At 39.0% G+C, this 57,671-nt stretch carries 47 protein-coding genes (1 of these 47 running past the window's edge); 27 read left to right on the top strand and 20 right to left on the bottom strand.

Going from position 1 to position 57,671, the window contains the following annotated elements; all coding sequences use genetic code 11:
* The 4 genes from PL8927_RS04145 to PL8927_RS04130 form a co-directional block, all read left to right on the top strand.
* Window positions 1-711: the 3' portion of a Sll0314/Alr1548 family TPR repeat-containing protein gene (locus tag PL8927_RS04145; protein ID WP_083617920.1), read on the top strand. 324 nt of this gene lie to the left of the window's left edge; the window shows 711 of its 1,035 coding nt (coding positions 325-1,035); its start codon lies beyond the left edge, outside the window; the stop codon is at window positions 709-711.
* A 12-nt stretch (window positions 712-723) separates the two neighbouring features.
* Window positions 724-1,176, top strand: a complete 453-nt coding sequence (locus PL8927_RS04140) for a DUF3531 family protein (RefSeq protein WP_083617918.1) — start codon at window positions 724-726, stop codon at window positions 1,174-1,176.
* 58 nt (window positions 1,177-1,234) lie between these two features.
* Complete coding sequence (locus PL8927_RS04135; protein ID WP_083617916.1) at window positions 1,235-1,666, top strand: NUDIX hydrolase; 432 nt, start codon at window positions 1,235-1,237, stop codon at window positions 1,664-1,666.
* Between the two features lie 335 nt (window positions 1,667-2,001).
* Window positions 2,002-2,496: a Uma2 family endonuclease gene (locus PL8927_RS04130; RefSeq protein ID WP_083617914.1), complete on the top strand. Its 495-nt coding sequence runs from the start codon at window positions 2,002-2,004 to the stop codon at window positions 2,494-2,496.
* Window positions 2,497-2,507: 11 nt separating this feature from the next.
* Here the strand turns inward: PL8927_RS04130 and PL8927_RS04125 are convergent, their stop codons facing one another.
* On the bottom strand, window positions 2,508-3,140 hold the full coding sequence (locus PL8927_RS04125) for a histidine phosphatase family protein (RefSeq protein ID WP_083617912.1): 633 nt from the start codon (window positions 3,138-3,140) through the stop codon (window positions 2,508-2,510).
* Window positions 3,141-3,170: 30 nt separating this feature from the next.
* Window positions 3,171-4,673 carry a CHAT domain-containing protein gene (locus PL8927_RS04120; protein WP_231505904.1) on the bottom strand — a complete coding sequence of 501 codons (1,503 nt, stop codon included), beginning with the start codon at window positions 4,671-4,673 and terminating at the stop codon, window positions 3,171-3,173.
* Between the two features lie 438 nt (window positions 4,674-5,111).
* Here PL8927_RS04120 and tatC point away from each other — a divergent pair, with 438 nt between their 5' ends.
* Window positions 5,112-5,954 (top strand): twin-arginine translocase subunit TatC, encoded by an 843-nt coding sequence (gene tatC, locus PL8927_RS04115; protein ID WP_456319735.1) that lies wholly within the window; start codon window positions 5,112-5,114, stop codon window positions 5,952-5,954.
* Window positions 5,955-6,028: 74 nt separating this feature from the next.
* On the opposite strand, the gene PL8927_RS04110 is transcribed toward tatC, so the two are convergent.
* Window positions 6,029-7,393 carry a hypothetical protein gene (locus tag PL8927_RS04110; RefSeq protein ID WP_083617908.1) on the bottom strand — a complete coding sequence of 455 codons (1,365 nt, stop codon included), beginning with the start codon at window positions 7,391-7,393 and terminating at the stop codon, window positions 6,029-6,031.
* 132 nt (window positions 7,394-7,525) lie between these two features.
* Between PL8927_RS04110 and PL8927_RS29075 the strand changes: the two genes are divergently transcribed.
* The 3 genes from PL8927_RS29075 (at window position 7,526) to PL8927_RS04095 (ending at window position 9,679) form a co-directional block, all read left to right on the top strand.
* Window positions 7,526-7,831: a zinc ribbon domain-containing protein gene (locus PL8927_RS29075; RefSeq protein ID WP_083617906.1), complete on the top strand. Its 306-nt coding sequence runs from the start codon at window positions 7,526-7,528 to the stop codon at window positions 7,829-7,831.
* 4 nt (window positions 7,832-7,835) lie between these two features.
* Window positions 7,836-8,714 (top strand): NAD(P)-dependent oxidoreductase, encoded by an 879-nt coding sequence (locus PL8927_RS04100; RefSeq protein WP_083617904.1) that lies wholly within the window; start codon window positions 7,836-7,838, stop codon window positions 8,712-8,714.
* A gap of 185 nt (window positions 8,715-8,899) precedes the next feature.
* Entirely contained in the window at window positions 8,900-9,679 is a 780-nt protein-coding gene (locus PL8927_RS04095) for an amino acid ABC transporter ATP-binding protein (protein ID WP_083617902.1), read from the top strand.
* A 229-nt stretch (window positions 9,680-9,908) separates the two neighbouring features.
* On the opposite strand, the gene PL8927_RS04090 is transcribed toward PL8927_RS04095, so the two are convergent.
* Window positions 9,909-10,253, bottom strand: coding sequence for a hypothetical protein (locus PL8927_RS04090; RefSeq protein WP_156093091.1), 345 nt, complete (start codon window positions 10,251-10,253; stop codon window positions 9,909-9,911).
* A gap of 101 nt (window positions 10,254-10,354) precedes the next feature.
* Window positions 10,355-11,275, bottom strand: coding sequence for a calcium-binding protein (locus PL8927_RS04085; RefSeq protein ID WP_083617898.1), 921 nt, complete (start codon window positions 11,273-11,275; stop codon window positions 10,355-10,357).
* A 137-nt stretch (window positions 11,276-11,412) separates the two neighbouring features.
* On the opposite strand from PL8927_RS04085, the gene gor reads away from it, so the two are divergent.
* From gor to PL8927_RS04065, 4 genes are all read left to right on the top strand, one after another.
* Window positions 11,413-12,759, top strand: coding sequence for a glutathione-disulfide reductase (gene gor, locus PL8927_RS04080; protein ID WP_083617896.1), 1,347 nt, complete (start codon window positions 11,413-11,415; stop codon window positions 12,757-12,759).
* A gap of 189 nt (window positions 12,760-12,948) precedes the next feature.
* Window positions 12,949-13,653, top strand: a complete 705-nt coding sequence (locus tag PL8927_RS04075; RefSeq protein ID WP_083617894.1) for a pentapeptide repeat-containing protein — start codon at window positions 12,949-12,951, stop codon at window positions 13,651-13,653.
* Between the two features lie 253 nt (window positions 13,654-13,906).
* Window positions 13,907-14,473: a J domain-containing protein gene (locus tag PL8927_RS04070; protein WP_156093090.1), complete on the top strand. Its 567-nt coding sequence runs from the start codon at window positions 13,907-13,909 to the stop codon at window positions 14,471-14,473.
* Between the two features lie 28 nt (window positions 14,474-14,501).
* Window positions 14,502-14,774 carry a DUF3143 domain-containing protein gene (locus tag PL8927_RS04065; protein ID WP_083617890.1) on the top strand — a complete coding sequence of 91 codons (273 nt, stop codon included), beginning with the start codon at window positions 14,502-14,504 and terminating at the stop codon, window positions 14,772-14,774.
* A 208-nt stretch (window positions 14,775-14,982) separates the two neighbouring features.
* On the opposite strand, the gene PL8927_RS04060 is transcribed toward PL8927_RS04065, so the two are convergent.
* The 3 genes from PL8927_RS04060 to lysA are packed head-to-tail and all read right to left on the bottom strand — an operon-like array spanning window position 14,983 to window position 18,059.
* The gene (locus tag PL8927_RS04060) at window positions 14,983-15,732 is read right to left on the bottom strand and encodes an isoprenyl transferase (protein ID WP_083617888.1); all 750 of its coding nucleotides are present in this window, start codon (window positions 15,730-15,732) and stop codon (window positions 14,983-14,985) included.
* Window positions 15,729-16,628 carry a diadenylate cyclase CdaA gene (gene cdaA, locus PL8927_RS04055; protein WP_083617886.1) on the bottom strand — a complete coding sequence of 300 codons (900 nt, stop codon included), beginning with the start codon at window positions 16,626-16,628 and terminating at the stop codon, window positions 15,729-15,731. Before cdaA ends, PL8927_RS04060 begins: the two co-directional genes overlap by 4 nt.
* Window positions 16,629-16,664: 36 nt before the next feature.
* Window positions 16,665-18,059: a diaminopimelate decarboxylase gene (lysA, locus tag PL8927_RS04050; protein ID WP_083617884.1), complete on the bottom strand. Its 1,395-nt coding sequence runs from the start codon at window positions 18,057-18,059 to the stop codon at window positions 16,665-16,667.
* A 183-nt stretch (window positions 18,060-18,242) separates the two neighbouring features.
* Here lysA and rimI point away from each other — a divergent pair, with 183 nt between their 5' ends.
* Window positions 18,243-18,842 (top strand): ribosomal protein S18-alanine N-acetyltransferase, encoded by a 600-nt coding sequence (rimI, locus tag PL8927_RS04045; RefSeq protein ID WP_083617882.1) that lies wholly within the window; start codon window positions 18,243-18,245, stop codon window positions 18,840-18,842.
* A gap of 520 nt (window positions 18,843-19,362) precedes the next feature.
* Window positions 19,363-21,840: an ATP-dependent Clp protease ATP-binding subunit gene (locus tag PL8927_RS04040; protein ID WP_083617880.1), complete on the top strand. Its 2,478-nt coding sequence runs from the start codon at window positions 19,363-19,365 to the stop codon at window positions 21,838-21,840.
* 569 nt (window positions 21,841-22,409) lie between these two features.
* Here PL8927_RS04040 and PL8927_RS04035 read toward each other — a convergent pair.
* Window positions 22,410-22,853 (bottom strand): retroviral-like aspartic protease family protein, encoded by a 444-nt coding sequence (locus PL8927_RS04035; RefSeq protein WP_083617878.1) that lies wholly within the window; start codon window positions 22,851-22,853, stop codon window positions 22,410-22,412.
* A gap of 441 nt (window positions 22,854-23,294) precedes the next feature.
* Between PL8927_RS04035 and PL8927_RS04030 the strand changes: the two genes are divergently transcribed.
* Window positions 23,295-24,839, top strand: coding sequence for a hypothetical protein (locus PL8927_RS04030; protein ID WP_083617876.1), 1,545 nt, complete (start codon window positions 23,295-23,297; stop codon window positions 24,837-24,839).
* Window positions 24,840-24,967: 128 nt separating this feature from the next.
* Here PL8927_RS04030 and PL8927_RS04025 read toward each other — a convergent pair whose 3' ends face one another.
* Window positions 24,968-25,501, bottom strand: coding sequence for a photosystem I reaction center subunit XI (locus tag PL8927_RS04025; protein ID WP_156093089.1), 534 nt, complete (start codon window positions 25,499-25,501; stop codon window positions 24,968-24,970).
* A gap of 766 nt (window positions 25,502-26,267) precedes the next feature.
* On the opposite strand from PL8927_RS04025, the gene PL8927_RS04020 reads away from it, so the two are divergent.
* From PL8927_RS04020 to PL8927_RS04005, 4 genes are all read left to right on the top strand, one after another.
* Entirely contained in the window at window positions 26,268-27,011 is a 744-nt protein-coding gene (locus PL8927_RS04020; protein WP_083617874.1) for a DUF502 domain-containing protein, read from the top strand.
* A gap of 91 nt (window positions 27,012-27,102) precedes the next feature.
* Window positions 27,103-27,780, top strand: coding sequence for a transcription antitermination factor NusB (gene nusB / locus PL8927_RS04015; protein ID WP_083617872.1), 678 nt, complete (start codon window positions 27,103-27,105; stop codon window positions 27,778-27,780).
* Between the two features lie 194 nt (window positions 27,781-27,974).
* The gene (locus PL8927_RS28795; protein WP_269322004.1) at window positions 27,975-28,097 is read left to right on the top strand and encodes a hypothetical protein; all 123 of its coding nucleotides are present in this window, start codon (window positions 27,975-27,977) and stop codon (window positions 28,095-28,097) included.
* A gap of 16 nt (window positions 28,098-28,113) precedes the next feature.
* Window positions 28,114-28,641: a hypothetical protein gene (locus PL8927_RS04005; RefSeq protein WP_083617870.1), complete on the top strand. Its 528-nt coding sequence runs from the start codon at window positions 28,114-28,116 to the stop codon at window positions 28,639-28,641.
* Window positions 28,642-28,711: 70 nt separating this feature from the next.
* Here PL8927_RS04005 and PL8927_RS04000 read toward each other — a convergent pair whose 3' ends face one another.
* The 3 genes from PL8927_RS04000 to PL8927_RS03990 all read right to left on the bottom strand — a co-directional run bounded on the left by PL8927_RS04000 (window position 28,712) and on the right by PL8927_RS03990 (window position 37,269).
* Entirely contained in the window at window positions 28,712-30,115 is a 1,404-nt protein-coding gene (locus PL8927_RS04000; RefSeq protein ID WP_083617867.1) for a sugar porter family MFS transporter, read from the bottom strand.
* Window positions 30,116-30,433: 318 nt separating this feature from the next.
* Window positions 30,434-35,719, bottom strand: coding sequence for a PAS domain S-box protein (locus PL8927_RS03995; protein ID WP_083617865.1), 5,286 nt, complete (start codon window positions 35,717-35,719; stop codon window positions 30,434-30,436).
* A gap of 59 nt (window positions 35,720-35,778) precedes the next feature.
* Complete coding sequence (locus PL8927_RS03990; protein WP_083617862.1) at window positions 35,779-37,269, bottom strand: GGDEF domain-containing response regulator; 1,491 nt, start codon at window positions 37,267-37,269, stop codon at window positions 35,779-35,781.
* Between the two features lie 631 nt (window positions 37,270-37,900).
* Between PL8927_RS03990 and PL8927_RS03985 the strand changes: the two genes are divergently transcribed.
* Together PL8927_RS03985 and PL8927_RS03980 are read left to right on the top strand one after the other, a co-directional pair.
* A complete protein-coding gene (locus PL8927_RS03985) occupies window positions 37,901-39,586 on the top strand; it encodes a TPM domain-containing protein (protein WP_197047305.1) in 1,686 nt (561 codons plus the stop codon).
* Window positions 39,587-39,831: 245 nt separating this feature from the next.
* Window positions 39,832-42,039: a pentapeptide repeat-containing protein gene (locus PL8927_RS03980; RefSeq protein ID WP_083617858.1), complete on the top strand. Its 2,208-nt coding sequence runs from the start codon at window positions 39,832-39,834 to the stop codon at window positions 42,037-42,039.
* Window positions 42,040-42,076: 37 nt separating this feature from the next.
* Here the strand turns inward: PL8927_RS03980 and PL8927_RS03975 are convergent, their stop codons facing one another.
* The gene (locus PL8927_RS03975; protein ID WP_083617856.1) at window positions 42,077-43,990 is read right to left on the bottom strand and encodes a serine/threonine-protein kinase; all 1,914 of its coding nucleotides are present in this window, start codon (window positions 43,988-43,990) and stop codon (window positions 42,077-42,079) included.
* A 332-nt stretch (window positions 43,991-44,322) separates the two neighbouring features.
* Entirely contained in the window at window positions 44,323-44,427 is a 105-nt protein-coding gene (petL, locus tag PL8927_RS27920) for a cytochrome b6-f complex subunit PetL (protein WP_197047304.1), read from the bottom strand.
* A 116-nt stretch (window positions 44,428-44,543) separates the two neighbouring features.
* Between petL and aroB the strand changes: the two genes are divergently transcribed.
* Together aroB and PL8927_RS03965 are read left to right on the top strand one after the other, a co-directional pair.
* Window positions 44,544-45,653 (top strand): 3-dehydroquinate synthase, encoded by a 1,110-nt coding sequence (gene aroB, locus PL8927_RS03970; protein ID WP_083617854.1) that lies wholly within the window; start codon window positions 44,544-44,546, stop codon window positions 45,651-45,653.
* A gap of 208 nt (window positions 45,654-45,861) precedes the next feature.
* Window positions 45,862-46,887: a peptidoglycan recognition protein family protein gene (locus PL8927_RS03965; protein ID WP_083617852.1), complete on the top strand. Its 1,026-nt coding sequence runs from the start codon at window positions 45,862-45,864 to the stop codon at window positions 46,885-46,887.
* Between the two features lie 290 nt (window positions 46,888-47,177).
* Here PL8927_RS03965 and PL8927_RS03960 read toward each other — a convergent pair whose 3' ends face one another.
* Entirely contained in the window at window positions 47,178-48,908 is a 1,731-nt protein-coding gene (locus PL8927_RS03960) for an Rqc2 family fibronectin-binding protein (protein ID WP_083617850.1), read from the bottom strand.
* A gap of 174 nt (window positions 48,909-49,082) precedes the next feature.
* On the opposite strand from PL8927_RS03960, the gene PL8927_RS03955 reads away from it, so the two are divergent.
* Together PL8927_RS03955 and fdxA are read left to right on the top strand one after the other, a co-directional pair.
* Entirely contained in the window at window positions 49,083-50,489 is a 1,407-nt protein-coding gene (locus PL8927_RS03955) for a flippase (protein ID WP_083617848.1), read from the top strand.
* A gap of 160 nt (window positions 50,490-50,649) precedes the next feature.
* Window positions 50,650-50,985, top strand: coding sequence for a ferredoxin FdxA (gene fdxA / locus PL8927_RS03950; protein WP_083617846.1), 336 nt, complete (start codon window positions 50,650-50,652; stop codon window positions 50,983-50,985).
* A gap of 110 nt (window positions 50,986-51,095) precedes the next feature.
* On the opposite strand, the gene PL8927_RS03945 is transcribed toward fdxA, so the two are convergent.
* Window positions 51,096-53,018 carry a GTPase family protein gene (locus tag PL8927_RS03945; RefSeq protein ID WP_083617844.1) on the bottom strand — a complete coding sequence of 641 codons (1,923 nt, stop codon included), beginning with the start codon at window positions 53,016-53,018 and terminating at the stop codon, window positions 51,096-51,098.
* A gap of 101 nt (window positions 53,019-53,119) precedes the next feature.
* On the opposite strand from PL8927_RS03945, the gene PL8927_RS03940 reads away from it, so the two are divergent.
* Window positions 53,120-54,262, top strand: a complete 1,143-nt coding sequence (locus tag PL8927_RS03940; protein WP_083617842.1) for a DNA cytosine methyltransferase — start codon at window positions 53,120-53,122, stop codon at window positions 54,260-54,262.
* 11 nt (window positions 54,263-54,273) lie between these two features.
* Here the strand turns inward: PL8927_RS03940 and PL8927_RS03935 are convergent, their stop codons facing one another.
* Window positions 54,274-54,699 (bottom strand): hypothetical protein, encoded by a 426-nt coding sequence (locus PL8927_RS03935; RefSeq protein WP_197047303.1) that lies wholly within the window; start codon window positions 54,697-54,699, stop codon window positions 54,274-54,276.
* Window positions 54,689-54,922: a helix-turn-helix domain-containing protein gene (locus PL8927_RS03930; RefSeq protein WP_083617840.1), complete on the bottom strand. Its 234-nt coding sequence runs from the start codon at window positions 54,920-54,922 to the stop codon at window positions 54,689-54,691. The genes PL8927_RS03935 and PL8927_RS03930 overlap by 11 nt, the downstream gene beginning before the upstream one ends.
* Window positions 54,923-55,060: 138 nt before the next feature.
* Here PL8927_RS03930 and PL8927_RS03925 point away from each other — a divergent pair, with 138 nt between their 5' ends.
* Window positions 55,061-56,143 (top strand): AI-2E family transporter, encoded by a 1,083-nt coding sequence (locus tag PL8927_RS03925; protein WP_083617838.1) that lies wholly within the window; start codon window positions 55,061-55,063, stop codon window positions 56,141-56,143.
* A gap of 125 nt (window positions 56,144-56,268) precedes the next feature.
* Here PL8927_RS03925 and PL8927_RS03920 read toward each other — a convergent pair whose 3' ends face one another.
* A complete protein-coding gene (locus tag PL8927_RS03920; RefSeq protein ID WP_083617836.1) occupies window positions 56,269-57,525 on the bottom strand; it encodes a glycosyltransferase in 1,257 nt (418 codons plus the stop codon).
* Window positions 57,526-57,671 lie beyond the last annotated feature (146 nt).

Genomic DNA, 57,671 nt, shown 5'->3' with positions numbered 1-57,671 from the left:
AGCGATAAAACCTTAGAATCCGCTAAATTATTAAGTACAAAAGACCCTTTACGCGGTAATCTTTATATTGCGGTGGGTTTGTTTTTACAAGGAGGTCATACCATCGTAACTGAAGGCACATTCAAAGGCGCTCCTAAAGCGTTAAATCAACTCCAAGAGGTATTAAAATCCTTAAATGTTGCTGAAAAAATTAATCCTCAAGATCCCGAATTAAATTTAATTCAAGGCTATATGGATTTATTATTATCCTTAAATCTTCCCTTTTCTGACTCTCAAAAAGCGATAAAAAAACTTGAACAACAAGCTAAACCGAGTTATTTAGCCTATCGAGGAATTGCTATTGGCTATCAAAACTTAGGGGAATATGAGCAAGCATTGAGTTATACAGACAAAGCCCTATCTGAAGCGCCCAATCATCCAGAAGTGTTATATTTGAAAGCGCAAATTTTAGCAGAACAAGGGAAAAAACTCAAAGCAGAAAATCAAAATACAATTCCTTCTCAGTTACAGGAAGCCCAACAATATTTTACTCAATCTTTAGGTCAATCTAATCAACTTCCTAAGCGGTTAGTTGCTCAAATCTTTTATGAACAATGCAAAAATTTAAACCGCATTGATAATCAAGGACGACCCTGTGATCCGTTGCGCGATACAATTAAAGATGCTAATGGTCTTTGGGGGCCAACTGCCAATCAATTACCACCCTTATAACTGTTTATTATTATGGAAGTTTTGTTTAGAGAATGTAATCCTTTTGATATTTGGATTTGGCTACAATTTCAAACGGTTCCCTCGCGGAGTGAACGGGATTATATTGAGGAAGTGTTTGATTCTTGGTTTTTATTAGGAAAAATGGGAGGGTTTAACGCCGAAAATCTACAGGTTCAGGACACAGGAATTGACTTAAATTATTTAACCTATGATGATGCAATTGTTGATAATAGTATGATGGCATTGATGCACAATATGGGAGAAATCGAATATGAGGGAGTCTGGGCGCGGTGTTGGTTTGATTTGGGAACCAGTGATGCTTTTGCTCTCGATGTTTTAATCAATGCTTTTCGTCAATTGAGTCAAGAATATGTGATCATTGAAAAAATAATTTTTGGCGGTGAAAATGAGGATTGGCCGATTGAAAAAGATGTTTATCAATCCAGTGTAGGCGATTATAATTAGTAGTAGAGACGTGCTATGGCGCGTCTCTCTGTCTCTCTATACTATCCTGATTTTAGTTATGTCTAAACCCAGTAAAATTCGAGTGTTAGCATTAGGATTAATTCAAAATAGCGATCGCATTTTTGTTTCCCAAGGTTATGATAAAATTAAAAAACAAACTTTCTATCGCGCATTAGGAGGAGGCGTTGACTTTGGAGAATTGAGCATTGATGCCTTAAAACGAGAATTTCAAGAAGAGATTCAAGCGGAATTAACAAATATTCACTATTTAGGCTGTTTAGAGAATATTTTTATTTACGACAAAAAAAGTTACCATGAGTTAATTCAACTCTATAAATGTGATTTTGTTGATCTTAAATTTTACCAACTTGAAGAACTAGAATTTCTGGAGAAAAAACGCACGAAAAAAGCCTTATGGGTTCCCCTAGAACAGTTTAAATCAGGAGAATTGATTCTATTTCCTGAACAGTTTTTACAATATTGTGAGTAAAAATGACAATAACAAAATTAACTAATTCTGGACAAGTTGCGATTCCTTTAGAAATTATACAATGACTCAAACTGCAACCGGGCGACTCAATTGATTTTGCGATCGGGTCAGATGGCAAAGTTTATTTACAACCCGGTAAAATTGATGTCAGAGAATTATCTGGGATGCTGTATGAAGAAGGTAGAAAAGCTGTTTCTCTGGAAGAAATGGATGGGGCGATCTCTGAGTGTGCAGGAGAGTCAGCTTGAAAGGACTAGATACTAAACATGGGTTAAAAAGTGCGATCGCTCCAACCTTAGTGTTAAAATTATCGTAAGCAATTGAGGTAGCTGGCTATGCAATGGCAAGAAGTTTGTGAAAATAAACAGTTGCAAGACTTACCCTTTAAAATTGAATTGAATAAATGGGGACAAATTGTCATGAGTCCAGCCAAACCTAAACATTCAGCTTATCAAGGTATAATTATAACTTTGTTGAGTTCTCTAATAGAAAAGGGTTTGGCATTTCCAGAATGTGCAATTCAAACAACGGACGGAGTTAAAGTTGCTGATGTTGTTTGGACTAGCGATCAAATAGCCGATATTATTTTAGAGGAAACAGTAGCTTCAGTTGCACCAGAAATTTGCGTAGAAGTAAAATCTTCTAGTAATACATTAGAAGAAATGTTGGAAAAAAAAGATTTGTATTTCGCAGCAGGAGCAGAAGAAGTTTGGGTTTGCGATATCCAGGGTAAAATGAAATTTTACAATCGCCAAGGAGAATTAAGTAAATCTTTGTTAGTCCCAGAATTTCCAGAGGAAATTAAACGCAGAAATCTGCCTACAACTTGAACTAAAAACTGTTAGATTACCGTTTCTGATTCGGTAAGATGCTCGGTATCATCGTTGAGTTCTAGTATCCATTTCTCTCCATTTTGAACCAATTTGAATAAACAACATAACGAAGGTTTTATCTCCGTTTCCTTTAAACTAGGAATCAATGCGAGTGCTGTTCCTAATACAGAAGCACCATGTCCAACTAATAATAAATCATCCTGGGGAAAAGTATTAACTAGCCGTTTAGCGGTGTCTGCGGTGCGTTTTAAACAATCTTCCCAGGTTTCAGGATAGTGGAAGACTCCGACGGGATGGGATAAATCAATGCGGGGGAATTCTTGAGATAAAATTGCTAGGGGTAAGGTTTCAGGACAACTCATCCAGTCAGGATTTAACCATTCTCCTAATCCCCAATCTAACTTAATCGATAAATCTAACTTTTCAGCCACAGCATTCGCCGTTTGTACCGTCCTTAAAAACGGAGAAGCAATAATTTGAGTAATTCCTTCCCCGACTAAACGATTTGCTAATTGTTTGGCTTGAATTTCACCATCATCGGATAAATGGGGGTCATAACGTCGTTCTGCGGTATTAAACCAAGCGGGATTGACAAAATCAATCCGATTACCATGTCGTGCTATCCAAACCGTTTGAGGCATAATTCCGCTTTATATTGTTTCCTCTTAACCCTACCAAGGACTGCCAATTAATGTAAATGCTCCCCAATAATAAGGATGGGAAAGATTATCGGTTCCCTCTGATGCAATTTCCGGGGGTAAAGAAATTTCACCGCGTGATAATAATAATTCTCCCTGTTGTAAACGGACATCACCTTTTAACATCTGAATTTGAGTTTGTTGTAAAGCTTGTGCTTTGGTAGAAGTGGTTTTTAACTGTTGATAAAACTCACTCATTAAGGCTAAAGTTCCTGTGTCGCTGACATACCATAAACTCGCTAAAGCCGTTTTTACTCCCGACTGAAAGGCTAATCCTGCAAATCCTAATTCCGCATCTTTATCCCCAACAGCCGTTTTACAAGCGCTTAAAACTAATAATTCAATCGGGGGATTTTTCCAATTAAACTGACCCATTTGATCTAATTTTAGCTGCTCATTCCAAAATTGTATATAGGAATTTCCGGGTTTTCCGGGTTTAAATTCCGCATGGGTCGCCAGATGAACAATTCTATAGGGACTGAGGCTTAACAGACGTTTTAAATTATCGACAGTAAACCCTTGATTGAGAAAAGATTGTCCTTCCCACTGGGGCGAATTCTCCAGATTTGTAATCGGAAGAGTGATGTTTCCATTCATCCCATCAGAGTTGACAATAGTAGATAACTCAAAAGGAACCGCAGGTAAGGGATTTTGATTTTTAAATTCTGAGGCTCCCATTGCTAAGACAGCAGCATTTTTTACCGTTTCATAATTTAGATTCATCAGATTAAAAGCCGGAATCCGAGTTAGGGCATATTTTTCAATTAAAAAACGTTCTCCATCCTGTAAAACCGCTAGGGGGAGAGTTCGTAATCCCTGACCTAAACAAAATAATATTGTATCAATATTTTCGGCTTCTAATTGGGCTTCAATGGGCTTAATAATCTGATTATAAAGTCGTTGAGCCGGTTCTAAATAAGAACGACTTTGTAATTTTCGAGGATTGGTGATTTCTTGATATAAATTGATCACCTCAGCTTTTAAATTTTCTGTGATCACATTGGGTTGGATTAGACCTAAAGGTTCTTTTCCAGGGGTAACTAAGGCTAAAACTAATCCTTCGGGTTCAGGAACTACCCAGAGAACAGCAGGTTTTGTTTGGGTTTTTTGGCTAATTTGAGTTAAAATTTTGGCAATATCAGGAGCCTGAAGTTCGCTATCGGTTAAATTTCGACCAAAATAGGTTTCATAGTCTAATTCCCATTTTTTCTCCATCGTGGTGATGGGATTGTTACCGTTGATACTGCGAGTAATTTCCCTGGGGACAGTCGGGGCGGGTTCGCTTAGAACTGGGGGACTCACGGACAACTCCCCGAAACTCGCCCCGGAGGTCGATAGTCCCATCACCACCAAACCGAAGAGGACAATGGGAAGGGTTCGCCGCATTCGTTTGTAAACCCGGTTTCTCGTCAAATTACAACCCAGATGCTTTAAAATGTCTAAAAATAGCAGAGGATAACGTTGTATTCTTTTCATAAGATTGAAGTAGAAAATTGGAGGGGAGGGGGATTAAGATCAATCCTGTTCCTGATCTCAGTTTTAGCCTGGTGGTTATTCAATCTAATCTAACGCTTAAATTCTGAAGTAGAATAAACGTTTGCTAAAAATTCATCATCAGTCCTCAAATATCCCCGTTTTTTTAGAGCGGGGAGTCTTAAACTTTAGTCTAAACGCTCACTTGTAATTATGACGTCTTCCTCAAATTTAGAGACACCGGAATCTAACTCAAATCAGCCTTTTTCACCTCAAACGGATGAAAATGTTAATGTTGTTTCATCTGTTGAGGAGGAACAGAACGCAATTCTTGAGGAAATTTCCCAGGAGGTTAATGTTTCTGAGGAAGGAGAATTATCGGGTTTAGAACCTGTATTAGATGAATCTGTTACTTTAACAACAGAGGATGAAAATACACCAATTATAGATTCTCCCGTTGATGTTCCGCAACAGGATTTATCTCAGCTTGAATATTATAATCCTCAAAAATCTAATTTTAATCAGACAGAAGATTTAAAAGACGAGTTTTTTGATGAAATTCCTGATGAAGTGGAAATGGGTTTATTCGACCATTTGGAAGAATTAAGACAACGGATTTTTTATTCTCTAATTGCGGTATTTATTGCGATTATTGGCTGCTTTGCATTTGTTAATCCAATTGTACAACTATTACAACGTCCAGCCGGGGCGATTAAATTTGTCCAACTAGCCCCCGGAGAATATTTCTTTGTTTCCTTAAAAGTTGCGGGTTACAGTGGATTAGTTGTGGCTACTCCGTTTATTTTATATCAAATTACCCTGTTTGTTTTACCGGGTTTAACTCGCAGAGAACGGCGTTTATTAGGGCCAGTCGTATTAGGTTCTAGTGTTTTATTTCTATTAGGTTTAGGCTTTGCTTATGTGGCGTTAATTCCGGCGGCGTTGAACTTTTTTATTAGTTATGGGGCGGATGTAGTTGAACAGTTCTTTTCTATTGAAAAATACTTTGAATTTGTTTTAGTTTTATTATTTTGTACCGGAATAGCCTTTCAAATTCCTGTAATTCAAGCCATATTAGGAGCTTTAAAAATTGTATCTTCTGAGAAAATGTTATCCGGTTGGCGATACGTTATCTTAGCAGGAGCCGTATTAGGTGCAGTATTAACACCCTCAACTGACCCCTTAACCCAAAGTTTATTAGCAGGGGCTATATTAGGGCTTTATTTTGGCGGAATTGGCATTGTTAAACTGATTGAAAATACCTCAGAACATTACTCAAAATAAATAAAAAATAAAGCCCTATTCCCTATTCCCTATTCCCTATTCCCTGTTCCCTGTTCCCTGTTCCCTGTTCCCTCTTATAACGATTGACAAAGGGCTGTTTTGCGAGAATCAAATAATTGAACAATTCCATTAGTAACCGCTTTTTTAACATCAGCATCACAACCGGCTAAAAATTCTTCATGAGTAATTTTATCTTGAAAAAATTCTTGGGCGCGGTTGCGTTGATGGACAATTTCATCAAACCCTAAACATTTAACCATATAAGTAGTTAAGGGAGAATTTTTAATATCATAGGATGAGCTTTGAGTTCGCCCTTCATCTAATAAGGTCAAAACCAGTTGTTCTAATTCCGTTTGGGGTTGGTGAGGGTTCGGGTTTGGGGGAAGAAAATCCGCGATCGAAATAGCTGAAAATCCCTCTGTAGGCATTTCACCCATCAAGGTTGAAACCGGAATTACTCGCCCAAATCGTAATGATAACGCCTCTAAAAACGCAATTGTAAATAACTTACTTGCCAAATATAATCGCCCCACCTCAATATTTCTTCTAGCTCTGGAAACTAACTCTTTATAGGTGAGATCATCAGGATATCCTTGGAAATGATGAAAAATAATTTCGGGTTTAATAAAATTCATAAACCCTTCCATTTTTTGCAATGCTGTCCGATATTGATTAATTGTATAGGAACTAGAATTTTTCAGATAATGATTGGTTTCGGGTAATAAATTCCAGGTATTATCTAAAAATTTAGCTGCACTAATATGGGCAAAACTCCCCACATCTCGATTAGAAAGTCTCACAGAACGTTTCACTGTTTCAATTAATTCCTCATCGGTTAATTTCAGGTTAAATGTCCCATAAACCTCTTTTAACCGTTGATATAAAATATCGCTATTGCTTCCTAATTCCGTTTTTGTGCGAAAGGGAATAGTTGCTTCAATACAAGCCACTATTTGCACCAATAGCTCTAAAGGTAACAACGGTTCTAATACTTTGCTTGCCACTAATCCACTCAAAAATTCATTTTGTCCACTCATCGGAGACAGAGTTTGACCCGGAGCAAAATCAAAGATTTGTCTAACCATTTCAAAACTTTGATCGGGCGGTAAGTCTTCCGAATCACGGATCAGTAAATGTTCTCCAACTTGCCGAATAAAAGGTGCTATATAGTAGGTTAAATTAAAATTAACACTCTGATCCACCTGCACATAGACAACATCATGAAATAGGGCGGCTAAAACTTCAATCGGATCATCCTCTCCCCCTACCTCAAAAATATGATTCGGGGTGTGAAAATAGCGCCAAGGCCCGGTCATCGTTTGTACAATCAGTTCCGCTATTTTAGGCAGTTCTGTCTCGTCACAATCAATTTCAAGCTTCTGCATAGCCCAGATCAGCTTTTCTAAGCACTGTTTGTTGTAATTTTGTTCAAAACCCATATTTACCTATACACCTTATATACTGAACTTAATTTATTGATATCTTATTATGCCTTTAGTTTTAATGAGACCAGAAGTCTAACCCCCTAAATTAAGATTGAAACCGAGTTTAAGCTCCAACAGAGGTTGAAAATGAGCAAAATCCCAATTCTAGCTACAAATTATGAAACAACAATGGATAAGATTTGTCCTAGTTGTGGATTCGATAATTCTCAGCGAGCAAAATTCTGTATTGAATGCGGCACTTTGCTCACGAACTCGGTATCGGTCAATAAACCCCAAATCTTACATCCTCAATCCTACAATAGCAAACCGTCGGAATTTGAGACAGACAAGTTTGCCCTATTAACCCCCAAACAGAATAGCAAGGTTAGGGACAGTTCCCCCCTGTTTGTTCCTCCGGTGTTCCCAGATCCGATGTTCCCTGCTATAAAATAGAACAATGAAAACAGCATTTTTAGGTTTAGGGGTGATGGGTGGTTTCATGAGCGCCAACCTCGCCAAAGCAGGATATTCTGTTAACGCTTGGAATCGAACGAGCGATCGCCCTGGTGTTAAAATAGCATTAGAAGCGGGGGCTAATATCGTTCATTCTATTCAAGAAGCGGTTACAGATATTGATATTATTTGTACCTGTGTTAGCGATATTCCTGATGTTGAAGCCGTGATATTAGGCGAAAAAGGAATAATTCATTTTGCTAAACCAGGGGCTATTATTATTGATTTTAGTACCATAGGTTCAGAAGCCGCCCGTCGCATTTCTCAACAGCTTGAACTGGCTGAAATTCAATTTTTAGATGCTCCCGTTTCTGGGGGTGATGTTGGAGCGAAAAACGGCACATTAACCATTATGGTCGGTGGAGATGAAACAATATTTGAAACCTCTAAACCGATATTAGAAACAATGGGTAAAAATATCCGGTATTGTGGCAAAGTGGGCAGTGGTCAAGCCGTTAAACTCTGTAATCAAATTCTCTGTTCTTTAAATATGGTTGGCATTTGTGAAGCCCTGTTATTAGCTGAAAAACAAGGCATTGATCCCAATTTAGTCGTTAAAATTTGTAGCACCGGAGCCGCCGGATCTTGGGCGTTATCGAATTTAGGTTTAAAAGTCGCTCACGGTGATTTTGAACCTGGTTTTATGATTAAACATATCTTAAAAGACCTGAGAATTGTTCAAGAAACTCTCAATTCTGATCCCGGTTTACCCGGTACAGAATTAGCCGATAAATTATTTAAAATTGTCCAAGAATTAGATCAAGGATTAGGCGGAAATCAAGGAACACAAGCAATGATTCGAGCTTATAAAGAAGGAGAATAAATAGCGATATTGATTACAGGATGAAAAATTTTGAATTGATCGGGTAACACCGGATCAAGATTAGCCCAGCCGAGACCCAATTTTTGATCGGTTTATTTTTGACATGATAGGATTGGAAGCAATCGAGATCGTACAATAGATAACACACTGAATCCACTGTTGACCACTGACCCCTACTCAACATCATGACACAAATACAACCCAATACCAACTCAGTTCAAGCGACAACAGAAGATTATGCAATTCTGGCGACCGATGTACAGAAATGGTACAGCAATAATTTCCACGTTCTCAGAGGGGTTAGCCTTTCTGTTAAACGGGGAGAAGTTGTGGTGATTATGGGGCCATCGGGTTCAGGAAAATCAACCTTTATTCGGACATTTAATGCTTTAGAAGAATTTCAACAAGGCAGTATTGTGATTGATGGGATTAATTTATCCCATGATTTAAAAAATATTGAAGAAATTCGTAAAGAAGTGGGAATGGTGTTTCAACAGTTTAATTTATTTCCCCATTTAAGTATTTTACAAAATATCACTTTAGCCCCAATTTGGGTAAGACGTTGGCCGCAAGCCAAAGCGGAAGAAGTGGCATTACAATTATTAGAACGGGTGGGAATTTTAGAACAGGCGAAAAAATATCCCGGTCAATTATCTGGCGGTCAACAACAACGAGTTGCGATCGCTAGAGCGTTAGCGATGCAGCCTAAAATTATGTTATTTGATGAACCTACTTCTGCTTTAGACCCGGAAATGGTGCGAGAGGTTTTAGATGTGATGCGAACTTTAGCGGAGTCGGGAATGACAATGGTTTGTGTCACCCATGAAGTCGGATTTGCGCGAGAAGTAGCCGATAGAATTGTGTTAATGGCCGATGGAATTTTAGTCGAAGAAGGAACACCAGAAGAATTTTTTAATAATCCTCAAGAAGAACGAACTCAAAAGTTTCTATCTCAAATTCTTTAATTTTTGGTGTGGAGATGTAAAATTTTGCGTCTCCACAATAATTATATTCTAAACCCCTAAAATATATCCTCGTTATTAAAATCAGAATAGTTAAGGTTATGATCCCCCCTAACCCCCCTTAAAAAGGGGGGAACTGGAATTTCTTATTCTTTAAGTCCCCCTTAAAAAGGGGGATTTAGGGGGATCTAATCTTGGCTATAATCAGAGGTTTTCGGCTTAATATCCTCAACTATTGACGGGGTTTAGTATAAGTAGATAAACAACTGCTAATCGCATTTTGAATCGCTGCATCTTGCATAATTTGTTGTTCAGTTAACCTTCCTAAAGACCGCAATTTTTCATCAGGAAGTCTCAGCAAATTATTCAAAGTACAACGACAATACTTTTCCCCTTTTGTCGGATCAAGACCTGATTGACTCACTCCTTCCAAACAGCCTTTCATGTATTCTCTCCGAAATGCTTGTGCTTGCTTATTTGTTAAGGATAAAGCCGGATGAATCGGAATCAAAAAACCAGCACCAAGCGCTAACACAATTAGAGGCTGGAAACAACGGAAATAAAAAGAACTCAACATTGAGATAAATATTTTTAGAGATGGATTAGGAAACCGCTTTCAATTTTAGAAGTTTTTGTTAGAATTGGCTGAGAATAGAACAACTCCAACAAAACAGTAATTTATCCCTGTCCTAACAGATTATCTCCAACGGAGACAAATTGAAGTTGTGCAGGCGCAACCCCTTTAACTAAACCCAAAACATTTCCTGTGTCTGCTATTGTAATCACCGTTACGGATGCTGATTCAATTTGAAAATCCAGGGTTCTAATTTCACCGGGCGGGTAGGGGCCACTACTATCATAATCTCGAAGATCGCCATAGGTTAGGGTTTGTTGCGTTAACACAATATCATTAACTGTTAAGCCTGCTGTTAACCCAATTACATCCCCTTGGCTGCTATTGTAATCGAGAATAAAATCAGAGGTAATCGTGTCCAGATTGTCCACTCCACCACAACCACAGTCTGACGGTGGCGGGGTGACGGTATCGGTACGCAATACAAACACATCCACACCTTCACCCCCCCAGAGACGGTCAACCCCCAGATCACCGATGAGGGTATCGTTTCCGGCTTCTCCGACTAACGCATCGTCCCCTTGACCGCCTCGAAGCAAATCATTATCTTCATTTCCATAGAGATAATCATTATCTAAATTTCCGTTAAGCAAATCATTCCCTGTACCCCCATAAATGACGTCAAACTCTTGACCCCCCCGCAGGGTATCATCTCCCTCCTGACCATCGAGAGTATCTTGACCCTGATTTCCGACCATTTGTTCGGGGTCTGTGGAGCCTAACACATAATCATTTCCTCCCAAGGCGGCTAACCCGTTAGGATATTTGGAGATCGCCACAGGGTTAACCCCTAAAACTCCGGGTGCAATTTCAACGGTATCGGCATTTTCCGTTAATAAAAATAATCCCGATACTGGATCAGACGGGGTTAGGGGTTGAGAAATTACAGGAATATTACTGAGTTGTTCTGTCAGTCTCGGTTCTGGGATACTAACAGATCTTGTTTCCGATGGGATGGGTTGCATAGAATTATTTTACCTGAGATAATCATTATTTTTAGAATTCCCCACAGCTAAGGAAGTTCCAACATCGGCTTAAAATAGAGTTTAAAATCAATTCAATCGATTAATATTGAAGTGGCAATCAAAGAGGCTATAGAATTATGAGTTATGATTATGATTTGTTTGTGATTGGTGCAGGTTCAGGGGGATTAGCCTCTTCAAAACGAGCGGCATCTTATGGGGCAAAAGTTGCGATCGCCGAATATGATTTAGTCGGTGGAACTTGTGTAATTCGCGGTTGTGTCCCTAAAAAATTGATGGTTTATGCTTCCCAATTTTCTTATATGTACCAATATGCTCAAGGTTATGGATGGGGAGAAGTTGAACCCGAATTTGATTGGAATAAATTAATTACATCTGTTGATACCGAAGTTAGACGCTTAAGTCAACTGCATATTAGTTTCTTGGAAAAAGCCGGAGTTGAACTCATTTCTGGTTATGCTAAATTTATTGATCCTCATACGGTAGAAGTGGGCGATCGCACAATTACCGCCGATAAGATTTTAATTGCTGTTGGCGGAGAAGCGTTTAAACCCAATATTCCCGGAATTGAACATAGTATTACCTCGCGTGAAATGTTTTTACTTCCTGAACAACCAAAACGGTTTGCGGTTTGGGGAGGCGGTTATATTGGAGTTGAATTTGCTAGTATTCTCAAAGGATTAGGCAGTGAAGTTACCCAAATTATTCGCCGAGATTTGATTTTACATGGCTTTGATGAAGATATTTGCAGCAATATTCAAGGGGGAATGGCGAGTCATGGGATTAATTTTATAACCCAAAAAGTGATTGAAAAAATAGAAAAAACTGAAGAAGGATTACAGTTATTTTTGAGTGGGGAAGACTCAGAACCTTTAATAGTTGATGCCCTGCTTTGCGCTACAGGTCGCAAACCTAATTTAGCAGGATTAATGTTAGAAAATGCCGGAATTGAATTGAATGGGAAAGGAGCCATTAAAGTTAGTCTTGATAGTCGCACGAATCAGCCTAATATTTTTGCAGTGGGAGATTGTACCGACCGGATGAATTTAACCCCCGTTGCGATCGCCGAAGGACGAGCATTTGCGGATACAGAATTCGGTCATCAACCTCGATTTATTACCCATGAAAATATTGCAACGGCTGTATTTTCTAACCCGGAAGCTGCAACGGTGGGATTAACAGAAACCCAAGCGCGAGAAAAATTTGGCGATAATATTAAATGTTATACCGCTCGCTTTCGTCCGATGTTTCATAGTTTCACAGGCTCAGAAGAAAAGGTCTTCATTAAATTAATTGTTGAAATCAATACGGATCGGATTTTAGGCGCTCATACAGTCGGAAAAGATGCCGCAGAATTAATTCAAGGAATTGCGATCGCTGTGAATATGGGAGCCACTAAAAAAGACTTCGATAACACAATGGGAATTCATCCTACCAGTGGTGAAGAATTCGTTACCCTCAGATAATCAGTTATCAGTTATCAGTGAGGAATAGGTAATAATCAACAGTCAACGGTCAACAGTCAACAGTCAACGGTCAACTGTTTATTAAATCTTCCTAATGGTTGAAGTATTCAGCCGTTGAATTGGCTTATAATAGGAATCAGAAAACTATCAGGTGTAGTTTTTAGGTGGCAGCTATTGGAGGATAAAGTTATGAAAATCCTATCCACAGCAATGTTTGGAACCGCCACAGTGCTTCTACTTGGTTTGGGAGTTACGACTCCAGCCTATTCTCAGAACCCTAATGATCTGAAACAATTATTAGAAACCCGGTTCTGTCAAGGGTGTGATTTGAGAGGAGCTAATTTAAGCGGTGCTCATTTGATTGGTGTAGATTTACGAGATGCTAATCTTGCAGGTGCAAATTTAGCAAATGCGAATTTAGAAGGTGCAGATTTAAAAGGTGCGAACTTAACCGCAGCAAACTTAGAAGGTGCGTTTTTAAATCAAGTTGAATTTAATCATGCTAACCTGACGGCTGCAAATTTAACCGATGCGAATTTAGTTCAAGCTCAATTAGACGGTGCAAATCTTTTGAATGCGGATTTAACCGGATCTGAATTTGCAATTCCAACGGTACAAACTGCTGAACTTCCCAAAGGATCAGCCGATGATTTAGGAATACCTGAAATGGGTGTAGGTCTTGATTCTCGGTTAACTTTCCCTGTAGGGGGGCCAGAATTGGATGAACCTTTTGAATATAGCCAAGAATATCTGGATCAAACGGTTAATCCGACCTTAAATTCATCACAAGCGATTGATTCTGATCCGTTTTTACGCAAAACAACGACCTTTAATGATGGTATGAGGGGAGATGTTAACCCATCAGGAACAGATCTGTTAAAAGTTGATTTTTAATCCTAATCTATGAGCAGCAATTCTGTTCTAGTTCAGCCAAAATTACCCAAATCAGGGAAGAAAATCCTAATCATTTTTTTCCCTGTTAACAAATAATAAATAATACTCTGTTTATACTAAATAATAGTTCTAATCCCAAGGTTTTGTAGAGGCATTTCCCATAATGTCTCTACTCATTTTCTAATTTTCTGTTTCCTGTCTTCAGTATCCCATATAATAAAAGAACTGTTTATGTGATGTCGAGTAAATAGCCGTGACTTCCCCAGAAACTTCATCCCAACAGCAACCCCAACCCGAAAACCATCCGGCGCTGAGTTCTAGCTATTACACGCTGTTAGGACTTCATCCTAGTGCTACCCCCATAGAAATTCGCCGCGCCTATCGGGAATTGAGTAAACTTTACCATCCTGATACAACCACATTATCAAAAGCGATCGCCACGGCCAAATTTCAAAAACTCAATGAAGCTTACGCCACCTTAAGCAACCCAGAACGGCGTCAATCTTATGATCTCAAAATCGGCTATTCTCGATATCATGTCATTCAGGTTCCGACTAATTTTAATCAACCCTATTCTAAAACAAATCGTTCTCCTAATTCCTCTGCTTATTTAGACCCTACAGATCGTCCCCTTTCCGCCGGAGAGATTTTTGCATTATTTCTGATGGGGGTTAGTTTAATAGGATGTTTATTGTTAGCTATTTTTATCGGTTTAACTCGTTCCGGGGGTGTTGGAGAATCTATTCAACCTCTAGGATTTTTAATATTTTCAAACATTGATTTCTTGGGATTAGTAAAAACTGCTATAATCAACATCTAGGATAAATTTGTTCTCCTATCTCTTTTTTATGACCTTGCCTAGTTCCGATACACCTTTATATAATCATCCCTTACCTGATATTGAAAACTGGTTGCGTTCTCATGGGGGGGAACAAGATAGTAAAGAGCTTCATTATTGGCGTATTGAAAACCCCAATTGGACAGCAGATTTGTGGTTAGAAGTTGACCAAATTACCGTGCGTTATATTGGTGCAGCAACCCACGGCCAAGATATTCAACGTTCCTTTAAATATTCCCTGTCTCGTCAAGATCTCGAAGCCGCGATTTTCGGCGGGCCATAATCAGTTATAGCAGGGAACAGGGAACAGGGAACAGGGAACAGGGAACAGGGAACAGCCAGGAAAAGAGTTCTCTGTGCACGGTTTTAGCATTAGTCTATGTCCTAACTGCCTTGGCAACTGCTATAATTGTTCACAGTTAACAGTCAACTGTTAACTGTTGATTTAATCCGTGAAATCCTTTAATCCGTCCAAATCCGTGATCACTGATTTAAACTTTACCGAATCTTCGTTCCCGTTTTTGATAGGAAGATAACGCGAGATGTAATTCTGTATGATCAAAATCAGGCCAGAGCGTATCAGTTACATAAATTTCTGCATAGGCAAGTTGCCATAATAAAAAATTACTAATTCGTAATTCTCCACTGGTGCGAATTAACAAATCCGGGTGACACATTCCTGCCGTATATAAATGTTGTTCAAACAAAGTTTCATCAATATCTTCCGGTTGAATTAATCCTTGTTTAACTTGAGTTGCAATCTTTCGACAAGCGCTTAAAATTTCTTGTCGTCCGCCATAATTTGTAGCAATAGTAAATAGAATACCCTTATTAGTTTTCGTTTCCTCCATTGAATATTCTATTTGTTTCTGTAGAGACTTGGGAAGTGCGGTTAAATTTCCCACAAACTGAATTCGCACTTCTTCTTCCATCATTTCTCGCAGTTCTCGCATTAAAACACGCTCAAATAATGCCATTAAAAAATCGACTTCTTCTAACGGACGGCCCCAATTTTCTGTAGAAAAGGCATAGGCTGTTAGTGCTTGCACGCCCCAATCTCGACAACAGCGTAAAGCTTCTTTGAGGGCATCCACTCCCCGACGATGGCCCATAGTTCGCGGTAAACCCCGACGTTTCGCCCAACGACCATTGCCATCCATAATCACAGCAATGTGTTTAGGCAAACGGCTTTGGTCTAAATCTGCGGGTAATTCATATATAACCCTTGTCTTGGCACTCATTTTTTCTCCCGAGAAGCTTTGGATCGAGGACGGAATAGGCGAGACACTAAAGCCCATCCTTGGGAACCAATGCGGTTTCCCCAATGGGTAATCGAAATTGAAGCAGCAGTTCGGTCATCATTGGATGTCCAAGACCGAGCTTCTAATAGCTCTTTCAGTTTACTGCTAGTTAAGGGTCGATTGAGAACCCCTTTCTCGGCCAGAGAAATCGAACCCGTTTCTTCTGACACTACAATACACATACATTTTGCCACCCGTTCCGTAATTCCCATGGCCGCCCGATGGCGAGTTCCCAATTGTCGAGACGCCATTCGTTCAGATAACGGTAAAATTACCCCCGCCGCCGCAATTCGAGACGCGCGAATTAACACCGCCCCATCATGTAACAGGGTTTTGGGTTGAAAAATCGTTTGTAACAGTTCTCTGGAGACTTCTGCATTCAGTTTAACCCCCGGAACAGAAAAATCCCGTTCATCAATGGGGCTGGCCGTTTCAATAATAATTAATGCGCCTGTCCGGTTTTGCGAAAGTTCTTTAACCGCTTCTACAATTTGATCAATTACCCCATCGGGTTCTGGAATTACACGGCGACCTTGACCAAACAGTTGTGAAACTTCTCCCCGACCCAACTGTTCTAAAAATTGGCGGAATTCCGACTGTAACATAACTGCCATCGCTACAGCAGACCCAGTAACTAAACTATTGAGGGCAACATACAATAACCTCAAATTAGCCCAGTTACTAATAGCCGTTGCCAACATTAGAATAATAAATCCTCGTACCATCCACAAAGTACGACGTTCTCCAATGATGACTAACACCACATAAGCGACGGCAAAAACTAATCCGATATCAAGACTTTGAATCAACCAGGGAGGAATTCCTTGTTTAGTCATGAATAGGTGCCGTATTCATCGAATCGTTATCAAATTTTAGAGGTTAATGTTGACGGTTAATCGTTCTGGAAGTCGATCTTTTCGGATTAAATCTTGGTAAGATTCTCGTTCAATAATGACATTAGCATCGCCATTATTAACTAAAACTGCCGCAGGTTTAGACAGTCGGTTATAGTTAGATGCCATACTATAATTGTAGGCTCCTGTTGCCATAACTACGAGAATATCCCCAGATTCAACTTTCGGAAGTTGAGCATCCTTAATTAAAATATCCCCAGATTCACAATGTTTTCCTGCAATAGTCACCTGTTCGGTTATGGGTGCAGACATTTGATTTGCCAATACCACTCGGTACAAGGACTGATAGGTAATCGGACGGGGATTATCGGACATCCCCCCATCTACAGCAATATACGTCCGAATTCCAGGGACTTGTTTTTGAGAACCTACAGTATAAGCGGTGACACAGCTAGAGCCAATCAAAGACCGTCCCGGTTCACATAATAATTTCGGTAGGGGATATTGTTTCTGTTCACAGGCTTTGATCACGGATTCAGTAACAATTTTTACCCAATCTTCGATACTTGGGGGATCGTCTGACTCCGTATAGCAAATCCCTAAACCGCCACCAATATTAACTTCTGAGATATTTAAACCGAGTTGATTGGCTTTGGTTAATGTATCAATAATAACTGAACCCAAATCATTATGGGGTTGCAATTCAAAGATTTGGGAGCCAATATGAGCATGAACTCCAATACAAGCTAAACCCGGTTGTTGGCTAATAAATTGAAACACTTCATCCAGTTGACCGGGATCAAAACCAAATTTACTATCTAAATGTCCGGTGCGGATATATTCATGGGTATGACATTCAATTCCAGGGGTAAACCGAATCATCACCGGAATAGGATGATCAACAATAGACTGTTGACTGAGTTGAGCGAGAGTGTGTAAATCTAACCAATTATCTGCAACAACTGTACACCCGCTTTCAATTGCTAATTGAATTTCTTCTAAGGATTTATTATTACCATGTAAGTAGGTTTTCTCCGGTGGAACTCCCGCTTGTAGGGCGGTATAAAGTTCGCCTCCCGATACCACATCAATTCCTAACCCTTCAGAAGCAACAATCGCACAAATCGCTAAACAATTCCAGGCTTTGGAGGCATACAAGACTAAAGACTCACCCGGATAATAGCGTTTTAAGGCATCCCGGTATTGCTGACAAGCCGTTCGCAGGGTGGTTTCATCGACAATATAAAGGGGTGTGCCAAATTGTTCAACTAATGCGGTAACGTCACAACCGCCAATTTCTAAGTGATCCTGCTGATTGACTTTCGCCGTCAGAGGCAGTAGGTGTTGATTAGGCGATCGCGTTTCAGTGGCATCCGTTGATGCCGATAGGTATTGCAGTCCAGAATTTTGCACAGGAAATACTATATTAACACTTCTATTGATCAGATTTTACCGTAAAGTTGTCCTCCCTTACCAGTTGTAGGAGCGAAATGGCAATTCTTGAGGAATGTATTAAGATTAGATTGGCTCAGGATTCAGAACGTTTAATCATCAATTAATCTAGGGTCTAATCGGAATCAGAAGATTATAGGATAAATGGGAAAACAATATTTAGAATTACAAGTTTTAACTGATGATCAACTTTCTGCGGTTGTCGAACTTGATCAACGCTGTTTAGGAGGACTTTGGACAATAGAGGGATATCAACGAGAAATTGATAGTCCTAATAGTGATTTAATCATTTGGAAAAAAGTTAATGAAACCGAAAATTCACAACCGATCCTAGAAGAATTAAAATTACCTAAAATAGAGTTAAAAAATCCGGGGAGTTCGGGTAATGAAATTATCGGAATTGGGTGTTTATGGGCAATCTTAGAAGAAGCACATATCACAATTTTAGCAATTGATCCAGATTATCAAGGAAAAGGGTTAGGTCAGGCGCTATTATTTCAATTATTAGTATCAGCTTGGAAACGGAAACTAGAACGCGCCACCCTAGAGGTTAAAGTTTCTAATCAACCTGCAATTAACTTATACAAAAAATTTGGCTTTAAAGAAGCCGGACGTCGTAAAGGCTATTACCAAGATACCGGAGAAGATGCCTTAATTCTGTGGCGAGGAGATCTCCATCACTCCCATTTTTGCCAAAATCTTCAGGACTGGTATCAAGAGATTTGTTTGAGGTTGACAGGTTGACAGGTTAACAGCTTATGTTGCCTGTGCCACGATTCTCAGAGCATTGTGCTAGAATCCATCAGTAAAATCGAAAGTGATTCTATTAGCCACAACACAGTTGAGGCTTGCAGAGAGACAACCTCTATACAGAATGAAAATTCAATTTAGAGTAAGCTGTGTCTATCCAAGTCTTGATCCCTATCCTGATCTTGGCTTTTCCAGAGGAGGAATCGGGATTTGGACTCGCCCTTGAGTCAGTTGTTGTGTCTAACCTGATAAAAAACGCTCAAATTCCAGGAAATATCCTGCAAAATCAATTTTATGTAATCTCTAGGGTAAGTTGTAGGTCAATTCCAAGTTGGGCAAATATTCCCAGTTGAAGGAGACCCAGCAACGCCAACCTAGAATCTCACGAGCACGAGAAATTAAAGCGCAAAAATGAACCCTTTCATTTTTTAGCCAACTTTTTAATTTGTCGGAAGTTATAAGTCTCACGCTAAAATTAGCGTAACGGGTAAGCAGCAGGTGATGGGAATTAGCCATGTTTGAACGCTTCACAGAAAAAGCCATTAAAGTCATCATGTTAGCCCAGGAGGAAGCACGTCGCCTGGGGCATAACTTTGTGGGAACCGAACAGATCCTCCTGGGTCTGATCGGGGAAGGGACAGGCGTTGCAGCCAAAGTCCTGAAATCAATGGGAGTCAATCTCAAAGATGCTCGGATCGAGGTGGAAAAAATCATTGGTCGAGGTTCGGGGTTTGTCGCCGTCGAGATCCCCTTTACCCCTCGCGCCAAGCGAGTCCTGGAACTGTCCCTGGAAGAAGCTCGCCAACTCGGACATAACTATATTGGCACGGAACACCTTCTCCTCGGTTTGATCCGCGAAGGGGAAGGGGTGGCGGCTAGAGTCTTAGAAAACTTGGGGGTTGACCTCTCGAAAGTTCGGACTCAAGTGATTCGGATGTTGGGTGAAACGGCTGAAGTTGCCGCCGGAGGTAGTAATAGCCGCACCAAGACCCCAACCTTAGATGAGTTTGGATCAAATTTAACCCAAATGGCCGCCGAAGGCAAACTCGATCCGGTGGTCGGTCGCCAAAAAGAAATTGAACGGGTGATCCAAATTCTCGGTCGGCGGACTAAAAATAACCCGGTGTTAATTGGGGAACCGGGGGTCGGTAAAACCGCTATTGCTGAAGGGTTAGCCCAACGCATTGCCACTAATGATATTCCCGATATTTTAGAAGAAAAACGGGTTGTTACCTTAGATATTGGTTTGTTGGTGGCGGGAACCAAATATCGGGGGGAATTTGAAGAACGTCTGAAAAAAATCATGGATGAGATCCGGTCTGCGGGTAATGTCATCCTGGTTATTGATGAAGTTCATACCCTGATCGGCGCGGGTGCAGCCGAAGGGGCGATCGATGCGGCGAATATTCTCAAACCTGCTTTAGCACGGGGTGAGTTACAGTGCATCGGGGCGACGACCTTAGATGAATATCGCAAACACATTGAACGAGATGCGGCTTTAGAACGTCGGTTCCAACCTGTGATGGTGGGTGAACCTTCTGTTTCCGAAACGATTGAAATTCTGTTTGGGTTGCGCGAACGTTATGAGCAACACCATAAACTGAAAATTTCCGATGAAGCTTTAGAAGCTGCGGCTAAACTCTCGGATCGGTATATTAGCGATCGCTATTTACCGGATAAAGCCATTGACTTAATGGATGAAGCGGGTTCGCGGGTGCGTTTAATCAATTCTCAACTCCCTCCAGCAGCGAAGGAATTGGACAAAGAACTGCGCCAAGTTCTTAAAGAAAAAGACGAGGCGGTACGTTCCCAAGACTTTGATCGGGCTGGAGAATTGCGCGATCGGGAAATGGAAATTAAATCGCAAATTCGTTCTATTAGTCAAACCAAGAAAGCCGAAACCACCCGCAGCGAAGACGATAGCCCCATTGTCACCGAAGAAGACATTGCCCAAATTGTCGCCAGTTGGACAGGAGTTCCGGTGAACAAACTCACCGAGTCTGAGTCCGAGAAACTGCTGAACATGGAAGGAACCCTGCATCAACGGTTAATTGGTCAGGATGAAGCTGTTAAAGCCGTGTCTCGTGCTATTCGTCGCGCCCGGGTGGGTCTGAAGAACCCCAACCGACCCATCGCTAGTTTTATCTTCTCTGGGCCGACTGGGGTGGGTAAAACTGAATTAACCAAGGCGTTAGCGGCCTATTTCTTCGGATCAGAAGAGGCGATGATCCGCTTGGATATGTCGGAATACATGGAACGTCACACGGTTTCTAAGTTAATTGGGTCGCCTCCGGGTTATGTGGGCTACAACGAAGGCGGACAACTGACGGAAGCGGTGCGTCGGCGTCCTTATACGGTGGTGCTATTTGATGAAATTGAAAAAGCTCACCCCGACGTCTTCAATATGTTGCTGCAAATCTTAGAAGATGGTCGTTTGACCGATGCGAAAGGTCGGACGGTGGACTTCAAGAATACCTTGATCATTATGACGTCTAATATTGGATCGAAGGTGATCGAAAAAGGTGGCGGTGGTTTAGGGTTCGAGTTCTCTGAAAATGAAAACGATGCCCAATATAACCGTATTCGCAACTTAGTGAATGAAGAACTTAAACAATACTTCCGTCCTGAGTTCCTCAACCGTTTGGATGAAATTATTGTCTTCCGTCAGTTGAACAAGGAAGAAGTCAAGGAAATTGCTGTGATCATGTTAAAAGAAGTCTTCGGACGCTTGATCGAAAAAGGCATTACCTTGGAAGTGACGGAGAAATTCAAAGAGCGGTTAGTAGAAGAGGGTTACAACCCCAGTTACGGGGCGCGTCCTCTGCGTCGAGCCATTATGCGGTTACTCGAAGATAGTTTAGCAGAAGAAATTCTGTCTGGACGGATCAAAGAAGGGGATACTGCGGTGGTTGATGTGGATGAAAGCGGTCAAGTGGTGGTGTTCCAAAGTCCCACCAGCCGAGAATTATTACCTCAAGGCGCTGAGTCTTAATTCAGTTTAATTCTATCTTTTCTTAAACCCCTCGCCCAACAATCGAGGGGCTTTTTTTATTAAAATTTTATCTATTAAAGTATAATATAGCAATCCTAAATGATTTATGAAAAAATTCTGTAGGGGTGATGTCCCTCCAAACCCTCTTTGCGCCTGGGTTTGGAGGGACACATTGGTGTCAACTTAACCCACGTTAGCCCTGAACTAAAGTTCGGGCTAAAAGCTGAAGTCATCTAAAGATGACTAAGATCATTCTTCATTAACCCGTTTTAACGGGTTTTAGCTTTGAGCCTGAAATTTATTTCCAGGCTTTTAGCCTTAAGTTGACACCGATGGGAGGGACATCACCCCTACGATAAAATATTACAACCTATTTAGGACTGCTATATGAAATGCTTAAATGTTTGCTACATATTCCCCGGTGTAGAGACTAGCCATGCTTAGTCTCTACACCGGGGGCTATGGGGGATCTGTAGCGTTTATAATTGGATTTCATAAAATTGGTTGATATAGCAGTCGCAGCAGATGTTAGAACGTTCTTAATTCCTTCCTCCTTCCTTTTTCTTCTGCTATAAAATCGTTAAATAAGTTTCTGTTGGACTGATGGGTAACGCCTTCAAGGTTTGATTTTTTAAGTCGATTTCTAACCCCAAAGCTTCTAAAGGTATAACTCCTAAAAGAGCATCTTTACCTCCTGGTAATTCTAAGCACTCGAAGGTTCCTTCCCGCTCAAACATTGATATTTTGGCATCTTGGAAAATTCGGGCTTTACCAATACCCATGGCGGTGGCTACGTCCACTTCTTTCAGGAGTTTTAGCCCCAGTTTGGCGATCGCATCTTGTGGTAAACATAGGGTAGTTGCACCCGTGTCTACTAATACATTTTTGAGGGTAATTGAGCGTATTTGGTCTTCTGATTTAACCCCAGCCTCCGCTAGAATTTGGTCGGCGCGGTTAGTAATTGTTAGAGTAGCGAAAACTTTTCCTATTTCATTGTTGCTTTGAATTTGCATATTTTTCTCCTACTTAAGAGTTGGAGTTATTGCGTCTTTTAATTGTAACTTCTTTTGACAGCGATCGCGTGGGATCAAGAAACCCAGTTTCTGCAATATGAGCGTTAATGACGGGCTAAATTTAATATAGCCAAAGCTGCAATCAAAAAAGCAACATTTGATAAAGCATTGAGCGGTTCGCCTGTTAAACCTGGAGCCATGGGTCGGGAACGCTCTCAACGTGCACATCGCCCGGTGCGTATATATCGTATATTTAACTTGTCGAACTCAAGTTAAATATACGATAAAAATAAAAAAAAGATTTAAAAGTTAAGAAAAATTAATATTATCATCAAACTATTAGATCAGTCTATAATTAAGAAAGATAGATAAAAATTAATAATTAATTATTGATTAGCTAAGTTTTATTTAACAAATCCTAGATGAAGGAGAAGAATTATCATGAATTTTGAAATTTTTGATGAAAATTACTATTTGATCCAATATCCTTGGGTCAAAACAGCCATTGAATCAGGACAATTTACTTCGGGATTAGATCACTTTCAAAAAATCGGAATGGGGCAACAAAAATTAACAGAAGTTTCTCGTTATTTTGATGAAAGTTATTATCTAGCTAATAATCCTGATGTTGCTAACGGGGTCGCAGGAGGTCTAATTCCTTCAGGACTTTCTCATTTTATCCAGTTTGGTTATGAAGAAGGACGGACAAATATTTCCCCTTCTTATAGCGAAGATTATTATTTAAAACGCTATCCTGATCTGGTTGCTTTTATTCAGAATAGCACGTTTAAATCGGGTTTACAACACTTTCTACAATTTGGACAAACAGAAAATCGTTTAGCTACCCATTTTTTTGAACCTGAATATTTACAGAAAAACCCTGATGTTAACTTAGCAGTGGCTCAAGGAAACTTCAAAACGGGGTTTGATCACTATTTGAAAGTAGGTCAGTTTGAACCCAGTCGCTCCGCTATCTTTATGGGGACAAATGGAACTGATACTGTTCAAGGTTTGGGAGTAGGAACTGTTGAAATAACCGGAATTCCCTTAAGTTTAGATGGGACAGGAAAACGGGTTTATGAACGAGATAAAAATCAAAATCCTGTGGATCAACAAGATACTTTAATTGGGGGATTGGGTTCTGATCAATTTATTCTTGGAGATGAGGGTTCTTCTTTTAAATCTTGGTTTTCTAGCCCAACAACTATCATTAATTTAGATCCAACTCAAGATACAATTCAGTTAGGTGGATTAATCAGTAGTCATACGCAATGGGATGATGGAAGTGCAGATTTGTTAATCAGAGAACGCTTTGCACCTACCGTAGAAGTTGTGATTAAAGATGGGGCTGACTTTCCTACCAATTATCCGATTGTTGAATGGATTAAATCTAGTATAGTGACAACAATCGGTGATTTTGGAGAATCATTTTATTTACATAGAAATCCTGATGTTTTAGTCGCTGTAGAAGCGGGTGCTTTTAGCACAGGATTAGAACATTATCAAAAATTTGGACAGTTTGAACCCAGTCGTTCTACAGCATTTATGGGGACGCAAGGAAATGATACCGTCACCGCTTTTGGTGTAGGAGAAAAAGACATTATTGGAGTTCTCACTGAATATACTTATGCTTATCGTTATTTAAGTAACGGAGAAAATGAATTTGATACGTTGATCGGAAGTGAAGGCGCAGATAATTTTATTTTCGCAGATTTTTATATCGTTGGTAAGATTCCTATTAATACAATTTTTGAATTTTATCTCGGTTTGGGTGAAGCTACAATTCGTAATTTTAATCAAAGTCAAGGAGATACCATTCAATTAATCGGTCAACTGGAAGATTATCAAATCTCTCCAGTGGGTAAGGATTTAGTAATTTCCAAAAACGGGGATACAATTGTCCGTCTTGAAGCGGGTGCAGATCTGAATTTACAAGTTATTCAACCTCCGTCAGTAGGATATAGAAGCCCGTTTACTTTAGGTTGAAATTTGAGTTTCCAAATTATCTGTAAAGAATAACCCTAAACGGTTAAAATCTGAAAGATGAAATCAAGAAATCGGGAGTGAGCAATATTCTATTGAAGATCAATATTGGCTCGGCTCCCGTTACTGCTTTATAAAATATTAAAAATGGTTCTAAACACATCCAAATTCGCTAAAATTGCATAAGCAACCAAAGCACCACCAACACCACCTACTAAAAATCCTCCTGCATATTCATGCCATCCTTCAGATGTTTTTAACGCTTCAGGAGGTTTAGGTGTAGTAATCGTTGCTAGGGGTTCCGGTGGGTCACTCGCCGCATATAAAGAAATCGCAAAGGTGGAAATTAAAACGATACTAATCGTGGCAAATAATCCCGCCATTAAACCCACTGCTGTATCTCGTAAAGGATTAAAGCTGACAAAGGGCCCTAATAACCAATAACCATGAGCTAAACCTACTTCTAACCCCCGACGTTGTGGCGATAAACCTTTACGATAGGCAGGTAAATTATTAATATAGGCTTTGGTAAACGCAGAAGAATTAATGGGAGTTGCTAAATTACCAATTTGCGGATCATCATAGGGTGCATGAACCACTTCACGGTTGCGAGGATCACCAGGGCGATCATTAGAACGTTGAATATTTTCTACGATTTGAACCATAATCTTTGATTCCGTAATTTTATAGGATAACCTAAACCCAATTTAAAGGAATTTACCCCTTAATTCATCTTCCAGAAGCTATATAAAATAATCTCTCTTGAGTTATAGGTTGAGCAAAGAAAAAAGCATTATACTGAGGTTTTGACCTGATTAAGCGATCGCGGGTTCCAGAGCGGTTTGGTGTAGCAAAATTGGGGTTTCAAACCCAATTCTTCCTAGATTCGGTAAGGAGCCTAATTCCAAATCTCATGACTTATTCGAGATCCCTAACCCATGCAGAGTGGGAAATATTTTAATCCCTGTTACTTGAGATATTAGCGACCCAAAAGCAGACCTGACCGAGTAATTGGACAAAGCGAGAGATCTTCAAGGGAATCGTCTATCAACTAAAAAAGCAGCCACTTCCTGAAAGATGTCTAAGGGGTTCTATAGGAAATCCTTAAATGTATGTATACTACTGATGATTGAGACAGAGGTAGCAACGAATAACTATCGCCTCTAGCAAGATTGCCTATTCCTTGTTGACGACCAAACCTACTTTTGTTTCAAAATATACAAAAGCTGACATAATAAATAAATTATCTCTCAATCCTTTGGAATCGATTTGAACCTTTTATGGTACAGACCGACTTGAGGAGCCGAGTACAATGCTTGTACTTGCAATGATTCTTTACAATCGTTAACAATAAGAAAGAGAAACACCAGACTTGATACCAAGGATGGGGATTGATTAGCCAGTTAGATTAAAGAGGAGAGTGGACGCTCTGTGTTCCAACGCTTGAAGCAGGACTTGAAAAATGACTTAATTGCGGGTCTGTTGGTCGTGATTCCCTTAGCAACCACGATCTGGTTGACGATCACTATCGCCAGTTCTGTGATTGAGTTTCTGACACGCATTCCTAAGCAAATTAATCCCTTTGATGGTTTGCATCCAATTCTGGTCAACCTACTGAATGTCTTGGTGGGGTTGGCTGTACCCCTGTTAGGGATATTATTTATTGGTTTGATGGCTCGTAATATTGCGGGACAGTGGCTTTTGGCCTTTAGTGAAAGAATCTTACAAGCTATTCCCCTAGCAGGTTCGGTTTACAAAACCCTCAAACAACTTTTAGAAACCCTGTTACGAGATTCTAACGATAAATTCCGTCGCGTGGTCTTAATTGAATATCCCCGTCGAGGGATTTGGTCACTGGCTTTTGTAACTGGGTCGGTGAACAGTGATATCCAGTCGGAATTGTCGCAGGAAATGATCAGTGTGTTTATTCCCACAACCCCGAACCCGACCAGTGGATGGTATGCTGTTGTTCCAGAAGAGGAGGTACTCAATCTGGCTCTTTCGGTAGAAGATGCGTTTAAAATTATCGTATCCGGTGGGATTGTGTCTTCAACATCCTTACCCGTAAAAGCCCTCCCTAAACCTAATCCGAAATTAGAATCCCTTCTCCCCAGCGAAAATAGACTACAATCTGTTGTCCTAGAAGATGAGGGGGTTGGGATCGGCGAAAATTAAACAGACAAACTTGAAAATCATCAAGAGTTCAGGGTTTGGGGAAATGTCCTGAAAGTCAGTTATTATTCTTTATTCTTAAATTCTTAAACTTATGCAAGCTCGTCGTACTGCTCGTGAACTCGCTTTACTGGGAATTAGTCAACTCCCGGCGACTCAAGAGCGCCTAGAACTTCAACAATTACATGATGTTTTAATTGCCGCCGTTAGAACGTTAACGGCTGAAGGTCAAGAATCTTTAGAAACGGCCGTTTCTGAATTACAACGCAGTAGCGATCGCCTCTTGGGGAGTCAAATTCGAGCGAGTGATTTACAAAGTGCGCGAGCTATGGTCAATGAAGCTATAGAATTAGTTCAAACCGCCATTAATCGCCTCAGTACCGCCCTGGAATTACCGGAATTAGTTCAACTGGCAAATCAACAGGAAGTCCGGGATTATGCCCTAGATATTTTAATTCAAGTCAGTAACCATAAAGCTGAAATTGATCAGTTATTAACCGATGCTATGGTAGATTGGCAACTGAATCGATTAGCCCGAATTGATCGAGATATTTTACGCATCGCTGTAGCAGAATTAATGTATTTAGACTTAAAAGAACAAGTGGCAATTAATGAAGCTATTGAATTATCAAAACGCTACAGCGATGAAGAAAGTTATCGTTTTATTAATGGCGTTCTCCGTCGATTTGTCGATAAATTGAAAGTAACTGTCCCAGAGTTAACCGTTGNGTTTCACAGCCGAGTTCGAGATGGATCGGAGTGGTTCCACTGAGCCATAGGCACCAGGAAAGCTTTGTAAACTTTTCGGTGATTATTGAGGATTTAGCGGTTTTGCGTTTCGCTTGTTTTCCTCTCACAATTTACTAATCTACTCCCTTTCTCTCGGAATGTCAACCCCTTTTTCAAAAAAATTTTTCTAGCCTTAACCTGAGCTACAACAGAAGACAGAAACCCATTCAGGAAATTATGATTCAGTTTAACCTACCCCAGCCCCCAACCTTTGAACGAGTCGAAGATGAACGTCTACATCATCAGCAACGGTTAGTCGCCGCCTTTCGGTTATTTGCCCATTTTAGAATAATATTTTAATTCAGGAGATTTCATCATGCCACTTGATTTACCTTGGGCTTTAGCATTTGTGATTATGGCCGGACTAATACCCGGATTAAAAGCTATTTCAAATCCGCCTATTTCTTCCTCAAATTCATCCCCACATCCTGCACCTGTAATTCTCTCTCAAAATTCAGGAGTAACCGTGAGTGATGTTAAATTAGTGCGAGTTGGAGAAGGAACAGTAATTCGTTATTCTATTGAAGGAAAAGTTAAAAATAATAGTACAACTTCCATGCGATCGCTAAAAGTTAATTATCAAGAATATCAACAACAGAATGATCAATTAGTAGCACTAGAAGCCGGAGAAGCAACAGTTAATCCCACAGAACTTAAACCAGGAGAAACAGGACTATTTGGTCGCGTGGTCAATAGTCCATTGGAAGTCATACTCATTGAAAGTTTAGTGTCTCCTGCTCAGGGAGAAATTCCTATTAATCAATGCTATGCCAATAATTTAGAACGGCGAGAAATATGTCGTAGACAATTGAATCCTCAAGCAGTTTATCCTTTATTAAAATAACCATTAGACTCTTGCTTCTCCCACCTTATTATGTAGTTCACATACCTATAGCAAGATTGCCTATTACCTCCTATACCATTTCTTCCAATTCCTTCCCTCGCGTTTCTTTAATCAACAGAAGAACGAAAAACAGAGAAATAGCAGCCGCCGTTGCATATAAACCGTAAGCAAAACCTAATCCTATATCCTTGAGGGGTGGGAAGGTGGTTGAGACAACAAAGTTGGCGATCCACTGAGCCGTAGCCGCCACAGAAAGTGCAGCACCGCGAATTCTATTATTAAACATTTCTCCCAACATTACCCACACCACAGGCCCCCAAGAAAAGCCGAAACAAAAAACGTAGATATTCGCAGCGAATAGGGCAATCAGTCCAGCATTTCCCGTTAAATTAGGATTTCCAGCCGCATCGAGTGGGGCACTACCAAAAACGACCGCCAGAGTTCCTAATGTCAGCGTCATCCCAATCGAACCCAGGATCAGTAAGGGTTTGCGTCCCAACTTATCGACAAAGGCAATAGCCACTAGGGTTGTCACAATATTAGTCACACTGGTAATGACTGTAATCCACAAAGAATCCTGTTCAGAAAAGCCTACCGCCTGCCACAGGACACTGCTGTAATAGAAAATCACGTTAATTCCCACAAACTGCTGCAACACCGATAGACCTGTCCCGATCCAAACCACAGGTAACAGTCCATGACGACCGACGAGATCGGAGAGTCGAGGCTTCGTTTCTCGCAAAACCGAGGATCGAATCTCAACGATTTTAGCCTGGATATCTCCCCCCACCACTCGCGCTAAGACAACCCCAGCTTCTGGTTCCCGACCTTGAGCCACTAAATAACGCGGAGATTCGGGAATTCTCAGCGCTCCAAGTCCATAGAGAAGGGCGGGTGGTACTTCCATCCAGAACATCCAACGCCAAGCCGAAATATTGAACCAAAACGAAGCTGCGGCTCCACCCGCCCCTAAAGCGATAAAGTAGTTGCAGAGTAGAGCCGCAAAAATACCGATGACAATGGCAAGCTGTTGGAGAGAGCCGAGACGACCTCGGAGGTGGGCGGGTGAAACTTCAGCAATATAAGCTGGGGCGATCACACTAGCAGCACCAACTCCTAGCCCTCCTATTAACCGCCAAAACATAAAATCCCAAATGGTTACAGCAATACCGGAACCGACAGCACTAATCAAAAATAGGCCCGCAGCGACGATCATGACTTTTACTCGTCCGTAACGATCGGCGATTTGTCCGGCAAAGAACGCTCCGGCGGCTGACCCTAATAAGGCCGAAGAAACGGCAAATCCGATTTGGGGACTACTGGCTTGAAACTCTTTTCCTAATGCTCCTACGGCCCCATTAATCACGGCCGTATCAAAGCCAAACAAGAAGCCTCCTAGAGCGGCGACAATCGCCAACATTAGGGCGTAATAAACACTAGGTTGATGAAGAACAGGTTGATGGTGAACCGTCATTTTTTTTTCTTCCTATTGAATTAAAATTCAAACTTATATCAGTAGCAAACATTTAAGGATTTCCGATAAGAAATAGTAGGAATACTCATGATGAGTATTATTAATTTCTGTCTATAAAAATATTGTTTCATCTAAAGAGGTAGAACAACATCACTCTTTAGACTTATAGCAGGGAACAGGGAACAGGGAACAGGGAACAGACAGGAAAACACTCTGTTTAGGTTTTAGCATCAGTCTATGTCCTAACTGCCTTGGCGACTGCTTTAAAACCCTAACCATTGCTCGGTAAAAATCTGACTCTGACTTTGATATTTTGGATCAATTCTGGGGACTTTCAGCGTCGTTTATTGGAAAAGTTAACTGTCTAATGTGTTGGAATTGAAAATCACGGGCTAAAGCTCGGAGACTGGTCGCTAAGGCTTGATGTTCGGGGGGGATTTGTGCAATCAGACGTAGAACTTCTTCTTCATCACAAAGGAGGGTTGCTTCCTGTAGGCTGGTAATCCATTCAGAAGGCATCACCAATAAACTTTCTGAGGTTAAAGATAGGCTAACAGAAAAGGGCAAGATGGGGGATTGGGGGGCTGAATTGGGGGTGTCTGCGTAAATATACTCCAATTTCAAATATTCAGCCATTTTGCTAAACAATTCATCTTCTTGGAAGGGTTTACTTAAGTAGTCATTACATCCGGCGGATATAGCTAAATTGCGATCGCTTTTAGAAGCATAGGCGGTTAAGGCAATAATGACGGTATTTTGACCTTGTAAATTGGCGCGAATGTGTTGAGTCGCTTCATAACCATCCATAATTGGCATCCGAATATCCATCCAAATCAGATGAGGTTGCCATTCTTGCCACAGCTTGAGAGCTTCTTCTCCATTTTCAGCTTCTTTAACCTCTAATCCAATTTGATTTAAGAGTTTAATCATCAATTGGCGGTTTTCCGGTTGATCATCCACCACTAAAATTCGATAGGTGGGTTGACCGGGGGCTAAACATAGGACTTGACGGCTTTGGAGGGGAGATTGAACTGGGTTCATTTGTGCAGACTGTAGGGGAATTTCAAACCAAAATTTACTTCCGACACCAACGGTACTGTGAACCCCTAAAACGCCTCCCATTAATTCAATAAATTTCCGACTAATTGTAAGTCCTAAACCCGTTCCTTCTAGTGCTTTTTTACCCGATTGACTTTGAACAAAGGCATCAAAAATATGATTTAATTCCGTCTCAGCAATTCCGACTCCCGTATCCTCTATTTCAAATCGAAGCATCAGATTTTGACTATTTATTTTGGACTGAGAACCGAGATCAGAAACCTGTTTTATTGTTAAACTGACACCGCCTTTCTGGGTAAATTTAATAGCATTTACCAGAATATTAATTAAAATTTGGCGAAGTTTATTGGGGTCGGAGATCACAGATTGAGGAACATTCGGTTGCAGATTTAGGGTAAATTTTAGTCCTTTGGTTTCTACCCGTAACCGAAACATCTCCCAAAGGGATAAAATTAAATAATTAAGATCAAAGATACTTTCATCTAAAGTCATTCGTCCCGCTTCAATTTTGGAGAGATCTAAAACATTATTAATTAAATGCAGCAGATGATCGCCACTGCGACGAATAATGTCTAAATTTTCTCGTTGATAGGTGGGAATAGTCTGATCATGACTCATTAATTGAGCAAATCCCAGAATCGCATTTAAGGGGGTTCTTAATTCATGGCTCATATTGGCAATAAAAATGCTTTTAGATTGATTGGCAATTTCTGCGGCTTCTTTGGCTTTTTGCAGTTCTAATTCGACTTGTTTGCGATCGCTAATATCTAAAGCCGTTCCAAACAGTTGCCTGATATTTCCCTGTTCATCTCTCACCCCTTCTCCCCGAACTTCTAAATACCGAATTGAACCATCAACTCGAATAATTCGATAGTCTAATTCATAAGAAATTCCCGCTTGAATCGCTTGTTGAATATGGTATTCAATATTCTGACGATCCTCACAATGAACATACTGTAGATATTCATCATAACTGAGTTCAGGATCGGGTTTTTCTAATCCAAAAATTCTGAACATTTCTTCTGAACACCTCATGGTTTGAGTGGCGACATCAAATTTCCAGTTTCCAATATGAGCAATGCGTTGAGCTTCTACTAACGCTTCTTCGCTTTGACGCAATTTTTGTTCCGCAATTTTCAGTTCTGTTAAATTCCGAATACTAATCACAACTCCAGAAATATCTTGATTCAGTTCATAATAAGGTGCGTAAGTAATACTCAGAAATTGAGAGTCTAATAGAGGAGAATTTAACCAACAATGATCATGAATAACTTCTCCTTCTAAACACCGTTCTAAATGGGGTTTAATCATTTGTTCAAATTGCTGTTGATCCCCAGAATGGATTAAAGGAAAACCAATCAAAGTTTCTAAAGATTGATGATAAAGATTGAGATAGGCGGGGTTAGCTAACTGGTAAATATAGTTACGATCAATTAAACAAATTTGATCCGTTGTCGCTGCTACAATTCGTTCATAACGACGCAAGGCTTCTTCTGTACGTTTGCGTTCACTAATATCTTCACAAATTCCCATCGCTGCAATAATTTCACCCTGGGAATTTCGCACTAAAGCCGTCGATAAACTAATATCTACTAAAGATCCATCTTTACGTTGACGTTGCGTTTCCACTTGACTGAGGGTATTTCTAACGAAAGTATTATTAATAATTTGTTGAAATTCTGGTTTTGAGTCCTGGGGAATCATCGGTAATTTTTTCCCAATAACTTCCTGAAAAGTCCAACCAAAAATGCGTTCTGCTGCTGGATTCCAAACTAATACTTTACCATTTTGATCAATCACATCAATCGCAACGGGAGCCGCTTGAATTGTGGCTTGTAATAGATCATTAACTTCTTGTAATGCAGCTTCAGTTTTTTTGCGTTCGGTAATATCTTGATACACAGTTAAAAATAATTCTCCGCGTTCATCTTCTAATAATACTGTTGAAACCAATAGAGTTTTCGTTTCTCCAAATTTGGTAATAATCGTTGTTTCAATATTATGTAACGCGCCTTCATGAATCACCTGTTGTAAACGGTCTCCCGCCTGTTTATAAGCGCTGCTATCAGGATAAAGCAACTGCATAAAATTGGGGTGGCTTTCCGTATCTTCTAAACTATATCCTGTGATCATTTCAATTTGAGAATTAAAAATCAAAAATTCTCCTTGGTTATTACTTAAGGTGATCCCATTTGCAATCGTTTCAATTACAGTTTGTAAGCGTCTTTGGGTGATTTGTAGTTCAGATTGAGCTTTTTTGCGAGCGGTAATATCAACCCAATATCCGACAATTTCTAAGGGTTGTCCTTTGGTATCTCGAACTAACCGCATTTGCATATCTAACCAACGGTAGGTGCGATCAGAATCTAAAAATCGATATTCATAACTAAACACATCTCGCCTTAAAATCCGTTGTAATCCTGAGCGCAATAGTTTAATATCTTCAGGATGAACATGAGTTAACCAAAAGCTAGGATTTCTGAGGAATTCTGGGGCATAATAACCCAACAAACTCCGAACATTATCACTCATAAAGGTAATGTCATAATCTTCCTGGGGTTGACAACTAAAAATAACGGCCGGACTCACCGTCAGCAAATATTGAAACCGTTCACTGACAGACCGTAATTCTAATTCTACTCGTTTGCGTTCGGTAATATCTAATAACACCCCTCCCACTCCTGAAGAACAGCCTTGACTATTAGTTGATAAGGGAAAAAACGATGCCATCCAATAACTTCTAATCCCTGGAGAAGTATATTCGCCACTAATTTCTAAATCCAGAATGGGGTTGCCTTTATTTAATACTTCATCACAAACAAATTCTAAAATCGCTGTATATTCGCAAAAAACATCTTGAATTGATTGACCAATATGATCTTGAGCCGGAATTCGGTGCATTTTGGCGATCGAATCATTAACTTTAATAAATCGTTTTTGATCGTCTAAAATTAATAATCCGGCGGGAGCGCAAGCAAAAAAAGCATCTAACCAAGATTCTCGTTGGGCTAATTCTCGTTGCAGAGTTTGGCGCTCGCTAATATCTCGTCCTTCAGAAATTAAAAGTTTGACTTGTCCGGTTTCATCAAATAACGGACGCAGGGAAAAATCCATCATTGTCATTTTATGATCCCGATCTAAAACATTAATTTCATAGCGAATAAATTCCCCTTGAGCCGCGCGAAAAATTGCATTCTGAAGTTGAGCTTGAGTTTCAGGAGAAGTCCTCCACCAACATCCCTCCCAAAAGGGTCGATTTACTACATCTTGGCGTTGTAAACCTGAAAAATCTAAGGCGGTTTGATTAATTTCTAACGTGATCCCTTCACAGGTTAAAAGTCCCATTAATTGGAAGGTTTGATTAAAAATAGCTCGAAAACGGGCTTCACTGTCTTGGAGGGCGACTTCTGCTTGTTTACGAGGGGTAATATCTTGAATTTGGGCAATGAAATATAAAGGATTTCTTTGATCATCTCGAACCAGTGTACTATTCAGTAAGATCCAAATGATCTCTCCTTGTTTATGAATATATCGTTTTTCACTTTGATAAGTTTGAATTTGATCATTTAATAATTTATAGTAATTTTCGAGATCGGTTTCTAAGTCATCAGGAGGGGTAATTTCTTGAAAGGTTAAATTTAATAATTCTGTCTGAGTATACCCCAGCATTTCACATAATGCCTGATTTACTTGTAACCACTCCCCCTCTAAATTCAATATTGCCATCCCAATAGAGGCATTTTCAAAGGCACTGCGAAATCGTTTTTCACTTTCACGGAGGTGAGATTCTATAGGTTTTTGTTCACTAATATCACGCAAAAAACCAATAATTTTAGTATGATTTTTCCCGTTGGCTTGGGCGGGTTGCAAATTGCTTTCAGTTAGGTTCACTAATCCTTGATGGGGACGAGCGCTTAATATCCCACTACACAACAACAACAATGCGATCGCCGTTTGCCCTCCTATCTCTGTTGGGGAAAAATAAACCTTGTTGTAAATAGGTGTTAACAGTTTAATCAAGCTAATAAATCCCCCCGAAATCACGATAATATCAATCAGACGAGCATTAGGTTGATCCATATTTAATAGGAGTAAAGCCACTCCTACCATCAGAAAAACTAAAGCAGTATTCGTCTCCATTGGTTCTAGGAATAAACCCGTGAAGTTAGGTTGAACTTGAGAAACTAAAAGCAGATTAAAAATATTATAAAATAGGGTTAAAAAAGCGATTGTAATAATTAAAAATCCGCTAATTTTAATCCCTAACTTTAGAATTTTTGAGTTTTGAGATTCGGGGATAGACAGGTTTTTATTGTGCCATAATCCCAAGGTTAATCCACTGATAATTAAACTAATAGCTGTGTAAAAATTAAAATAAATTAAATTCAGGAAAATATTATCGGCAATAATAGTTCGCCCAATTTCACTGAGTAACCCCAGAAATCCTAAACAGCCAATCACTAAACTAATCCGTTGAGAAAAACGTTTCAGTCCTGCTGAAGATGGAATCAGATTTGATAAAAATGATGGCTGGTTTGTCCTCATAACACCTGTCCCTCTATATTTTTATGTATAATATTGAATGAAACAGAGCTTTTTTGATATTAAAGCTTACACACAATATTTTTCCCTTGTTTTTTAGCTTTATATAAAGCTTGATCTGCTTTTTGAATTAATATCTGTTGTTCTTCATCCATAGGGGGAATTAAACTACTGACCCCCAAGCTCAGGGTAATTACACCCTTTCCTGGGGATGCTTGATGGGTTAATTGCAAATTAAAAACCGCTTGTCGAATGTGTTCAGCAACTTGTAATGCTCCAGGTAGGGAGGTATTAGGAAGAATGACAGCAAATTCTTCTCCTCCATAACGAGCAACTACATCCGCAGGACGTTTGAGAGTTTGATGAATGGTTTGGGCAACTTGTCTTAAACAATCATCCCCGGCTAAATGACCATAAGTATCATTATATAATTTGAAATAATCAATATCCGCTAAAATTAGGGATAAAGGGAGCTTTTCGCGTCGTAATCGCAGCCATTCTTGTTCTAAAACCCGATCAAACCTGCGGCGATTTGCAACTTGTGTTAATCCGTCTAAATTAGCCAGATGTTCTAATTCTTGATTAACTTGATGCAGTTGTTGATACAGTTGAGATTGTCCAATTGCGATCGCTAATTGATCCGTGACCACTACGGCTAATTCTACGTCAGTTTCTGACCAGGGAACAGAGTGATGTCTAACAATACTTAAACTTCCCCAAACTTCCCCATCGGAATAAACCGGAATCTGCAACCAAATTCTCGGATATTGTTCAACTAAGTCTTGATTAAATTCATCGAGGATTTCTTGAGGATTTTCGACACAAAAAGTTTGTAATAATTTCAGACGTTCTGTTAATAAATAACGGGGACTTGAGAGTTTAGCATTAACTAATTTGGCGAGATCAGAATTGGGAAAATATTCAACAATAGGCTGCCAACTACGGTGTTGAGAGAAATGTTGAACAATTGCTACCCAATCTGCTTGTAAGAGTTGACCAATTTCGGTGACAGCCGTAGAAAATACAGTAGAAATTTCCAGAGAATTGCGAATTGACCGAATCACTCGATTTAAGGCCTGTTCCCGTTGATATTGCACCCGTAATGCTTCTTGAGCTTGCTCCCGTTCTAAAATTTCAAGCTGGAGTTGTTTTTTGTGCCATTGAATGGTGAGTTGATTTTTCACCCGTGCTAACACTTCTTCTACTTGAAAGGGTTTTGTAATATAGTCAGAACCACCAACAGTAAAGGCTTTGACTTTATCTAATCCATCACTTAATGCACTGAGGAAGATAATCGGAATATCTTGAGTATTAACATCCAATTTTAAACGTTTGCAGACTTCATAACCCGATAAATCGGGCATAAGAATATCTAACAAAATTAAGTCAGGAGGACTCTTTTGAATCGTCTCCAGAGCCTCATAACCATTACTAACGGCTCGAACTTTATAGCCGTTTTCTCGGAGCAGATTAACTAAGAGCCTTAAGTTTGCCAGTGTATCATCAATAACTAGCAAATCCGCCCTAGATCCAGAATTGGGAGAGACATACATTCGCGCTGAGTCAGTTAATAAAATAAGCCACAGATTAAACTATCCTTTAAAATGGATATATTCTTTCAATTGAACGGATTGATCTTGAATCTGATCAGGATTTTTTTCCAAAAACCCCTATTGAGACGAAATTATTTATACTTTCCTCTCAGGGATTTAAACCTGTAATTCAGACCAAAACTGAACCTTTCCCTCTGCTAAGATTTGATCGTATTCAATGGAACCCACTAAACTCCCCTAATTTGAGATTACTTACTATTATACTCAGATCAGGCTTCTATCTTATCTATTGAGAATAGAAGTCAACGCGATCATCATCAAAGGTAGGACTAGAGGAACGTTTTTCACTAGATATGCTAAATTAAAACCAGAAGGCTGTAAATAAAAACTTTAGGAGAAAACAAAAGTTTGAAGTTCTTAATTATTTTTCATACTCTTAAGCAGAACAATGTTGATATTATTGAGAAAAAAACAACTTTCGTCAACGTTCTGTTCTGTAAATCAACTTTTTTTAAAGTTTTAATCTCAATTTAAGGTTGAGGATATGGCTCCTATGTACCGATTCAAATTACAGAAACAACGATTGTTTTGGATCATCTTATTTTGCTGTTCCTTGTTAATTTTCCCGATCTTGACTCAGGCTTTAACTGTTCAAGAAGTTCCTAACCCTAGACATCAAAATGGGGGATGGGTAACTGATATGGCAAATATTTTGCGTCCAGAAACAGAAGCCAAACTCAATCAAATGATTGCTGAATTAGAGGCAAAAAATGGCACAGAAATTGCAGTTGTTACGGTTCCGACAACGCAACCTTCCCCCACACCCAAGGATTTTACCACTCAACTGTTTAATACCTGGAAAATTGGCAAAACAGGACAGAATAATGGGGTTTTATTTTTAAATTCCGTCGAAGATCGTCGGGTTGAAATTGAAACGGGTTATGGGGTAGAAGGAGCCTTACCCGATGCTCGCGTCGGACGAATTATTCAAACTCGAATTATTCCCTATTTTAAACAAAAAGATTGGGATGGAGGCACCTTAGCGGGAACAGAAGCTCTGATTTCAATCTTAGCCCAAGAAATTTATCCTCCAGGGGTTTCCTTGGGACAAAAAATTTCTAATTTTACCTTGTTTTTAGTGCTATCATCGGGTTTATTGTCCTATAGATTTTATCAAACAGCCAAACGTCAAGCTAAACAACCTGCTTTTATTCAACTGGGCACTTATTCTCGGATTAAAAATATTGATCCTACTAATGCTGGAGTAAAAAAATCGATCCATATTGGCGCGTTTGCTACCTTATTTGCCATCAATAGTATAGCTTTATCAATTCTTGTTCAAACCTATCCGGGTTGGCTTTGGGTCGGTGGAGTACCGATCATTTATATGATTTACTTGTGTACTTTACTAGGACGCCAATCCTGGGTTCCCTTAAATCAAAATAATCGGTTGGGGAGATTATTTATACTGGTCAGTGGGTTAATTTTATTCGGTATTGTGAGTTATTTTCCTTGGGTTTACTGGAATTCTCCCCAAGTTTCTGTTATTTTAGTCACGATTTTACTGTTATATTTATTATCCCTTTTTGCTAATTGGCAAAATCCTCAAAATAAAGCCGTCACCTCAACAACATTTTTCTTCTTGGTCTGTGGAGTAGTCTGGATTTTTTGGGTTGTATTTCTGGCTGCATTTTTAAATGAATTCTTAGGCTATATTTGGGATTTTATTGGATATCTCGATAAAAATACGCGAGCATTAATCGTGTCGGGAATTCTCAGTTTGATCGGGAGTGGATATATTGCGAATTCACTGTATAAACGCTTTTGTATACAAGGAAATCGACAAAGTTCTATTCGTCCTTTTTATGAGGAAACTTCTCAACACCGAATGCAGATTTTAGAACCGGATCAAGTATTATCGATTTTAACAGATCATGAAAAAGTAGCTCAGGAGTTAGGAAGTGTTGAATTTGAAGGCTGGTGGTGTCCTGATGTGACATCCGTTATTAGTCGAGATACTATCTATTTACGAGCTTATGTTTTAAATGATTCTGAATTTTTTAATTGTCCCCAGGGTAACGAATTAACAGTTACTCGCACCTCACAAATCACTAGACAAGCTACAACCTATCACAGTGGAATTCGGTTAATTACCTCCACTTGTCAATGTTGTAATTATCAAAATCAAACAGAACAAATTATCCCCCAAGAAAGTAGTAGTAGCAGTTCCGGTGGGGGAGGAAGTTCTAGTAGTAGTGGAGGGGGTGATTTTGGAGGCGGTAGCAGTGGAGGTGGAGGCGCCGGAGGAGATTATTAACAGTTGAGGGTTAAGGGTTTACTGTCATCAAATGGGTTCAAAAAGGGGATTGAATTTTTAAAGCCGGAGATCATTGGACTTGACGAAAACTGATTTGTTGGTTTTTCTAGCTCAGGCTATGCTATAATTAATATCATAAGCACCTCGTACAGTTGATAGTTAATCTGCTTTTCAAACGATTGATTAGTGTTACTAATCAATTTTAGTCAAATTCAAAAAGCCATTCTCTTTATACCCGCTTAAAAATGAGCGCAGACTTAATCTATGAATTCTTTTTAAATGGGGTGCAAACGGATAGCCCAGCAGCCGTTTTGGATTCCTTTGAACAATTATTTTTTTACCTCCTGTGTCCCCATCAGCCGGAGGTTCAAATTGCCTTAGAAGATATTTTGAGTTCTGAAGAAGGAGAACCCCATTTTAACGGGGTACTGAAGCGATGTTGCTATATCCTGATTAATAATTGGCTGATTAAACGTCAATACAACTTTATTAAGAAACTCATAGATAAACTATCGGAATCTCCCGATATTAATCAAACCTGCTTATCCATTCAAGAAAGCAGACTCTTATTCTGGTTAAAGAATTTTTTAGAGAGTGAAGATTATCAAGAAATACTACGCTGTGCCAACTTAGAACGCAGCACTTGGAGCAGTCGTTATCAATCCTATTTATTAGTTCCCCAATATCTCAATCCTCGCAATTCTAGGGAACAAAAAGAAGTCGCTCGAAATCTAGCCAAACAGCTTAAGGACAAATACAAATTTGATTTAGCAATGTATATCGCGCGGATGGGATCTTCAACGGGTCAAGAGCGGATGCTAAAAAACCCAACCCAACTGGGGGATGAAGTTGTAAGTTTAATTAAACAAACGATTTCTACACAGCGCGTCTTTAACTATGGAACTCAAGCCAATTTATTTTTGCAAAATACCCAGAATTTTACTTATGAACAATTTAAACAGTGTTTACCTCAATATTTGATGTTTAATATCAGTCAGCAATATCCCGCCAATATTCTCCGAGAAAGAATAGAAGAAAAGCTGGAATCTCTGTACTGTATTGATCATGATAAAATCATTAATAAAGCGTTAATTAGTAGAACCTGTAATCGCCTAATTGAATATTTACTGATTGAAAAGGGGAAACCCCCATCATTTTTATTTAATTTAATGATTCGGCAGGGAAGTCAACTAACCTTAGTTATTTTGCTGCTAAAATTAGTTTTAATGGGGAATTCTTGTCGAAGCTATCTGGAGATTTGTATTGCTAATTTAATTCAATTTTATCAAGACCATGCCGAGGCCAGATGTCAAGGCGTAATTCAATTTTTAGAAATTTTTAATTTAGTATTCACCTTATTTACAGAAAATGTACAATATTTTTTAGTAAAAACAAAAGATTGTCCACCCGGAACTCAATCCGAAACCGAATTAGACACCTATCGCCTATTTTGTCAATTCAAAGGCCCCGATTTACGCACCACTAATTTAAAAGAAGTGCAGTCAAAAGGAAAAGATTTGCGGGGTGCAGATTTACGCGATATGAATTTAAAATCTGTTGAATTGATTCAAGTAGATTTAAGCCTAGCTAAACTCAGTGGCGCCGATTTAAGTCAAGGAAATTTTACAGAAACTAAATTCTTTATCTCTAATCTTAATTATACTAATTTGACCGAGGCAAATTTAACGAAAACAGATTTTCGACGAGCGGAATTAAAACACGCTAATTTAACAGGTACAAATTTAAAACAAGCCAACTTTAACCGTGCTGATTTAAAAGGCGCTATTATTACCCATGCTAATTTACAAGAAGCAGATTTAGAAAATAGTGATTTAAGCGAAGTCAATTTATCCTCATCCCAACTTCAACTCGCTAATTTAAGCGGAGCTAATTTAAAAGGAGCTAATTTAAAAGGAGCTAATTTAACCAATGTTAACTTAAGCAGAGCCAATCTTCAAGGCGCAAATCTTCAAGGAGTTGATTTACGGGGAGCTAATTTAACCGCCGCCAATTTGGAAAATGTTAATTTAAAGGATGCCATTTTAGAGCGTGCTGTGTTCAGCCAAGCCAACCTAAAATCAACGAATTTAACAAAAGCTAATCTCACGGGTGCAACAATCAATCAAGCCGATTTAAGTCAATCTATTTTAGCTTATGCACAACTTCGAGATACAAATTTATCTCAAAGTAATCTCCGTCATGCAGACTTAACAAAAGTGGATTTAACCCGTGCTAATTTAATGCAGGTTGATTTTAGTTATGCGTCTTTAAGAGATGCAATTGTCCGTCATACAAATCTAAAAGATGCAATTTTATTAGCAACGGATTTACGCGGAGCAAATTTATTCCTTAGTGGGATTGCTGAAGCACAAATTAGCGGAGTTAAATTAGGAAATAACGCGGGTTTATCCGATAAAACTCGAATTTTCTTAGATGGTGCAGAAATCAATTAAAAGTAGTGAGTCCTTCAGGACTCTCTTAATATACACCTCATCCCAACACCGGACGCCAAATTTTAATTGTTCCATCTTGACTCCCACTAACAATAGTTTGATTATCGGGACTAATCGCAACCGAATAAACAATCCCCGTATGTCCGGTTAATGTACAAATTTCTTCCCCCGTTTCTATTTCCCACAATTTAATCGTTTGGTCTTCACTTCCACTGACTAATATTTTATTATCTGAAGTAATCGCAACAGAATAAACACCGCCTGAATGTTCTTCTAAGCTTCTGATTAAATTTCCAGTTGCAGGTTGCCAAATTTTAATCGTATTATCCCCACTTCCACTCGCTAGTATTTGAGTATCCGAACTAAAAGCAAGAGATAAAAATCGATAATCAATTCCAGGGACTTTAAGCTCACGAATTGTTTCTCCGGTGTTCATGTGAGCAATAATAATACTACCTTGCGGATTTTCATAGGCCAGAAAAGGGCTACTAAATGCAAAAGTAATTGCGTTAATTATTACTCCTATATTGGAAACACTATGTGATGAAGTATAAGCATATTTATCAGTATCTATATTCTTGACAAGAACACGAGCATAGGAAGATGATTTTCCATAACTATGATTCATCCCAATAATATTTTTATGAGGGTGAATAGCCACAGACTCAACTTTAGACTCACTTGTTACTAATACAGATATTTCTTCACCCGCCTCTAAATTCCACAGTCTCACGGTTTTATCATAACTTCCACTAACAATTGTTTGACCATCAGAACTAATTGCAATTGCTAAAACTTCTCCTGAATGTCCTGTTAACGTTTTTTCTAATTCTCCTGTTTTCAAATTCCAAATTTTAATTGTTTCATCCTCGCTACAACTCACAATATTCTGACCATCAGGAGTAATAGCAACCCCATAAATGACCCAAGTATGAGCAATAATTGTTTTAACACATTCCCATTTTTGAGCTTGATTTGTCAACTGTGGAACAAGCGTCTCGCTTGTTGATATCCCTAAATTATTACTTGCTAATATCCCTAAATTATTAATTTCTACTATTTCCCCAGAATTAGATAATTGATTGTTTAAATCTGTTAAAATATCCCTAGCAGACTGATAACGTCGTTTAATCGCACTTTCTATCATTTTATCCAAAATCAACCCAAATCCCTCACTCACGGGATGTTTTAAATGCTCTCGCCAGACCCAAATTCCCTCCTCATCATCAAATAAATTAATCGGTTCCACTTGCGTTAATAAATGCAAACAAGTCACCCCTAAACTATAAATATCACTCGCAAAAATACCCTTTCCCTTCGCTTGTTCCGGCGCAATATAATCAGAAGTACCGATAATTGTTCCCGTAACAGTAAATGCGGTTTTTTGGGTAAATTTCGCCGAACCAAAATCAACTAAAACAAATTGACCATTCAGACAACGAATAATATTAGCGGGTTTAATATCCCGGTGAATCACATTTTTAGTATGAATAAACTCTAATATCGGAAGTAAACAGATTAACAAAGATTGAATCTGATTTTCCTTAAAAGCTCCTTCCTGAGTGAGAATTTTAGCTAAATTTTCCCCTTCTATAAATTCTTGGATTAAATATTGTTGTTGTTCAATCGTAATATAAGCCAAAAGTTCAGGAATATGAGGATGTTTCCCTAATTCATCTAAACGAATTGCTTCTTGTGCAAATAATTCCGATGCTTTTTGTATCGCTTCAATATCTTGAGACTGGGGAAAAAATTGCTTGATCACACAGCGAGGTTTAGAGGGTTTATCCTCATCAATGGCTAAAAAGGTTTTACCAAATCCCCCTTGTCCGATAATATCAATAGCTCGATATCGGTCTTTTAATCGTAGTTGAGTCCCACAACATAAACAAAATTGACCCTGATCAGAATTATAGGGTTTAGCACAATTAGAATTTAAACAATAAGTCATAGAAAAATGCGATCGCATCTATTCTATTAATAATATCAGATATTAATCTCAAAAAAAAATTAACCCGTAGTGAGTCCTTCAGGACTCTCTTCTCTTCTAACACTCTCAAACACAACAACGGGTTTAGACGCGCCGTAGCGCGCATCAGTGTCAACAATCGCGCTAAAAGCCTTGAAATCAATTTCAGGCTAAAAGCTCAAACCCGTTAAAACGGGTTAAGAAACACAAGTCTTGAGTCATCTTTAGATGCCGATCGCTCTTAGCCGGAAATTTATTTCAGGGCTAACGTGGGTTAAGCTGACACTAATGCGTAGCGCGTCTCTACGGTAGGATTAAATGAGTTTAACCGCACGCAGGGTAAACATAATTCCGGCGGCTGCGACTATAGCACCCGCATAGATGATAACGTAAGCGATCGCGCCATCCACTGTAAGCATTACACAACTCCATAAACATTACTCTCCATTGAATCATGAGTGATCCGTCCGTGATCATCCGTAATGGGTAAAAAATAGAATACAATTTTTAAGGGTGAGTTAATGAGGGGAAGAATATGGAGTCGATGATTCGGGTTAATTTAGGTTCATTATCCTATAATATTGCCATCGGTGCAGGACACTTAGATCGATTAGGGGAATTGATCACCCCCTTAAAATTAGGGAAAAAAATATTATTAGTTTCTAACCCAGAAATCTTTAATTATTATGGAGAAAGAACTCGCATTTCCTTAGAACAAGCGGGGTTTGATGTGGCGATTTGTACCCTTCCAGCAGGTGAAGAATACAAAACCCCCGAAACCCTACAAATGATTTATGATGCCGCTTTAAAATACCGACTAGAACGTTCCTCTACAATGGTAGCGTTAGGAGGAGGAATTATTGGAGATATGACTGGATTTGCTGCGGCGACGTGGTTACGGGGGATTAATGTAGTTCAGGTTCCGACTTCTTTATTAGCAATGGTAGATGCGTCTATTGGGGGGAAAACAGGCGTTAATCATCCCCAAGGAAAAAACTTAATTGGGGCGTTTCATCAACCCAAATTAGTATTAATTGATCCTGATGTTTTACAAACCCTTCCTGAACGAGAATTTAGAGCCGGAATAGCAGAAGTGATTAAATATGGTGTAATTTGGGATCAGGAATTATTTGTTAAACTCGAACAATCCCAAGGATTAGATAATATTCAAGCTTTAGACTCTGGATTATTACAAGAAATTTTAACCCGTTCTTGTCAAAGTAAAGCCGATGTTGTTAGTCAAGATGAAAAAGAATCGGGGTTAAGAGCAATTTTAAATTATGGTCATACTATTGGTCATGCGGTCGAAAGTTTAACTGGGTATACCGTTGTAATTCATGGAGAAGCCGTCGGAATTGGGATGGTAGCCGCGAGTCAAATTGCTGTTAAATTAGGATTATGGGATGAAGATAGCGATCGACGTCAGTTTGCTATTATTGAAAAGGCGGGATTACCGACCCAACTCCCCCCCGGATTAAATATTAATGATATTTTGGATAGTCTACAAACCGATAAAAAAGTTAAGGCTGGAAAAGTGCGATTTGTATTACCGACTCGCATCGGAGAAGCCATCGTTACAGATCAAGTCACTTCTGATATCATTCGTCAAGTATTAGAAAGCTCTCCCGTTCGTTGTTTGGCTTAAAGCTGGAAAAATTCATATCTTTGTCATCAGATTGACACATTAACTTCATATCCTGACGATAATCTGTGAATCATAAGCAAGTTAACTCCTCACACTAAAATCACGTTTCGTTCCTCACCCACTGGCTGATTACCAGTGGTTTTTTTTTGGCAAGATTTTTGTCATACTAAACTGGAAAACATTGCACTCAATATTGGCTAACTCACCCATGAGAAAATGGACGCCTATTCTGCTGTTAACCCTGTATTTATTAGGGGTGGGAGTAACCGTTGGACTCAAAAATCAAGATTGGATTGTGGCCCAAGGGATGTCATTATGGAGCCAAATACCTTCTCCTCCCGAATTTGAGCGGGTTATCGCTGAAACCGTCTTTCCCTCTCCCTCCCCATCTCCAAACATCAAACTGGTGGTGGCTGAGGAACCACAGCCAAAAGCGACCCAACCGCAACCGGAAACGGTGGCGAATGTGAATAATGTTCCTGTCCCTGGAACCTGTGGGTTACAACCTGATCCGAACCCGACCGCGAGGGGGACAGTTGGGCCACCTGTGAATCCAGTTACGTTATATCGGTTTCGGCGGCCAACGGATGCACAAACGGCCAATCTTCAAGGCGGGTTGGGTTATACTCCCAATGAATATCAAGCCTTAGCAAATCCGACGAATTACGGACAACGATTTCTTTATGATATTAATAGAAAACCTGTGAATAATGCGCCGATTGTGGTGTTACATGAAACGGTATCGGATGTTTATAGTGCGGTAAATTTTTTCCAAGCCGCCCAAAATTCTGAGGATAATCAAGCAAGTTATCATACTTTAATTATGTTAACTGGGGATATTGTTTATATTGTTCCCCCAGATTTAAGAGCCTTTGGTGCAGGAAATTCTGTATTTGCTACTTCAACGGGAACAGAAACCGTAAAAACCCATCCTCAACGTCCTCCTTCTGTGAATAATTTTGCTTATCATGTTTCTTTAGAAACTCCTGCGGATGGTCGTAATAATGCTGATTCTCACAGTGGTTATACGGCTGCACAATATCAATCTTTAGCGTGGTTAGTAGCAAAAACAGGAGTTCCTGATTATCGAATTACAACTCATGCGGCGGTAGATCGTTCAGGAGAAAGGCGAGATCCCAGAAGTTTTGATTCTCAACTATTTCTTCAATATTTACAATCCTATCCCCGAACTCAAGAAATTATGATTAGTTGTCAATCGGCTTATCTGAATTAAAATAGTTAGAGTAGGGAACAGCTAATATTGACACAAGAAAAGCCTTGAAATAAATTTCAGGCTTCGGAGCTAAAACCCGTTAAAACGGGTTAATGAAGAATGATCTTAGGAATGAAAAACCAATAAGGTGACTAATTGAGCAATCGTTTACAGTGGATCAAGGTTTCCAGGGTTTAGTTGTGCAAGTTATTTATTTTTAATTCCTTAATTATTAGTCATCTTTAGATGACTTAAGCTTTTAGCCCGAACTTTAGTTCAGGGCTTTAATTTGACACTAATTTCTATTAATATCACAATGCAATTTTAACTTGGTGAGGACTACCCCAAATCACCGTTTCCTGTTTATAAATCACCATCCCTGGTTTAGCCCCTTTAGGTTTATAAACGTGCTTAGGTTTGGTATAAATAACAGGAACTTGTTCACTTTGTCTAGCTCGACTATAATAAGCCGTTAAATTAGCTGTAAATTGTAAATCAATATCATCAGCAACCTGTCCCGCACTTAACCGTAATAAGACATGACTACCGGGGATTTCTTGACTATGAAACCATAAATCATAATCCGTTGCAACTTTAAAGGTTAATTGATCATTTTGACGATTATTTCTGCCAATTAACACCTCAAAATTATTCGGAGTTTGATAGCGATAGAATTCTATGGATGAGGGAGAATTAGAACTACGATAATCAGGAATATTAATATAACCTTGTTGAATTAATTCCTCTCGAATTTCGGCTAAGGTTTGTAAATCTTCGGCCGTTTTGTAGGTTTCAACTAAACTAATCGCTGACTCAACTTGCTCTAAATAGTTAATTTCAGTTTTAACATCATTTAACAGGGGTTCAACGGCTATTCTAGCTCGTTTTAACTTTTGATGTCGTTTGTATAAGTTTTGAGCGTTCCAGACGGCATTATTCTCTGGATTTAGGGCAATTTTAACAGGTTCTCCCGTCTCAAAATCCGGTAATAAAATCTCCTTCATACCCGGTTTCCATTCGTGCAGAAATGCCATTAATAAATCGGCTTTTGCCCGATATTCATCCGCTTCATCAGATTGTTGTAACCGTTGAATAAATTGATCCGCTTTAACTCGTAATTTCGTTAAAACGTTATTAATTTTTTGACTAACTTGATGCCGGAGTTGCTGAAATTCCTGTTGATTTAATTGATTTGTATAATAGGTATTGAGTAAAATTTGAATAGATTTAACCTCAGAAAGAGTTTCTGAATTCCAAGGAATAATATCATAGCCTTTTGCGGTATAATAAGGACAAAAATCCTGTTCTTCTAAAGCTTTTAACCAAGTTTGCCAACTTTGAAATAACCGATGCCAGTCTTCTATCGTTAAACTATTAGTGGGTTGAGTTGGATCTAAATCAGCAGATTGAATCATCGACAACACTAACCCAGAACTTAAACCCCGATAGTTTTTTAATAGTTGTTGTTTTAAAGCACTGGGAATTAAACTTACCCGCTCTTGCCAACGAGATTGAGCTTCATTTAAACTGGGAATGGGCTCGGTTAATTTAGGAGGCAATTCATAGGGTTGACCCGTTAAAATTGGTCGCACACTGGATTGTTTTATATTGACCTGATGGGCAGCCGTAACAATATTATTGTCCGATCCAGTTAAAATAACGTTACTATATTTTCCCATAATTTCTACATACAAATGCCAGAGGGGTTCATCCCCTGGTCGCCGGGAAAATTGCAGATCTAAAATTCGTTCCCAAGGGTCAACTTGCTGAATTTCAACTAATGCTAATCCCCCTAATTGATGACGCAGTTGATCGCTAAAAGTAAACGTATCAGGAAGACGAGGAGGAGGATCACCGATACAAATTCTAGCGGCTTGGGGATGCCAAGAAATATCTAACCAGCCCCGACGTTTTAGGGTGCGTAACCCCAAAGAAATCGTAAAGCGATCGCGTTGATACACCTGTTCTAACCGCGCCGGAATCCAGTCTTGACGCAGTTCACAACAGCTTGCGATTAATGTCGTTAAATCAACAGATTGCATAATATTTGCCTGATCACCTTACCCATGTACTATTGTCTCATTATTTTTTGCTCATACCCCACCTAACTTCCCAGGATAACGTTTTTTTAAATTATACTGGTTTTAAATTTTTAAATTATTCTTCGCCAATCTGTACACCCTTGTATTCCGTTACTTCCTTTTGAGTAAATTTCCATGAAAAACCTGCTGACTCGTTTAGATCTGTCTTACCTTTATGTGTTTTTGGGAGAAGCAACTCTAGGTTTAACCTTTGTTTTTTATATCCTTCTAGCGCGTGTTTTAGGGCCAGAACAGTATGGGATTTTTACATCAGCTTCTGCATTAGGGGCAATTTTAGCCTTATTAATTCAGTTTGGTTTACCCATTCTTTTGAACCGAGAAGTTTCGGCTAACCCGGAAGTAGGCTCAAAATTAACATCCCGGTTTATTATCTTAGAATTGCTAACCTCTATCCCGGTTTTTGTCCTCTTATTTCCCATTGCAATATTGATGGGATACAACGAGGGAAACACTCTAATTATTTGTTACATTGTGGTGTTTTCAGAAATTTGTCGCGCCATGAAAATGACCCTACGGGGAACGTTAAAAGGCATGGGATGGTTTAGAACAGAAACGGTGTCTGTTGCCTTGGAACGTGCCGCTACAGTTCTGATTTCTTTGGGGGTATTATATGCCACAAAAAGTTTGATTTTGGTGGTAATTAGTATTGTTGTTGTCCGGCTTTTAGATATTTTAATTTTAATGTATTATCTCAATCGTAAACTTCCGGTTTGGTCGCCTTTTACCATCAGAGATTGTTGGGATTCATTACGCATGGCTTACCCCTTTGCTTTATCGGGGGTTTTATGGATTTTATATTATCAAGTTGATTTAGTCATGTTGCAAGCCATCGGAGTAACAGTTGAAGCCGGATATTATAGTGCAGCCTATAAAGTTATGGAGATGTTTTTTGCCTTACCCCGTGTGATTTTCCAAGTTGTTTTTACTCGATTTGCTAAATATCACGCCAATGATCCCAGTCGTTTACCTGAACAATTATATAAGGCAACACGCCTTTTATTAACTGGGGTTTTACCTGCGGTTATTCTAGCTGGATTCTTACAACAAATTTTACTCCCCTTAATTTATGGTCAAGAATTTCTGCGCTCAGTTTATTCCTTAGCGATTTTGTTACCGAGTTTAGGAATTAGTATGTTTGGCAACTTAGCTCAACGGTTTTTACAAGCAACGGGACAAGAAAAAAGCTTACCTAATATTTTATTTTGGACAGCATCAGGTAATGTAATTATTAATTGGTTTTTAATTCCCCGTTTCGGAGGGCCAGGGGCTGCGATCGCAACTTTAATCAGTGAAATTGCCTTGTGTTTATTAGGATTACAAATTATGATTGGCACTGGATATCCTCATATTGGCAAACAAATGCGGGCGATCGCTTTACTAAGTTTATTCGCAGCCGCTTGTCCTTCTTTTATCATTTATGGCTTAAATCCTGCCATCGGAATTGCTTTAATCATGGGTTCATTGTTAGCTATTCTCTATTTGTTCCAACGTCGTCGTTTTCTGGGTGAAGCTAATTCTTAAGCCTAAAATTTATGGTTCGTAGTCAAAACTAAAATTGAGGCTACGAACCATAAATTTTTAAGTTATTTAACGAAATAACGTTAAGTTTTGATTAAATTTTTCACTTCATTATGACATGGCTTTAGAATTTTAAAATTAATGTTCTTAAAGGAGAACAGCGATGCCTTACGTTATTACAGAAACTTGTATTAAATGCAAATACACAGATTGCGTTGAAGTTTGCCCTGTAGACTGTTTTTATGAAGGTGAAAATATGCTCGTCATCAATCCTGACGAGTGTATTGATTGTGGGGTGTGCGAACCTGAATGTCCGGCTGAAGCCATTTTTCCTGATGTAACGGAAGAGGGAGGACGTTGGATAGAATTGAACCGGGAGTATGCTCAAATCTGGCCTAATATTACTCGCAAGAAACCCTCACCCCCAGACGTAGATCAATATAAAGACGAAGACGATAAGTTCAATAAATATTTTAGTCCTAATGCGGGTGGCTCATAAGTTTTTAGGAAATATTAACAGTTTGCTGAACGTAAATTAAACCTCCATACCCCCTCTTTTTAAAACAGAAGGGGTATAATTATTTTAAATACCTATATAAGCTGTCCCGACTACGAACTTTTAGACTTTAAATAAAATTGAAATCGCTGCTGCATTTGTTCAATTGAAAGCTTTTGTGTCCAATATTCCACTAACGCATGACCAAACGCCCAAGCATTTTTTTCCGGGGGATTAGGATTTTCTAAGAGTAACGGCCAAAGAGCCAATAAATCAAAATTAACCGGATCAGATTCTCCTGAATTTAATAACATAAACAAGTCATAAGCCATCTGCAATTTACCAATCACAACGGGTAATTGTTCAACGGGAATTTGTTCTGCGAGTAATAAAGCCAAGGTAGGAGAACCTGTTGTTAATGTGGAAATAAATCTCAAAATCGGACTTTTTAATAACGCCGCTAATCCTTGAGTTGTTGCCATTTGAAAGGTATAATGATCAATAATTTTAGCCGTTGCTAAAATCCGAGCTTCTCGATTTTGTAAAAACCGGGCTAAACGCAATTGTTTGGCGGGATTAATCGTTTCTAAAAGAGCAATAGATAAGACATCAATTCCCCAAGCTTGGCGCTGAATTTGACGATCTTGGGTAACAATCGGTAAAATGCGATCACAATATTCTCCTAATTGTTCAATCCGATATTGTGTGGCTTCTCGGATTGCTTTTTCTTTGGGTTTATTTCCCGATTTCCAATCATAGGGCGGTTGCCATTCTCGCATCGGACGTAAGCGATCAACTTGGGTAACAATTGTAATAATGGGTAACTCGATCCCCTGCTGTTTAATCTCTTTCAAAAAATCCCCATCCATTTGTAAAGCCGGATCAAGGGCTGGAGTTACTAATAATAATAAATCTGCGTTGGCTGCATAGTCTAAAACTTGTTCTCGCAACTCAGGACGATTCACCTGTTCATAACCCGGAGTATCCCATAAATTAAGGCTTTCTCCCGTTTCTATTTGCCACTGATAATTTTGAATTTTATCCGTACTGGGTAAGACATCCACAAGGGCTTTATCCGCTTGAAACAGGGTATTAATTAAACTACTTTTTCCCGCTCCTGTGCGTCCCACTAACAGTAAATTAACGGGTTTTTGTTTTAACGTTTCAACGGATTCAGTTTGGGTTAAAATCTCTCGGAGAGTTTGGGTTTTCGCTTGGGGAAGGGAAGGAGTTGTAACTGCAAATTCTGTTAGCGGTAAGGTATTTCCACTATAGAGAATAATTGCTTGATGACACAAATTTCTTAAGGCTGATTCTCGTAAAGATTGACCTAAATTAACTAACAATTGTTGTGTGGCTTGATTGGTGGATTTTTGAGTCGTAACTCGCGCTAAAGCAACCGTTGGATTTAATAGCCATTGCGCCCAATTCCACACTCGCCAAAGTTTACGGGCGGAGGGTTCTAATTTCTGATAAACTTGATAAGCTTCATAGCCTTGTCCAACGGTAACTTGATTCAATACCGGAGATAATTTTGCCATCCATTGATCTAAATCATCAACTGTTCCTCGCATTAATTGATAAGCTTGAGGAATATAAATGCTGAGGAGAGGATATTTTACTTCAGGATGATAAATATTAGCAGTAGTCGCCACCACATCTTGACAGCGTTTCCAAAAGATTGAACTATCTTCCCAAATTGGCGGATCATTTTGGGAGGCTTTTAAAATGTCCTGTAGGGCTATTTCTACTTGATTAATTGCCTGATTTCCAGTCGGTTGAGATATGGGTTGATCAAAAGAGGATTCTAGTTCGTGATTGACTTCAGCAACGACAGTTTCCATCTGTTTAACCAGGGGTTGAGTCCATTTCACTAATAACCAACGCCAACCCAAAAATATTAGGGTAAATACCGCCCAAATCCAATTAATTCCCCAGACATGAATGGTAACTCCCGCCGCCATTAGCAAAAAAATTACCATGATTGTGATCGGCGTGATCAATACAATCCATTGCCATTGTTTGAGTCTAATCATAATTTTCTCATGAGTTTAGATAAACGTTGAGTAGAAATCCTTAACCCTATTCAATGTCATGCACTTGACAATCACAATTGAATACTATAGTATTTTATATTATGACATATACAATCATTGATCTGTTTGCTGGTGCAGGTGGCTTGACAACAGGATTTCACCTGGCAGGATTTCAATCTCTATGTGCAATTGAAATCGATAAAAAAGCCATCGCTACCTATAAATATAACTATCCAAGCACTAAAATTCTCCAACAAGATATCCTTCAAGTTAACCCCTCTGACCTTCGTTTAGCCTTGGGTTTAACTCAGGAAAAATTAACTGTATTAGTAGGAGGGCCACCTTGCCAAGGTTTTTCCCGAAATATTCCGGCTAGTGATCGCTATTTTAACGATTCTCGTAATCAACTGTATCAAACTTTTTTGGCATTTGTACAGGAGTTTAGGCCTGTTTATGTGGTTATGGAAAATGTTCCTGAAATTCTCAATGCTTATAAAGGTATTATCAAAAATGAGATCACTGAAAAACTTGAATCTTTCGGTTATAAAGTCACCTCATCCATTTTAAATGCGGCTTACTATGGTATCCCTCAAACTCGATCTAGAGCTTTTTTTCTAGCAAGTCTCAACCGAAAGCTTGATATTCCCAAACCCACTCATCAAGGAGATATTAGAAGCGATTATCGTGCTACTCTATCTTCTAAGCAATTAAATCTTTTTGAATCTAACCTGTCTCCTATTGTAACAGTTAAAGATGCTATTGGAGACTTACCCTCTTTAAAAGATGGACAAGAATATACCCATCAAAATTATCCTGATTCTCCCCAAAATCTCTATCAAACCATCATACGTCATGAAAGTACAAAAATTGTTAATCATATTGCCCGTGCTTTAACACCCATTCAAAAGGCAAGAGTATCTGCCTTAAAAGAAGGAGAAGATGCAAGAGATTTACCGCCAGAATTAGCACCCAAAAAACACTACAGTGGTGCTTATGGAAGATTATCATGGAATAAACCTGCTAGAACGATGACTCGATGGCTTTTTCATCCCGGTTCTGGTCGATTTTTTCATCCTGAACAAAATAGAACAATTACAATACGGGAGGCTGCTAGATTACACTCCTATCCAGATACATTTCACTTTTTAGGAACCTACACAAATATGGCATCCCAAATTGGTGAATCTGTACCTCCACTTCTAGCTAAAGTCATTGCTCAATCTATTCTTCTGGATTATCATTAAAATTTTCCCGATCAATTTGTTCTTGTAAAGCTATTAAGATTGACTGAATATATCGATCTAGTTAAAATCTTTTCGTTCCAATGTTGAATAATTGCTGCTCCTAGTTGTTGAGGTAAAGATTGTTCTGTCAAATCTTGAAAACCCAGTTGAACAGCTTTTTTAATAATATCTGCTCTTTGAATAACAAACCAAAACGTATTTCCTCGCCTCATATTGTTAATTTGCAGCGATTTCAGTGACCAACCTGTTTTTGTTGTCAAATTAACAGCATCATATAGAAGTTTAGTTCGTCCTAGTGCGGGATCAGATACAGGAATATTTTTAATATAATGAAAAATAGCTTCCCAAGTATAATCTTCAATTGAACCAATAATCGGAGAAGCAACAGTAGCAAGAATTGCTTGTCTGAGCCGTTCAATTTCTTGATCATTCAGCACGAAGAGACTCCTCTACAGACAATAAAAATTCACTCATTGTTATATTTAAAGCCTTAGTAATATGGCTCAAAACTCTAATGGATGGGCTTTTTAGCCCTCGTTCTAACTGACTGATATAAGTCCTGTGCAAACCTGTCATTTCTGCCAGGTATTCTTGAGACCAACCTTTGTCTGTACGACGACGTTGGATCTCTAAGCCTAAAATTTTGTCTAATTTACTCATAAAACAATAGTAAAACTTTGAATACAAAAGTTACAGAGACTAAAGTATTCAAATAGCTCTGCTCCATCGAAAAATTACATTCATAACCCATTACAAATCGGCTAAAATGTCAACGTCGGCAAAAATTGAGTCATCCCAATGGATAATTTACCCCCAGATTCCCAGGATAACGCCTTGTGGAATCGCGTTAGCACCAATAGTTTAGTGCGATTTTTATTATTTTTTGCCTCTGGCTGGGCATTAATTCTGATTTTTAACTATTTTGAAAACATCTTTTTTACGTTTGTATTAGCTGCAATTTTAGCTTTTCTGCTCAACTATCCCGTGCGCTATTTAGAGCGATATTTGGGTCGAGGATTAGCATTAGGAATTGTTATTTTTCTCAGTTTATTTGTGGTTGTGGCTACCGGATTAGCCTTGGGAACAATGTTTTTTAATCAATTTCAACAGCTTCTCACCCTCGTTGTTGAAAATTTAACCTCAGCCGATAATCCGTTTGACCGCTTACAAGAGTTTTTAACAAATCGGAGAATTAATATTAATATCGCTCCTATAGAAGCCGAATTTAATAAATCTTTGGGTTCGATGGTAAGCATTGTGGTAGGAACTTTTTCTTCATTACCCAATGCGCTGATTTCATTTATTATCGTTTTTGTCATTGCCTTTTTTATGCTGGTTGATGGAGAAAGGCTTTGGTTTTTAGTGTTAAAATTGATTCCTTATCCCCATCGCAGTCAGTTTTCAGTGGCTCTTCAAAAAAGCTTTTTAGGTTTCTTTAGAGGTCAACTATTACTCTCCTTGTTCTTGGGAATATCTAGTTTTTTAGTTTATAGTACCTTGAGCATTCCTTTCTCTTTATCCTTGGCTATTATTGTTGGCTTTTTTGATTTTATTCCAGGGATAGGAGCAACTCTAGGGATTTTAATCATCAGTTTAATTGTTTTAATTCAAGGGGGCTGGTTTTTGACAGTACAAGTCTTGGTTGTTAGTATAATTTTACAACAAATTCAGGACAATTTTATTGCCCCTCGCATTATGCAAAGTGCAGTTAATATTAACCCTGTGGTTTTGTTTTTTGCTTTACTGGTTGGCGGAAAAATCGCTGGAATTTTAGGGGTATTTCTCTCAGTTCCTGTTGCAGGGGTAATTGTGAATTTATTAGATATTGAAGAAATGCAGTCTAAAGAAGGAAATAAAGATTCTATTGAAATAAAACCCTAACTCATAAATCTGGTTTCTTTAACAATACCTTCGGCATTTTTTGTACTGTAGAAGTAACCACAAAGACACAAAGACACGAAGGAAGTATTCAAGGGTATTGTTGAAGAAGCCGGGTTTATCAAGTTTTATGGATAAGTTCTTCCTTTCCAACTTCCCCCTTTTCCTCGCCAATATCTTAAGGCTGAATCTAAAGTCATCAACGCATATAAAAAGCCAATCAAGGGTAAAGTTAATCCCCAAACGGGAGAAAGTTGATAAAGTTTTAACGTCGGATAATAAGCAATTTCCATTAATAATCCTGTTAACGCAGCTAAAAGGATTATTAACCCCTTTCCATGCAGAATTCCCCAAATCAAACCTACAGGAAACATTAAATAAATCAAAATCATTCCAATTAAGGTTAATCCTAATAAAATAATCGAAAAATTCAGTTGACTAAATGCTGTTCTAGCGACCATATCCCAAATACTTGCTAAATTCGGATAGGGTCTTAAACTATGAGTTGTTTCTGTTAGTCCTAACCAAATCGGATAATAGGATTTAGAGGTAAAAGGAAAGATAAAACTTCCCATAGAAAACCCTTGATTTACTGGTGTTAGTAATCTCCCTTCTTCTCCCCCTTTACTAAGGGTATTCTTCACCGCTTGTGCTAAAGAACAATCATCAATTAATGCTTGTTTTAAAATTTGTAAACCACCAATACGAGTTAAGGCTTCCCTGCGAATTAAAATACATCCTCCTGCTGCGGCTGCGAGTTGACTTTGAGGATGATTAACCCAACGAAACGGATATAATTTTTGAAAGAAAAATACAAAGGCGGGAATTAATAGTTTTTCCCAGAAACTTTGACACCGTAATAACACCATTAAGGACACTAATTGTAATTGTTCGGTTTCAGCTTTTTCAACTAATTGCTTTAAATTATTAGGAGAATGTTCAATATCAGCATCGGTAAATAAAATATAATCGGGAGGGTTTATTAACTGTTGAGTATATTTAACTCCCTGTTCCATCGCCCAAAGTTTCCCTGTCCATCCCCCAGGTAACGGTTGAGAAGTGATAATATTTAATCGCTCTGTTTGATTTAATATTTTAGCCGTTTTTTCGGCAATATTTGCTGTTTTATCCTGACTTTGATCATCGACTAAAATAATAGAAAATGAACCAGGATAGTTTTGATTGAGAAGCGATCGCAAACTCATTTCAATTAATTCAGACTCATTTCTCGCTGGCACAATTATAGCAACAGAGGGATAATTTAATAACGGTTTTTGAAGTTCTGGAAGTCGTTGATCGGCTTGCCAAAATTGCCCTCGAAACATTAATAATACAATCCATATTATTAATGATAATAGTGTTAAAATTAAAACCAAATTTTCCATCTTAAACTTAAAAATATAAAAAATGATCGGGATCTAGCCTAACACTATAACAGATATAGCAATCCTAAATAGGTTGTAATATTTTATCGTAGGGGTTTGGTCTCCAAACCCTCTTTGCGCCTGGGTTTGGAGACCAAACCCCTACA

Source organism: Planktothrix serta PCC 8927, assembly GCF_900010725.2.
Taxonomy (GTDB): domain Bacteria; phylum Cyanobacteriota; class Cyanobacteriia; order Cyanobacteriales; family Microcoleaceae; genus Planktothrix; species Planktothrix serta.
This window is presented reverse-complemented; position numbering and strand designations above follow the sequence as displayed.

What these genes read in the sequence shown, in the direction of transcription:
- PL8927_RS04085 (WP_083617898.1), bottom strand. Translation starts at nt 11,275, where the DNA reads ATGCAACCCATCCCATCGGAAACAAGATCTGTTAGTATCCCAGAACCG.
- PL8927_RS28795 (WP_269322004.1), top strand. Translation starts at nt 27,975, where the DNA reads ATGATTCAGTTTAACCTACCCCAGCCCCCAACCTTTGAACGAGTCGAA.
- PL8927_RS03995 (WP_083617865.1), bottom strand. Translation starts at nt 35,719, where the DNA reads ATGAGGACAAACCAGCCATCATTTTTATCAAATCTGATTCCATCTTCA.
- PL8927_RS04090 (WP_156093091.1), bottom strand. Translation starts at nt 10,253, where the DNA reads ATGTTGAGTTCTTTTTATTTCCGTTGTTTCCAGCCTCTAATTGTGTTA.
- rimI (WP_083617882.1), top strand. Translation starts at nt 18,243, where the DNA reads ATGGGAAAACAATATTTAGAATTACAAGTTTTAACTGATGATCAACTT.
- PL8927_RS03925 (WP_083617838.1), top strand. Translation starts at nt 55,061, where the DNA reads ATGGATAATTTACCCCCAGATTCCCAGGATAACGCCTTGTGGAATCGC.
- PL8927_RS04100 (WP_083617904.1), top strand. Translation starts at nt 7,836, where the DNA reads ATGAAAACAGCATTTTTAGGTTTAGGGGTGATGGGTGGTTTCATGAGC.
- PL8927_RS04000 (WP_083617867.1), bottom strand. Translation starts at nt 30,115, where the DNA reads ATGACGGTTCACCATCAACCTGTTCTTCATCAACCTAGTGTTTATTAC.
- PL8927_RS04130 (WP_083617914.1), top strand. Translation starts at nt 2,002, where the DNA reads ATGCAATGGCAAGAAGTTTGTGAAAATAAACAGTTGCAAGACTTACCC.
- PL8927_RS03940 (WP_083617842.1), top strand. Translation starts at nt 53,120, where the DNA reads ATGACATATACAATCATTGATCTGTTTGCTGGTGCAGGTGGCTTGACA.
- PL8927_RS04060 (WP_083617888.1), bottom strand. Translation starts at nt 15,732, where the DNA reads ATGAGTGCCAAGACAAGGGTTATATATGAATTACCCGCAGATTTAGAC.
- PL8927_RS04025 (WP_156093089.1), bottom strand. Translation starts at nt 25,501, where the DNA reads ATGGTTCAAATCGTAGAAAATATTCAACGTTCTAATGATCGCCCTGGT.
- PL8927_RS03965 (WP_083617852.1), top strand. Translation starts at nt 45,862, where the DNA reads ATGAGAAAATGGACGCCTATTCTGCTGTTAACCCTGTATTTATTAGGG.
- petL (WP_197047304.1), bottom strand. Translation starts at nt 44,427, where the DNA reads ATGCTTACAGTGGATGGCGCGATCGCTTACGTTATCATCTATGCGGGT.
- PL8927_RS04065 (WP_083617890.1), top strand. Translation starts at nt 14,502, where the DNA reads ATGACCTTGCCTAGTTCCGATACACCTTTATATAATCATCCCTTACCT.
- aroB (WP_083617854.1), top strand. Translation starts at nt 44,544, where the DNA reads ATGGAGTCGATGATTCGGGTTAATTTAGGTTCATTATCCTATAATATT.
- PL8927_RS04030 (WP_083617876.1), top strand. Translation starts at nt 23,295, where the DNA reads ATGAATTTTGAAATTTTTGATGAAAATTACTATTTGATCCAATATCCT.
- PL8927_RS03990 (WP_083617862.1), bottom strand. Translation starts at nt 37,269, where the DNA reads ATGTATGTCTCTCCCAATTCTGGATCTAGGGCGGATTTGCTAGTTATT.
- PL8927_RS04035 (WP_083617878.1), bottom strand. Translation starts at nt 22,853, where the DNA reads ATGCAAATTCAAAGCAACAATGAAATAGGAAAAGTTTTCGCTACTCTA.
- PL8927_RS03980 (WP_083617858.1), top strand. Translation starts at nt 39,832, where the DNA reads ATGAGCGCAGACTTAATCTATGAATTCTTTTTAAATGGGGTGCAAACG.
- PL8927_RS04075 (WP_083617894.1), top strand. Translation starts at nt 12,949, where the DNA reads ATGAAAATCCTATCCACAGCAATGTTTGGAACCGCCACAGTGCTTCTA.
- PL8927_RS04095 (WP_083617902.1), top strand. Translation starts at nt 8,900, where the DNA reads ATGACACAAATACAACCCAATACCAACTCAGTTCAAGCGACAACAGAA.
- PL8927_RS03920 (WP_083617836.1), bottom strand. Translation starts at nt 57,525, where the DNA reads ATGGAAAATTTGGTTTTAATTTTAACACTATTATCATTAATAATATGG.
- PL8927_RS03975 (WP_083617856.1), bottom strand. Translation starts at nt 43,990, where the DNA reads ATGACTTATTGTTTAAATTCTAATTGTGCTAAACCCTATAATTCTGAT.
- fdxA (WP_083617846.1), top strand. Translation starts at nt 50,650, where the DNA reads ATGCCTTACGTTATTACAGAAACTTGTATTAAATGCAAATACACAGAT.
- PL8927_RS04135 (WP_083617916.1), top strand. Translation starts at nt 1,235, where the DNA reads ATGTCTAAACCCAGTAAAATTCGAGTGTTAGCATTAGGATTAATTCAA.
- PL8927_RS03960 (WP_083617850.1), bottom strand. Translation starts at nt 48,908, where the DNA reads ATGCAATCTGTTGATTTAACGACATTAATCGCAAGCTGTTGTGAACTG.
- PL8927_RS03955 (WP_083617848.1), top strand. Translation starts at nt 49,083, where the DNA reads ATGAAAAACCTGCTGACTCGTTTAGATCTGTCTTACCTTTATGTGTTT.
- PL8927_RS04040 (WP_083617880.1), top strand. Translation starts at nt 19,363, where the DNA reads ATGTTTGAACGCTTCACAGAAAAAGCCATTAAAGTCATCATGTTAGCC.
- PL8927_RS03930 (WP_083617840.1), bottom strand. Translation starts at nt 54,922, where the DNA reads ATGAGTAAATTAGACAAAATTTTAGGCTTAGAGATCCAACGTCGTCGT.
- gor (WP_083617896.1), top strand. Translation starts at nt 11,413, where the DNA reads ATGAGTTATGATTATGATTTGTTTGTGATTGGTGCAGGTTCAGGGGGA.
- PL8927_RS04140 (WP_083617918.1), top strand. Translation starts at nt 724, where the DNA reads ATGGAAGTTTTGTTTAGAGAATGTAATCCTTTTGATATTTGGATTTGG.
- PL8927_RS04125 (WP_083617912.1), bottom strand. Translation starts at nt 3,140, where the DNA reads ATGCCTCAAACGGTTTGGATAGCACGACATGGTAATCGGATTGATTTT.
- cdaA (WP_083617886.1), bottom strand. Translation starts at nt 16,628, where the DNA reads ATGACTAAACAAGGAATTCCTCCCTGGTTGATTCAAAGTCTTGATATC.
- PL8927_RS04005 (WP_083617870.1), top strand. Translation starts at nt 28,114, where the DNA reads ATGCCACTTGATTTACCTTGGGCTTTAGCATTTGTGATTATGGCCGGA.
- PL8927_RS03945 (WP_083617844.1), bottom strand. Translation starts at nt 53,018, where the DNA reads ATGATTAGACTCAAACAATGGCAATGGATTGTATTGATCACGCCGATC.
- PL8927_RS04120 (WP_231505904.1), bottom strand. Translation starts at nt 4,673, where the DNA reads ATGAAAAGAATACAACGTTATCCTCTGCTATTTTTAGACATTTTAAAG.
- PL8927_RS04110 (WP_083617908.1), bottom strand. Translation starts at nt 7,393, where the DNA reads ATGGGTTTTGAACAAAATTACAACAAACAGTGCTTAGAAAAGCTGATC.
- PL8927_RS29075 (WP_083617906.1), top strand. Translation starts at nt 7,526, where the DNA reads ATGAGCAAAATCCCAATTCTAGCTACAAATTATGAAACAACAATGGAT.